This is a genomic window from Verrucomicrobiota bacterium, assembly GCA_016871535.1.
In the GTDB taxonomy this organism is placed as follows: domain Bacteria; phylum Verrucomicrobiota; class Verrucomicrobiia; order Limisphaerales; family SIBE01; genus VHCZ01.
This window is the reverse complement of the sequence record VHCZ01000014.1, coordinates 1-49074: the sequence shown is the minus strand read 5'-3', so window position 1 is coordinate 49074 and position 49074 is coordinate 1. Positions and strand designations below refer to the sequence as shown.

The window sequence follows — 49074 nt, the reverse complement described above, 5'->3', positions numbered from 1 at the left end:
GCGATTTCGCTTTCTGGCTTCGTTGCTCCTCAGTCGAAGATCCAGGGAGGATATTCTCCTTCGTCGCGCCTCGCCATCCGGCCTTTGGCGCGAAAACAGGACCCCGCGGAATTTTCGGACACGCTCTTAACTGGGAAGGGATGCTCGATCTTGTTTTCTCATGGCTTGGGGCTTTCCCCGCCAATCCCGATCAATTCGATCTCGAAGATCAGCGCGGAATGGGGAGGAATCGGGCCTTGACCGCTCTCGCCGTAAGCCAGATCGGACGGGATGAACAACTTCCACTTTGATCCCACGGGCATGAGCTGCAGCGCTTCGGTCCAGCCCGGAATCACGCCTTTAACGGGGAAACTCACCGGCTCGCCGCTTTTGTAGGAACTGTCGAACTCCGTGCCGTCGATCAGAGTGCCGCGATAGTGCGTGGTGACGGTGTCGGCGGCTTTCGGCTTTTGGCCTTTGCCAGACGTGATCACGGAGTACTGCAAGCCGCTGGGCAAGGTTTCGACGCCTTTCTTCTTTTTGTTTTCGGCCAGAAAAGCTTCTCCATCGGATTTGTTTTTCTTGGCTTTCTCCGCCCGCTGGCCGAGCACCTGTTTCTGAAATTCCATGAGCGTAGCCTGGATTTCCTGCTCCGTGAGCAACGGCTTCGTGTTGGAGAGCACGTCGCGAATTCCCGCCGCGACCTTCTCCGGGTTGAGGTCGAGGGATTGTTGTTTCAGGCTGTTGCCGATGTTGATTCCGATGCAGTAACTGGCCTTGTCTTTCTGGTCTTTCAACCCCCCTTTCTCTTCCGCGGCGAAACCCAGGCTGCATACCAAGGCGCACGCGGCCGTCATAACCGCTGATTTCATTGGTTCCTTTGGAATTGATTCGTGAGGACGAAGGCTGTTTTCGCCGCAGAGGAATCGGTTTAATGCGGCGCGCAGACTAGCGGGAATTCCTCCCGCGTCAAGCTCCGCTCGAACTTTGGACTGCGGCGGGAAGCGAAGCTCACCGCTCGATTGGCGGCCACAGCCGCGCGGTGTTCGAGTATTTCATCGGCTACAAGCTTGGTCTCACCGCCACGCCGAAGGACTATCTCAAAAAGGTTGACCCCTCCCGCATCAAAGCCAACGACCCGCGCGCATGGGAGCGCCGCCATCTGCTCGACACCTACAAGACTTTCGGTTGCGCCAGCGAGGCTCCTGGATTTCCGTCGTCCATCTCTCCGTTCAAGGAACACCACAAGAATTCGTCAGGGACGGAGTGGAATCCGTCCCTACCAACGCCATGCACATTCGAACCAACTGCATTGATCCGAGAGGCGAGATTCGTGGCCGCTCTGAATTTGTGGGGATCAAACGGGTGGATGGAAGATGGCGGAACCTCAGACAGGCTCTCAGACCCTTTCTGGTTTGACCCTGGCAAAAAACTTCCAGATGATCCCGCGCATGAAAGCTCCCCAACAACTGTTCCCATTCGTCTTCGCCGGCGTTCTGGCCGCGATTCCTTTTCAATCTCGCGCCGAGATCAACAAGGTCGAAACCGTGGCTCCGGACGTTTATTTCCACGAAGGCGATCTGCTCGCTAAAGGGCACTGCAACAATGGCTGGATCATTTTCGAGGATTATGTCCTGGTGATTGACGGGAATTTTCCTTCGGGCGCGCAGGAGATCATTCCCAAAATCCGCGCGATGACCAGCAAGCCGATCCGTTTCGCGTTCGATACGCATCACCACGGCGATCACGCTTACGGAAACCAGGTCTGGGTCGAGAACGGCGCCACGCCGGTCGCGCACACCGGCGTCGTCGAGGAAATGAAAAAGTATGAGACGGGTTATTACGGCAACAAGCCGGGGCGGTGGGAGGAGGCCGCCAGGGACCGCAAGGACGTGGCCGCGTCGAAACTGAAACCTCCGACGCTGCTCTTTCGCAAGGACATGATCTTCGACGACGGCAAACACCGCGTGGAACTCGTGCACTTCGGCGTCGCGCACACGCACGGCGACGGCTTCGCGTGGCTTCCCAAAGAGAAGATTCTGTTCACCGGCGACGCGTGCGTGAACGGGCCGTTCAACTACATGGGCGACGGGGATTCCGGCCAATGGATCAAGACCCTGGAAGCCGCGAAGAAACTCGGCGCGAACATCGTGTGTCCGGGACACGGCCCGATGGGCGGCGCGAATGTCCTCGACGATCAAATCGCGTTCTTCACCGAGCTGCGCAAGGAGGTCAAGAGATACGCGAAAAAGAAACCCGAAGAAGTGAAAGCGGCGGTGGACAAGATCAAAGCGGCGCTTCAGCAGAACAAGCAGATCGCCCGATACGTCGGGAGCTTTTTCACGGCGCAGGTGGAGAAGGTGTACGTGGAAATGGGCGGGAAGCCGTTTCAACCCGCCGCCGCCCGGCTGGAGCAGCATCGGGAGCACGCGCACGATCACGGCTACGACGTGGCGCGCGACACCACGCCTCCCCCGCTGCGCACTGGCCCCCGCACGAACCGCCCCGACGCAAACTGACAAAGTAGGGCAGGCTTCCAGCCTGCCTCCCTCAAGCGTCAGATTAGCCCAGCGAACGGATGCGCCGGCGATGGAACATCGACCACGAGCCACATGCGGAGGCACGGAGGCGAACGAGATTTCATGTCCATGCTGCACCATCTCTTCTTCGCTGTAGTTGACCTCATACGCTCGGCCGCCTTTTACGACGCAGCCCTTGCGCCTCTGGGTTACTGTGCAGACCGTGGGATTGACGACAGATCGACCGGAGAACCGTAGCGCAGATTTTCAATCTGCCGTATCGCCGACTTGTAGTCGGCGGCGGGACAAACTCGCCCGGCCGCACCGGATTGGCCGCCGTGCCGCAGATTCCAAATCTGCGATACGGCAGAGTGCAACTCTGCGCTACGTGGACGCGATCACTGATACAACTCGCGAAAGGAGCGCGGGCAGCGCATCCACAAGTTTATCAGTGACGTGTAGCGCAACAGATTTTCAATCTGCGGTATCGCCGATTTCCAATCGGCAGGGCGCCGGCAAGTCCCAGCGTGCTCGGACTGGGAGACGCCCGCAGAATACAAATCTGCGATACGGCAGAGTGCAACTCTGCGATACGAGCTTTGTCGTCCATCCCGCGGACCAAGCAGTAATGCTGGAAACGAATAGGCAGGCAGGATGCCTGCCCTACTTTCGATGCCATGCGAGCTGTTGATCTCATTCGCAAGAAGCGCGACGGACTGGCGTTGGACGCGCAGGAAATCGACGCCTTTGTTTCCGGCGCGACGTCCGGCGCGTGGCCCGACTACCAGCTTTCGGCCATGCTCATGGCGATCCGCTGGCGCGGGATGACGCCGGAGGAGACGGCCTGGTTGACCGGCGCCATGGTTCGCTCCGGGGTGCGGCTGGATTGGCCGGAATTGCCCGGGGCGAAAGCGGACAAACACAGCACGGGCGGGGTGGGCGACAAGACTTCGTTGGTCATCGTTCCTCTTGTGGCCGCGTGCGGCGTGCTTGTTCCCATGATTTCCGGACGCGGCCTCGGCCATACCGGGGGCACGCTCGACAAATTGGAGGCGATCCCTGGCTTTCGCGTCGGGTTATCTCTGCCGGAGTTTCGCCAGGCACTGGCCAAAGTTGGCTGCGCCATGATCGGTCAAACGGCCGAAATCGCGCCGGCCGACAAGAAGCTTTATGCCCTGCGTGACGTGACCGCGACCGTGGACAGTATCCCGCTCATCTCCGCTTCCATCATGAGCAAGAAAATCGCGGAAGGGATCAGTGCCCTCGTCCTGGACGTGAAATGCGGCCTCGGAGCGTTCATGAAAAATCGGAGCGAGGCACGCGAGTTGGCCGAGTCCCTGGTCGCCATCGGCCACGCTAACGGCGTGAAGACCGAAGCGCTTCTGACTTCCATGGACGCGCCACTGGGCCGGGCCGTCGGGAATTCGCTGGAAGTGATCGAGGTGTTAGAAACTCTGAAAGGGAGAGGCTCGGCGGATTTGGAAGCGCTCTCGATTTCGCTGGCGGCGCGAATGCTTCGCCAGAGCGGAGCCGCCGCCAGCGACAAGGTGGCAGAGAGGATGATCCGGGACGCTCTGGTGTCAGGACGTGCTTTGGAAAAGTTCCGCCAGATGATCGAACAGCAAGGTGGTGATGGCCGGATTGCTGACGATTCCGCTCGCTTGCCGATTGCCCCGTTTCGAGCGCACCTCAAGGCTGATCGCACCGGGTTCGTGCACGAGCTGGACGCTGAGCGGGTCGGGCGGGCCGCGATGACTCTCGGCGCCGGACGAGAACGCGCGGAAGATGCCATTGATCCGGCTGTGGGGGCCATCGTGCTGCGAAAACCAGGGGACCGCGTAAAGACCGATGAGCCGATTCTGGAATTGCACTATCGCGACGCCTCGCGGCTTGACGCCGCCCTGGCCCTCCTTCGTAATGCCTGCCGGATCGAAGAGGAAGCGCCGCCGCGAAAGGCGCTCATTCTCGAGACGGTCGTTTAAGCTGGGGAGCACACGCGCCCTCGCGTGTTCCGACCGGCGCCCTCGCCGGTCGGAACATCGGAAAGACTGTCTCACCAAACGATTGCTTTTGCGGATCGAAGAGTGTGGTCGGCGGGGGCGCCAATCACGGCACGCGAGGCGCGCGCGCTCCCCCTCGCCAGTCTGGATTGAGGATCGATGAACGACACGTTCGCCAGGTTGCTCGATGCGGCGCGCGCAGCGCGCTTGAAGGCGCACGCGCCGTTTTCTATGTTTCAGGTCGGCGCCGCGCTGGAAACTGCCGATTGCCAGATCATCACCGGCTGCAATGTGGAGAACACAACTTACGGTTTGACGGTGTGCGCGGAGCGCGTGGCCTTGCTCAAAGCCATTTCGGAAGGCCACCGGCATTTCGTCCGCATCGGGATCGTGGCCGACACCGAGCAACCCACGCCGCCGTGCGGAGCGTGCCGGCAATTGCTGTGGGAATTTTGCGGCAACTTGGAAGTCATCCTGGGCAATCTCCAGGCCCAGACCGCGCGGCATTGGCTGAAGGATTTGTTCCCGCATCCCTTCGACGCGGATTCGATCGGAGCCGCCGGACCCGGAGCTGTGTGATGGACCCAAACGTTCATATCAGCCGCCACCCGCTCTTGCTGCACAAGCTGGCGTTGCTGCGGGACCAGGGGACCGATCCCAACTCCTTCCGCGCTTTGGTGCGCGAGATTTCTCGCCTCCTGTTTTACGAGGCGACTCAGGACTTGAAGCTGGCGCCGTTGACCGTGCGAACGCCGCTCGCGGAATGCACGGCTCACCAGATTTCCGGCACGATTGGATTGATTCCTATTCTTCGCGCCGGCCTGGGCATGGCCGAGGCGTTGCTGGATATGGTCCCCAATGCCTGTGTCTGGCACCTCGGACTTTACCGCGACCATGACACCTGCCAGCCCGTGATCTACTACAACAAGCTGCCGTCCCCGGCGCATATCGACCTGGCAATTGTCGTCGATCCCATGCTGGCCACCGGCGGTTCCGCGACGGAGGCGATCTCAATTTTGAAGCGCGTGGGCGTGAGCCGGATCAAGTTCATGGCCCTGATCGCAGCGCCGGAAGGCGTCGCCCGGTTGCAGGGCGTCCATCCCGACGTGCCTATCCACCTGGCCGCACTCGACAGTCACCTGGACGCCAGAAACTACATCGTGCCGGGGCTGGGCGACGCGGGGGATCGGCAGTTCGGGACAATGTGAAGGTGATGAATCAAATTCAAATGAGCGCGGCCAGTATGATGCGAAGATGCTTTCTCATTAACCGGGTCGGGACGGATGCGCTTCCCAAGCCTCGCCATCAGCTTCCCCAGAAGGGAAGTTCGCTTAGCGAAACGCGGACCACTCCGTCCCTGACTTCCATCCTACAGTCGGCAAAGAGATTGGGGACGCAGTGGAACGCGTCCTTACCTGGCTCATGGTTACAACGCGCGATTCGGAAAGCGTGGAGGCTTCCCAAGAATCTGCCGGTAGGACGAGCTTGTCCCCAGCGAGCCGAGTCGGACGTGTGTCAAGCACGTGGAGCGGCCCGCCGGGACGGACTCGCCCTACCGGCGATCGGTTCATGGGCCGAGTGCGTGGGTTTGAAACCAAGGGAGCTTTCCAAGAACCATGGCCGGCTCTTGCTGGTATTGATTGTCCCTGTCGCCGCGTTGGCCTGGGACTATGAAGGGCATCGGTTGGTCAATGAACTGGCGCTGCTGAGCTTGCCCAGAGATTTCCCCCAATTCGTGCATTCGCCCGGCGCCAGGGAACGAATCCTGTTCTTGAGCGGCGAGCCGGACCGCTGGCGCAACAGCCAGGACCTGCCTTTCCGCCACGCCAGTTCCCCGGATCATTACCTCGACATCGAAGAACTGGCGGACTACGGCTTGACGGCTTCAACCCTCAGCCATTTCCGCTACGAATTCACCGAACAACTCGCGGCGGGCCGGGCTGCCAATGCCCGGAAATTTCCCACGATCGATCCGAGCAAAGATCCGGCGCGCACGCGCGCGCTGATCGGTTTTCTCCCGTGGACGATCACGGAGTCCTACAGCAAGCTCAAATCAGCGTTCTCCTACTTGCGGGTTTACGAAGAGTTGGGCACGCCGGAAGAAATCGAGAACGCCCGGCAGAATGTCCTTTATCTTATGGGTGTCATGGGCCATTTCGTCGGCGACGCGGCGCAACCGTTGCACACGACCAAACATTTCAACGGCTGGGTGGGCCGCAACCCGCAGGGTTACACCACGAATCGCACATTCCATTCCTGGATTGACGGCGGTTTTTTTCAGAAGGCCGGGCTGGACCGCGCTTCGGAATTTCAAGGCCGATTGCGTCCGGCACAACTCCTGGGCGCCGACGCCGCCGCCGCGAAGCCCGAAGACATTTTCCCCGACGTGATTCGTTTCATTCAGGGGCAGCATCGCCTGGTGGAGCCGCTGTATCAATTGGAGAAGGAAGGCAAACTGAGCGGCGAAGGAAAGGCCGGCCTGGAAGGCCGCGAGTTCCTGCGCGGTCAGGTGATCAAAGCCGGGCAGATGCTCGGCGACCTGTGGTATTCCGCCTGGAAACAAGCGGGTCCGGACACTTATCTGCGGGAACATTTGCAGCGGCGGAAGCAGGGCAAGAGCAACTGAGCAAATGCGTGGGGAGCACACGCGCCCTCGCGTGTTCCGGCCGGCGCCTCGCCGGTCGGCTCGTCAAGAAACCCGTCTGATCAAACGATGCGCTTTCCAAGGGAAAAGTGCGGTCGGCGAGGGCGCCAACTGCTGCACGCGGGGCGCGTGCGCTCCCCTTACGGTTGGGAACACTGCTACGGGGAGCGAATCCGGTAAAAACGGGTCGAGGACAAGCGGACGTCGGCTTCGGTGTATTGGCCCTCGCTGCCCGCAAAGCTCAGGTTGCCGGCGACTGACGCGTAGGGGCCGGTGACTTGATCGGAACGCCACACGGAGTAAGTCCGGCCGGGTTCAGCCTTCCAACTGAGCTTCAAACCAGACGCGGCGCTCAACAACGCGGTGATGGAAATCGTCGCCGGCGGCGTGGTGGGCGCGGACTCGCTGAAAAGCCGTCCATTCCATTGCGTGCCCGGCGACACGCGATTTGTCGAAACGCTAAGTTGCGAAACAAAATCTCCGTTCAAGTTCGGATAGCGCGTCATCGAGCCATCAGTGGGCAGCGCGGAATAGATGACGCGGCTGAGGAGGTTGCCGTCCGCGTTGCGAATCATGATCGAGTCGCCGCCGGAATTGTTGAGGCCAAAGCCGAAAACGTCCTCACTGGCCGGGACTGAAGGGACGCTCAGGGCAGGCGCGAAGCCGTTCAAGGGCCCGCCGTAAACCACGACGGCGTTGGAAGATTGCAGGAGGAACGTTTCGAAGAACCGGTGCCGCAGCGCCGACGAATCGGAGATGGACCAGCGCAGCAGATTCACGTCGGCGCTTCCCAGGTTCGCCAGTTCCACGTATTCGTCCTGGTAACTGGGATTCGGCGCCGGCTCGGCGCGTTTCAACGGATTGAAATGGGGCGCCGTGTTGGTGGTGGCCGGGTTGGCCAGAAATTCGCTGAGAATGACTTGTTGTTCGGCTACGGTGGGCACGTAGATTTTCCAACTCGTGGTGTTCGTGGCCAGGTCGTTCACGGCTTCCAAGGCAGGCGTGAAAAGTTTTCCGGCTTCGGCGGCCCCAGCCTGGAACGTCAACGTCGCGGTGAGCGGGTTGCCGCTCGACGCGCTGGTTTGCCAGGAGACCGGCAAGCCACTCGCGCTGGGTTTGAGAGAAATCGTTTTGCCGCTGGCGTCCGTGATCTGCGCGGTGATCGTCACTTTTTCGCCGAGCCTCAAAGAAACTTCCTCGAACGTGTTCGTCGGGAGGTCGCCTGGGCGCACCAGGCTTTCCAGCACGTTGGTGAAGCGAACGGTCGGCGCTTTGTTCGGGGTCAGGATATCGGCAAACCGCGTCGGAATGAGCTGGTAAGCTGAAGTGCGCGGATCGCTGGTGTCGAACTGGCCGAGCACGCCCAGGACGGTGACGGGGGTGACGGGTTTCGCCTGGCCGCCGATGTCCGTTTGCGCATTGATGAACAGCGCCAGCGTTTGGCCCTGGGCATCGGCCATCTCGATTGTGCCCGTGCGTGGCAGAGTCGGCTCGGCGACGTTCAACACGACGTTGGACGCGACGACGTAGCTGCCTTCGTGTTTTTCGATCTGGGCCGGGTCGTTTTGCCAGGCGAACTCCAGCGGGAGCGGCGCGGGCAAAGGATTATTCTTGCTCATCAGCGTCACCGAATGGTTCGTCGTTCCGGCTACGGGCAGGAATTCCAGCAGGCCGTTGAAATGTCCCAACGGACCGACGACGCGCACGCGATCCCCGGCCGCGGGCACGAACACGTCTGCGCCGTTGCGCCAAAACACGGCGATCCCCGCGGTCGCGTCCTGCACGTAGAAGAGCGCGCTGGGAACGCCGGTCAAATTGGCGTGGGTGGTCACGATGCCTTCGACGGAATAAAGAGTGGTTGTGTCGGAGGGGAGGTGATTGACCGGGTCCACCAGCGTTCGGAGATGCGCGATGTTGGTGGACACGATCTGGACCGGCGACGGAGGAGGCTGGCTCGATTGGGCGACGATATCGGCGTAGCGCGTCGGCAGCAATTGGTATCCGGTCGTGCGCGGATCGGAGCTGTCGAATTGGATGAGCACGCCGGTGACCGTGACCGGTCCGCTGGGCTTGGGCTTCCCCCCGATGTCGGTGCGGGCATCAATGCGCAGGACAAAAGTTTCGCCCGTGGCGTTTGTCATGGTGACATTGCTTCCGGATGTGAACGATCCGCCGGCCGCGTCCACGACCACGTTGGACACGACCATGAGCTTACCCTCGTGGGGCTCAATGAGCGCCGGATCGGTTTGCCAGCGAAATTCCAAGGGAGTCGGCGAGGGCAACGGATTGGCGCTGGAAATCAGCGTGACGCTATGGGTCGTGGTGGCCGTGGTTGGCGCCATTTCCAGCAGGCCATTGAAATGAGTCAGGGAAGCGGTGACTCGAACTTGATCGCCGGCTTTGGGCACAAACTTCGTCGTGCCGCCGCGCCAGAAAACAGCAATGCCCGCCGTGCTGTCCTGAATGTGGAACAGCACGTTCGTGCCCGAGGTCAGATTCACATGGGTCGTGACGACACCTTCCGCGGTGAACAAAGTCGTCGTGTCGGAGGGAACGTAGTTGACCTTGTCCACGGGAGCGCGGACTTGGGCAATGGGCACGACGGGTTGCGCCAGCGCGGACGGCATCGCCGCTCCGGCGAGAACGAAGAGAATCCGAATCATGAATGAAATAGTTTTCATGCAAGGTCTGGCAATCTAACCCGTTTCACAGCAATTCTCAGTTTGAGTTCGGTAGGGCGAGCCTGTCCCCAGCGAGCCGACTCCAACGTGTTTTCAGCACGTCGGACACGGCTCGCCGGGCGTCGGACTCGTCCTACCGCAGCCGACGCTTACGGCACATCGCGCCGCGGATTCCAGATGACATCCGGGTTGAATTTTTCTTCCCGCGATGACGGCGCGCCGTTCGTGATGTAACGGCGTTTGAAAAACGCGGCGTGGCCGTCCACGAAAACAAGATTCGCGCCCGATCCGTTGTGGCGTTGCGCAAACCGCTCGCTTCGGGCAGCCGGGAAAATGCCGTTCCGATCCGGACTGCTCGTGTACGTTTCCAGCGTCGGGCTGAATGCGGTGTCCACCAGGAGCACCACGGCGGACGGACTTTGCACGGTGCTCAGCTTGGGCATGCCGGGATATTCGTAGCTGTTTCCCTGGACGTTGTTGCGGATCGTGGACAGGAGCTTCAAATCCAGGTTCATCACGTAACTGAAGAAGCCGAACGAACCGCCGCTCTTGAAACGGTCGTCACCCGCCGCTCTGGCCGCTGCGCAGTGCCATCCTTTCCCGTTCCCGCCGGGGAAGGGCAGGCGCGTCTTGAAGTCGCTGGTGACGCCGTTCCAGTAATTGGAGAGCGGCTGGTCGCTGAGGTTCGGCGGCAGCGTGTTGAACCACGCGAAAGGATCGTTGGGGCTGCCCGGTCCCGTTGTGCTCCCTGTGTCCACGCCGTACTGCCCGCCGTTATCCGTGCCGTCGCGGGGCATCTGATCTTCGTTGTCGGTGGCAAACACCTGAAGCCCCAGACCCCACTGGCGCAGCGTGGAGAGGCACTGGATCGTTTTGGCTTTGTCTTTGGCGCGGGACAGCGCGGGGAGAAGCATCCCGGCCAGGATCGCGATGATGGCGATCACGACAAGCAATTCGATCAAAGTGAACGCGGCTCCGCGTCGGCCGAACAAGTGGGGACATGAACCGGGTGAACGCATCGCTTCAATGCCGGCCATGTTAGGCAGGTCCGATCCGTTTCGTCACCGTCAATCTCGTAACAAAGCGCTGGTAAGTTGAGAAGGCACCGGGCCAAAAATGAACACGGATGAACCCAGCGTGGTTTCGCCGCAACCAAAGTAATCAGTACCCAGTAATCGGCTAAGAGGCCGTGAGATACTGCTTGGTCCGCGGGATGGAGGACAAAGCTCGCAGCGCAGAGTTGCACTCTGCCGTATCGCAGAATTGTATTCTGCGGGGCGTCTCCCAGTCCGAGCCCGCTGGGACTTGCCGGCGCCCTGCCGATTGGAAATCGGCGATACAGCAGATTGAAAATCTGCGCTACGGTTCTGCTGTCGATCTGTCGTCAATCCCACGGTCTGATCAGTAACGGTGTAACGATTTGGTTGCGGCGTCAGCCGCGCTTCCCTGGGATTTCCTCGTGCAGCAATTCTCGCAACTGCGGCTCCTCACACGCGGCGAGTTCGGAGCGCGTGCCAATCCTTCGCCAGCCTTTCCCGGCAATCAACGCGAACTGTTGCCCGGACCCAAGCCACGGGCGGAAATCATCCGTGGCCACGACGATCGCTGTGCGGCGCCGGCTCAAGACGGCGTGCCCCGCGCACAGACTGGACAGGAAATCGATCCACCAACGCCGCTGCGCCGGGTCGGAGTCCCGGACGGGATTGTCCAGCAGCAGCAATTCCGGCTGCAAGGCCAGCGCGCGCGCCAGGGCGACCCGGGAGCGAAGACTCCGATTCACGCTGGCGGGTGTTCGGTTGGCCAGCGCGGATAGCCCCGTGTGTTCGAGAATTTCATCGACCCGTTCGCGGACCTCTGGCGCGTCGCAGTTCCCGTGATAGCAGAGCGGCAGCGCGAGATTCTCGCCGACGGTCATCTGGTTGAACAACCGGCCCTCGTTTCCGAACACGAGTCCGGCCCGGCGCCGTTGGCGAAGGAAGCTCTCTTCATCCAGCCGCATCAGTTCTTGTCCGAAGAGCCGGTGCACCCCGCGAACGGGCCGCAGCAGCCCCGCTGCCGTCGCCAGCAAATCGCTTTTGCCCGAACCCGAAGAGCCGCCCACGATCCAAAAATCGCCGATGCCAACCGTCCAATCGATGCCTTCGATCACCGCGGATTCGGGCGCGTGCGAAGCGGCGACGCACACATCCAGCATTTCCAGAGCAGCGGCGGTGGGGACCGGTTCGGAGTTCAAAGTTTAAGGTTCAAAGTTCAGATGGGTGGAACGGGCTACCAGCCCGTTTGCGGCGGCAACCTGCCGCCGAACCAGTGGCCTGTTCCAGCCTAGAGACATTTTCAAAATGCGCTCTCACATCAGCAAATATATGATGATGAACAACGCGTCGAGCAACGTGCACGCGACCAGGCTCTCGACCACCGCGCGCGTAGTTGCTTCGGCCACTTCCTGGATGCGCAACGGCCGCGCCAGCCCGTGAAAGCATGTCACGACCGCGATGATGGTTCCGAACGCGCAAGTCTTAAGCGCAAGCAAGACGAAATCTTCCCAGCGCAACGCCGTCGCAAGCTGGCTGAAGTAATCGCCCGGCATCAGCGGAACGTCCTGCAAAAACGCGAACAGGTAACCGCCTCCCAGCGCCATCAAAATCAAATAGACCGTGAGCGAGAAAATCCCCAGCGCCAGCCCCACCACGCGCGGCATGACGAGGTAATGAATCGGATCGATGCCGAGCGCTTCGAGCGCTTCCACTTCCCCCAGCGCCCGCGCCGTCCCCAACTCGATCACGATGGCTGTGCCGATGCGCGCGAGCACAAGAAGCGCCGTGATCAGCGGCCCCAATTCGCGGACGACCACCGTCACCATGATCGCGCCCGCGTAGGTCGTCGCGCCGACGCGGCTCAATAGCGCGACCGTCTGGCCGATGACAACGAGCCCCAACGCCAGGGCCACGAAGGAAACGATGGGCAACAGTCTCACTCCGGCGCGATGAATCTGAGCGCGGATCAGAGGGTGGATGACGTGCGACGCCGTTTTGAATTTCGTCACGATGACCCCCAGGGTGATCAACCCGAACGCGCCTAGTCCCTGGACAGTGTGAAGCAGCCGCAGGATTCTCCAGCCAATCCAATTGAGGTAACGCCGCGCCCAACGGACCTGGAGCGTGTCACCGCTTGAATCCAGGCCAGCGGTCGGAGTCGGAGCGTCGTGCACGGCGGCAAATTAAGTCGCGGTTGCCGGAGGGTCAAACGGAACAACAAGTGGCAGGATTTGCAGTGCGGCGCAGCCCCAATCGGAGTCGTTCAAGCGTTACAACGTTAAATCGTTAAAACGGTTTAATGGGTTACATGTTTAGAAACCTGCCAGTGCGAAGTGTGACTCCCAAGCCTCTCGCCGCGGATGGAACAGAGGGACAATTTCTTGGTTAGCGAGTCTTGCGGTCAAGTCCCCTTCACGGCACGCGGATCAAATCAATGCGTTTCAGATCACTCACGCCCAGTTCGAGCAGCGAGGCGTTGGTGTAGATTTGGAAGTTCGACGTGACGGGAGGGATCTTGCTCAGTTCCCGCTGCCGGTTCAATTCGTCGATCGACAACACGTCCAGGGCGACCGGGTCCGTGCTGAACCGCAATTGCCGCAGCATGGTGGAATAGTGCAGGTGCATCTTCTCTTCTCCCTGATACTGGCACATCAACGCATCGACGATGTTCAGGACCACGCGATCTCCCAGTTGCGGCAGCGCGAAGATCTCCGGGATCGCTTCCCCCAGATGCTGCAGGCCGGACTCGAACCGAATCGTGTTATCGACGCTTCCGAACGCCAACCCGAACAGATTTCCGGAAACGCCGGTCAAGTTGTGGTTCAGCAGCGGAGTCACATTGATGATTTTGGTGATCCGTTGGGTGAGCAGCTTCGAGACAAAAGATTTGCGCCCGATCCCTTCGCCCTTTTTGCCGAATTCGAAGTCGCCCCAGACCAGCCTGCCGATCAAGGACGCGTCGTAGAAAGCGTTCTCGTCGTAGCCGGCCTCGGCGCTGCCGGCGGCCTGCACGCCGTACCGGTTGGCCAGGTCACAAAAACCGGCCGACCGCAGATCAATCAGGTGTTTGTCCCAAATGACGATTTGTTTGGGAGCGAATCCGGCTTCGAGCAAGCCTTCGATGACGGCGCCGACCACGGCTGGGCGCGTGCCGCTGGTCTTTCCCAACCCCGAATGCACTTTGATGCCGACGACTTCCTGAGTGGACATCAGGCTTTGCCACGCGGCGGCCACATTCCTCCGTCCGGTTATTGCGGTCAGTCCGCGGCGGACCATGTCCTCGATCCGCTCCGGTTGCGGGTCAAAGGCGATCATTGCTTGCGGGTCTTCCACGACCACCACGCGCGCGCGTTTCGCCTGGCCAGGGCCGGGAAAAGCCGGAGGTTCGGCGGCGGCCAGCGTCCAGGCCAGCATCGTTCCGATGTAGAACCTTAGAGCCTGTCTGAAAATTCTGAGGGGCGCTGTTTTCGCGCAAAGGGCCGTATCAGGCGCAACGAAGGAGAATATCCCTGGTGGATCTTCGACTGAGGAGCAACGAAGCCAGAAGGCCCTTTGCGCGAAAACCCTCCGGGCGGCAGGTCTTTTGGCCGTGGCCTTCGTTGGCTCGGTCCTCACAGCCCGTGGCGGGGATGCTCGGACCTCGCCGCCTTGGCCACGGCCAAAATCCCTTGCCGCAGCGCCCCTCATAATTTTCAGACAGGTTCTTAAGGTAGGGACGGATTCCACTCCGTCCCTGACTTTACTGAGCCATCGAAAAGACAATTTCAGGGACGCGGTGGAACGCGTCCTTACCACCAGTGCACGCCCGGGAGTTTGTTCAAGCAGCCTGAATGCCGCGGTCCGTCTCATGATGTTGCTTGCTGCCATGGAACAGCGCGTTTCTTGACGCGCCGAGCGGCGAATGCTACCACCGTGGATGATGCTCGCCACAAAAAATTGGGGCTCGGTCGCAGTGCTGTGCTGCGTGGCGATGGGCGCGATCAGTCTCGTCATCGGGTGCAGCCCGCCCGGCACCCGTGCGTTCCTGGAAGGCGACCGCTTGTTGCGCCAGGGCAAATTCGCTCCCGCGATTGAACAGCTCAAGATCGCGACCGAACTCCTCGCGGAGTCCGCGCAACCGCGCGCCTGGAATCATCTCGGTTTGGCTTATCATCAAGCCGGCCAGCCCAATGAGGCCGTCCAGGCTTATCAGCAAGCGCTGCGGCTCAATCCGAACCTGGCCGTCACGCGCTTCAATCTGGGCTGCCTTCACTTCGATCTGAACAATTTTCCCGCCGCCATCGCGGAACTGAGCGCGTACACCGTGCTCGAACCCAAAACCGCCCCTGCCTGGTTGAAACTGGCTTCAGCGTATCTCCGCACGCGGCAGTTCGATGCGGCGGAGAAATCTTATCAGACCGCGCTGCAGTTGAACCCGGCCTTGCCGGAAGCGCTGAACGGACTGGGACTGATTCAAATTCAACGGAAACGCCTGCGCGAAGCGCTCACCTTCTTCAACACGGCCCTCGAAAAACAACCCAACTACGCGCCGGCGCTCTTGAACCTCGCCGTCACTTATCACCCGCAGAATCGCTTGCTCGCCTTGCGCAAGTATCGCGAATACGTGGAACTCAAACCTCGCCCGCCCGATTCTTTGGCCGTCGAAGAGATCATCCGGCAGATCGAAGCCGAACTGAATCCTCCACCGCGGCTGGTTCACACGAACCCTCCTCCCGCGCTGACGAATCTCGCCCAGGCGAAAGTTGCTTTGAGCAATGCTCCGGCGCCGCCGCGTGCCACCACAAGTCCGCCGCCGACTCTGGTGGCTTCAGCGCTGCCGCAATCGAAAACTTCTCCTCCAAAATCAAACGCATCGCTGGAACGGCCGGCCACAGACGCAAAGCCGGGCACTCCGCCGATCGCGTCCTCCACGCCCATCGCTCCGCCCTCCGGCGAGCTCAGGGAAGAACCGCTTCCGAGAATCGAAGTCGTCACGCTGAGCAACGATTTTGCCCCGAAGTTGCCCCAAGATGTCACCCCGGAACCGCCGCCGACGCCGCCCGCAACCAATACGCTGTTGGCCGCAACGCCGCAAACTGTGCCAGAAGAATCGCCTTCCGCGCCTTTAATCCGGTCCGTCGCGCTCCGGGAAAAACCCAAGAGCGCCGCTCGCCGAGTGCTCGACAAACTGGACCCGCGCGGCTGGTTCGGAAGAAAAAGCGCTGCGGCGACAGCCGCCGAGCGCGAGCCGGCAGCGCAGGAGCGCGCAACTCGCGAGACCGAGAATCGGCCCGTCCGTTACGCGCCCCCGCCCGCGCCGGCCGTGAACCCGCGCCCGCAACCGCCGCCGGTGCCGCGCTACCCGTATCGGTCCCCGGCGAGACCTGCAGCGGGAGATCGCGCACAGGCGGAACCATTTTTCGCGCAAGGTTTGAGAGCGCACCGGGAGCGGAGGTTGACGTCAGCCATCGAGGCCTACCGGGCAGCGATCAAATTCGACCCAAGTTACTTCGATGCTCACTTCAATCTGGGGCTGGCGGCCTTCGATGTGAAGGATTTGGGACAATCGCTTCTGGCTTGCGAGTATGCCCTGGCGCTCGATGCCGGCTCCGCGGACGCGCGTTACAACTTCGCGTTGGCCTTGGAGCGCGCCGGATTCTATCTTGATGCCGCAAATGAGCTCGAAAAGGTGCTCACGGACCACTCAGACAATGACCGGGCTCACTTCGCGCTGGCGAAAGTCCAGGCCGAACGGCTGGCTCAGATCGATTCCGCGCGCGAACATTATCGGCGTGTGCTGCGGCTCAATCCGGCGCATCCCGAAGCGGCCGCGATCCGCTACTGGCTCGCCGCTCATCCTTGATGCTGCCACGGCACGTCGCCTGCTCTAAGGCAGTCGCGTGGACTGCGCAAACTTTTCGTCCAGGCAATTCGCTTGGCGCAATCGAAGATTTAACGCTCTAACGACAATGATTGCGACTCTGCCGGATCGTGGCACTCTATCTTGCGGTCGAAATTGCTTGTAAGCGGCGATCAAATTTTTCGGCCCATTAAGCGATTTAGCGATTTAACTTTCTAACGTTTTGACGAATTCGGTTGCGGTTCTGCCAGGCCCGGCCGGCCCTCGCGTGAACGATGAATCTGCCAAACGTGCCATTCAACTGGGTTGATCTGGTCGTAGTTGCCGCCCTGCTGGTCGGGGCGTTGATCGGCCGGAAGAAGGGGATGTCAGAGGAACTCCTGCCGGTTTTCCAGTGGCTGGCGATCGTGGCGGTGGGCGCGCTGTATTACGAGCCGTTTGGCAAATTCCTCGCCGAGTACACGAACCTGAGCCTGTTGCCGGCCTACCTCATTGTCTATCTGGGCATCCTGCTGGGCCACGTCCTTTTCTTCAGTTGGCTCAAACGAATCGTCGGCGAGAAACTGGTGGCCAGCGACATCTTTGGCCGTCTCGAATTCTACCTGGGCATGGCGGCGGGCGCCGCCCGGTTTGGCTGCATCGTGATGGTGGCTTTCGCGATGCTCCACGCGCGATACATCAGCCCGGACCAATTGGCTGCCGAAGCCAAAATGCAGCGCGAGAATTTCGGCAGCATCACCTTTCCGACCCTCGGCTTGCTCCAGCAATCGGTCTTCGAGAAATCCGCCGTTGGCCGCGCCGTCAAAAAGTATTTGAACGAGCAATTGATCGCCGCCACGCCGCCTAATCGATACCTGGTGAAACGCGAAAGCGTCACCCGCCGCCGCGAACGGGCGGTGGATGAGGTGATGGGAAAATGATTCGGCCATGACAAACGGTTCGAGGTGACTACACTCGACGCCGTGAAACCATACTGGCAAGGCGTCTTCCCCGCCGTCACGACGCAAATGAAGAAGGACGGCTCCCTCGATCTCCACGGCACCGCCCGCCACGTCGAAGTGCTCCTGAAATCCGGCGTCACCGGCGTGATTATGCTGGGATCTCTCGGCGAAAATCAGTCGCTGGATCCCGATGAAAAGCGGCGCGTAGTCGAAGCCACCGTAAAAACCGTCGATGGCCGCGTGCCGGTCCTGAGCGGCGTGGCCGAAACGAGCGCAACCGGCGCGTGCCGTCACGTTCGCGATTGCGAGAAGCTCGGCGCCGACGGTTTCATGCTCATGCCGCCGATGGTCTATAAATCCCCCGACCCGCGCGAGACGCTCGTTTATTTCCGCACCGTGGCCAGAGCGACCGGGCTGCCGATCATGATTTACAACAATCCCATCAGTTACGGGAACGACATTACGCCGGAGATGTTCGCCACCCTCGCGGACCAGAAAAATTTCGTCGCGCTCAAGGAAAGCTCGGCCAACACGCGCCGGATCACCGACCTGCACAACACGGTGGGAGAGCGCTACGCCCTCTTCACCGGAGTCGATGATCTTGCGCTCGAATGCGCCATCATCGGGATCGACGGGTGGGTCGCCGGCGTGGGACTCGCCTTCCCTCGCGAGAATCAGTATTTTTGGGAACTGACCCGCCGCGGCGAATGGGACAAGGCGCGAGAGATCTATCGCTGGTTCACGCCGCTGCTGCATTTGGACACGCATCCGAAGTTCGTTCAATACATCAAGCTCGCGGTGCAGGAGTGCGGCCTGGGAAGCGAGTGGGTGCGCCCGCCGCGCTTGCCGCTGGCGGGAGAGGAACGCAAACAGATTTTGAAGATCATCCGCGACGGCATCGCGCTGCGTCCGAAAATCCCATCGCGCAAATGAAGGCGTTGTTCTGGGGTTGCCATTCGGTCAAGGACCAGGGTGAGACCGCCGAGAAACTTTGGATGCAATCAACTCTGCGGGCCGTCCTGCTCTTCACCGTCGTTTGTCAATTGGCGGGTCTTGCGCGGGCCCAGGCTGCGGCATACCGGCCTCCCAATATCATTCTGATTCTGGTGGACGATCTAGGGTGGGCCGACCTTGGCTGCTATGGAAGCACGTTTCACGAGACGCCGAACATTGATCGCCTCGCGCGCGAAGGCGTCCGGTTCACGCAGGCATATTCCGCTTGCACCGTTTGCTCACCGACGCGCGCGAGTCTTCTCACCGGCAAATCTCCCGCGCGCCTCCACATTACGGACTGGATTCCGGGACACAAACGGCCGGAGGCAAAACTGCGCGTTCCCGACTGGACGCAGCACCTGGCGACGAACGAATGGAATCTTGCCAAAGCGCTCAAGTCGGCTGGCTACGCCACCATCTCCATCGGCAAATGGCATCTTGGCGGACCCAAATTCTATCCGGAGCAGCAAGGTTTCGATGCGAACATCGGCGGCACGGACCGCGGGCAACCGCCCAGCTACGTTTCGCCGTATAAAATTCAGACGCTGCCCGACGGACCGCCGGGCGAATTCCTGACGGATCGCGAAGCTGCCGAAGCTTGCCGGTTCATCGAAGCCAACCGCGCCCGTCCGTTTTTCATTTACCTGCCGCATTACGCGGTTCACCAGCCCATTGCCGGCAAACCCGGCGTCGTCGCGAAATACCGCGCCAAAGCCAAACCCGACGCGCCGCAACGCAACGCCACTTATGCCGCGCTTCTTGAAAGCGTCGATGACGCGCTGGGCCGCATCCGCTCGAAACTGGACGAACTCAAACTGAGCGACCGCACGGTTCTCATTTTTACTTCCGACAATGGCGGGTTGATCTTGGACGGAAAGAACGCGCCGACGAGCAACGCGCCCCTCCGATCCGGCAAAGGCTCGCCCTACGAAGGCGGCGTCCGCGTGCCGTTGCTCATCCACTGGCCGAACCGCGCAAAGGCCGGCGCGATTTGCGAAGCGCCGGTCATGAGCATCGATCTCTTTCCCACGCTCCTCGAAATCGCAGGCGCGAAGAGGCCGCTCGATCACCCATCCGATGGCCGCAGCCTCGTTCCGTTGGTGTCGGGCGCGGCGGCGCTGGAGCGCGAGGCCCTTTACTGGCATTACCCGCATTATCATCCCGGCGGCGCAACGCCCTATGGAGCGATCCGGCAAGGCGATTTCAAGTTGATCGAGTTTTTCGAGGATGGCCGTCTGGAACTTTTCAATCTGAAGCGCGATCCAGGCGAGCAGCAAGAACTGGCTGCCGATCACCCCGAAGTCGCGCAGCGCCTGCAAAATCAACTCGCCGCCTGGCGCAAAGAAATCGGCGCGCAAATGCCGGTGGCAAATCCACACTACAAACCTTGAAGGACTCTCGGCCATGAGCGAACACTGGACTCAAAGTAGGGCAAGCTTCCAGCCTGCCTCCGTCGAGGAGCGAGGCCGTGTCTTTCCAGGTCCGAACAGGAGCACACAGAGGAAACCGAGATCAACCGGGCACAAGTTTTGGCCTCTGTTCCCTTCGTTTGCTCCTGTTCCAAGTCAATTGTCGGCCGGAGGCAGGCAGGATGCCTGCCCTACGTTGGAGACGCGCGTGACGGTTTTTCGTTCTCTTCTGATACTCCTGCTGCTCTCAGTTCTGCGAGCCGAGGTTTCGCTGGCCGCCGTTTCTGATCCTGCCTGGGGCAAGATTGTTTTCGCAACCAACTCGACCGGCCAGATTCAGGCCGAAGCCCGCGGGTGGCCTGCGGACGGGAAACTCTCGCTTCCCACAGCTTTCCCAAACATCACTGCGGCGCGTTTGCTTGACGGTCGCCAGCGCGTGCCCTTGAAGTGGGTTTTCAACGCGGACGCCTCGCAGCTTCATGTGGAGCTTCCCGCGAAACCACCTGCGACTTTGCCAGCGACCATTCTTCTGGAAACGGCGGAGGGCAGCCAACAATTCGCGGACGGCCGAATCGTCTTCTCGGCGCTCGACGCGAAAGTGCACGGAACGCGCGCCCGGCTGGAGTCCCACCCTGGGAATCACCGCATCGGCTTCTGGACGGACACCGGCGAATCGGTGAGTTGGAATTACAAGCCGACGCGCTGGGGAATGTACTCGCTTGAGGTTGCGTTCTCCGCTGACGGCGGCGCCGACACCGAATTGCTGTTTGAAATCGCGGGCCAGAATTTCACCGTGATTCGTCCGGCCACGGGCAGTTGGTATCGCTATCAAACGCTTGGTCTTGGTTCGATTTACCTCGCGAAGCCCGAACCATTCATCGTGCGCGTGAGTTGCAGGAAGATGACCGGCGCTGCGGTCATGAACCTTAAGGCCGTGACGCTTCATCCCGCGCCTGAAGGAAAACCGATCTTCCAGGACGCGTCCGGCGAGATCTCGCTGCACGCGCGAGACGCCATCACGCACAGCGTCATGATGCGCTACGAACCAGCGACGAACAAAAACTGCCTCGGCTATTGGACGAACCCGAAGGACTGGGCGGAGTGGGAATTCGCGGTGACGAAGCCGGGCATGTTCGACGTCGAAGTCTGGCAAGGTTGCGGGAAAGGGCATGGCGGGAGCGACGTGGCAGTCGAAGTCGCGGGCAAATCCTTTGCTTTCGTGGTGGAAGATACCGGCCATTTCCAGAACTTCGTGCCTCGGCGTCTCGGGCGGGTTGAACTGGCAAAAGCAGGAACTTACGACCTGGCTGTAAAGCCGCGGCGGAAACAAGCCGGCGCGGTGATGGATATTCGGCAGGTGCGTCTGGTCCCGGTCAAGGCAGCCGCGGAAGTATCTCCAGCGCTTAAGCGATTTCTGGAAGCGCGCCGAGTGGTTTTTCTAGGCGACAGCATTACTTACGGAGGCGAGTACGTCGAGTGGGTGGAGACTTTCGTGCGGACGCACTATCCGGAGGCGAAGGTTGAGTTCATCAATCTCGGGTTACCGAGCGAAACCGTCTCGGGCCTTTCGGAACCGGGCCACGCGAACGGCGCATTCCCGCGCCCTTACTTGCACGAAAGGTTTGGCCGCGTTCTGGAAAAGGCGCGCCCGGATTTGATCGTCGCGTGTTACGGAATGAACGATGGCATTTACCATCCGTCTAGTGAGGAACGCTTTAAAAAATTCCAGGATGGGATGCGCATGCTCAGGGAACGTGGCGGTGCCGGCGACGCCTATATTGTTCACGTCACACCCTCCACTTTCGATTCCTTGCCGCTGAAGAGCCGAGTGCTGCCTGCGGGTCTGGCCGAATACCGCTCTCCGTACGAAGGCTACAACGAAGTGCTAGATCGCTATTCGGAATGGCTCCTTGCGCAGCGGGCGCACGGTTGGGAAGTCGTGGATGCTCATGGACCGATGAACCGCTTCATCGCGGCCGAGCGCCAGACTCGGCCAGATTTCAAGCTGGCGGGCGATGGCGTCCATATCAACAGCCAGGGACACTGGTTGATCGCTCGCGAAATCCTCCGGCACTTCGGCGCTCCAGCAGAGATCGTGGCGGAGGACCTGCCAGGCGCATTGCTCGGTTCGCATCCGCGCGGAGCTGAGATTCTGAAGCTGGTTCAGCAACGGCAACGCTTGCTCAAGGACGCCTGGCTCACGCACGTCGGCCATCTCCGGCCTGGGATGAAGTCAGGCAAGCCGTTGTCTGAGGCACAATCTGAGGTGGAGGAAATCGAGGAGAAGATCCGTGCGCTTACCGACAATCGCTGACCGCGGCGAGGAAAGTGTGTACACTGGTGTTTGGCTGAACAGGAGGAACGAAGCAAGAGCGAGACGGCAAGCTTTCCAGGAACGAACTGACCCACCCCTTCGCCCCTCCTTGGAGGGGAACTGAGCCTGCGGCACCGGACGGAGTCCCCTCCTGGGAGGGGAAGGCGCATGGGCCGTGTGCGTGGCACCGTCGCAGCTTCCCATGAAACTCCCCTCAAATTCAGGGCGGACCACAAATTGAGAAAGAAGCATTCATGGTCCGCCCGAATTTGTGGGGAAGATAACCGCGCGGCTAGAACTCGTCGAAGAGCGGGCCGCCGGGGTGTTCGGGATTGGGGACCACGCGGCGTTTCCGCAGATCGACGACAAGGTCCAACGCTTCGAGCGGGATTTGGCCGATGAGGTTGGGCAGTTCATCCGGGATTTCAACGACTTGAAAGATGCCGGTGCGCCCCGCCAGTTTCAGTTCCACGGGCGAACAGACACGGCGTTCCTCGATGCGATTCGACATGGTGCGAGAGCGCACTTTATCGATGGGGCGCAAGCCGAGCTTTTTCACCAGATTCCTTTTGAGGTAGAAAAAGCCCGCGCCCGTGTCAATTAATGCCTCCGTCGCCAGCGAGCGCGGCGCGGTTTTTCGAGCGCCGGCAGCGGCAAGCTCAACGTCTCCCCAATTCTGAATTTCAATCTTCTCGATGACTTTGCCCACGCCCCTAAAATATGGTGGGTTGCTCCCAGCGTCGAGAAAATCATGGTTTGCGTGGGAGTCATCGGTTAGAAATCTGGCCCTGCAATCAAGATGAACCGCATCCAAATCATCGATTCCCACACCGGCGGCGAGCCCACGCGCGTCGTGATCCGCGGCGGGCCGGACCTCGGCGGCGGGACCGTGGCCGAACGGCTGAAAGTTTTTCGCCAGACACACGACGGCTTTCGCTCGGCGGTCGTCAATGAACCGCGCGGCTCCGACGTGCTCGTCGGCGCGTTGCTCGTCGAGCCCGGCGACTCGTCGTGCGCCGCCGGCGTCATTTTTTTCAACAACGTCGGTTACCTGGGCATGTGCGGCCACGGCGCCATCGGCTTGATCGTGACGCTCGCGCACATGGGAAAAATCAAGCCGGGCGAGCATCGCATCGATACGCCGGTGGGCGTCGTGACGGCGACGTTGAACGCGGACGGCAGCGTTTCCGTGAACAACGTGCCGAGCTATCGAAAGGCCAAGGGAATCGTCGTCGAGGTGTCGCATGCGGACGGCGCGCCGGGGAAGCGCCCTGCCGTATCGGTTACCGGAGATGTGGCGTGGGGAGGCAATTGGTTCTTTTTGGTCGAACGCCACGAGCAAGCGCTGGAACTGGGCAATGTTGAGAAGCTCACCGACTTCACCTGGCGCATCCGGCAGGCCGTGAACGCGCAAGGGTTCCCCGAAGTGGATCACGTCGAGATCTTCGGGCCGCCGGTCAACTCGTGGGCGAAGTCGCGGAATTTTGTGTTGTGTCCAGGCAAAGCGTATGACCGCTCGCCCTGCGGCACCGGCACGAGCGCCAAGCTGGCTTGCCTCGCCGCAGACGGAAAACTCGAAGAAGGCCAGCCGTGGGTGCAAGAAAGTATTCTGGGCAGTCTTTTCACCGGCCGTTACCGCTGGCTTGACCGCGCAAAGGGCACGGTGGCTCCAACCATCACCGGCACGGCGTTTGTCAACTCGGAAGCGACCTTGCTGCTTCAAGACCAAGATCCGTTCTGCTGGGGAATTCGAGCGTAAGCGGAGTGGAGTATCCTTCAAGGAAGGTGGGGAGCGTCCTCGCGAGCCAATCGCCATCGACGACAGCTCGGCTGGGGAGCGCACGCGCCCCGCGTGTTGGAGTCGGCGCCCTCGCCGACTCCATTCAATCGGACTGAAGCCGTCCCACTCTGTACCGTGTTTGAAACCACGTTCCGGCTGGCGAGGCGCCAGTCGGAACACGTGAGGCGCGTGTGCTCCCCAGTTCCAAATGAATCGTTCCGGCCAGGTGGATCGCGGAATCCGCTTGCCAGGCAGGCTGGAAGCCTGCCCTACTTTGAGAGACAAGCACGCTCGCATCGTTATGAATTCGTCTGGTTATCTCTCCCTCATTTCATGGCTGGTTGCCCTGGGGCTTCCTGTGGCCTCGGCCGCGGCGCCAACCGCCCGGAAACCCAGCATCATCTTCATCCTTGCCGACGATCTCGGCTACGGCGACCTGGGTTGCTTCGGCCAAAAGAAAATCCGCACGCCCAATATCGACCGCCTCGCGGCCGAAGGCATGCGCTTCACGCAGCATTACTCCGGCAACGCCGTGTGCGCGCCGTCGCGTTGCGTGCTCATGACCGGCAAACATCCCGGGCACGCGTTCATCCGCGACAATCGCGGCGTCAAACCGGAAGGGCAATACCCCATTCCCGCCGACACCGTCACTCTGGGAAAGCTCCTCCAAGAACAGGGCTATGTGACCGGCGCGTTTGGCAAATGGGGCCTCGGCGGCCCGGGCAGCACCGGTGAGCCTTTGAAACAGGGCATCGACCGTTTCTTCGGCTACAATTGCCAGAGCATCGCGCACAATTATTACCCGACTTCGCTCTGGGACAATGCCCGGCGGGTAATGCTCAATAACCCGGCGTTTTCCGCGCACCAAAAGTTCCCGGCCGACGCAGACCCCCGCGATCCCGCCAGCTACACGAGATACACTGGCAAGGATTACGCGCCGGATCTGATCGGGGACCAAGCGCTGCGCTTCATTCGCGAGAACAAGGACCGGCCTTTCTTTCTCTATTATCCAACCACCGTCCCGCATCTGGCGCTGCAAGTGCCGGAGGATTCGCTTGCGGAATACGCCGGCCAGTTCCCCGAGGAACCCTACCTGGGCGACAGAAATTATCTGCCGCATCGCACGCCGCGCGCTGCGTACGCCGCGATGATCACGCGCATGGATCGTGAGGTCGGACGCGTCATGGCCCTGGTGAATGAGCTCGGCCTGGACGAGAAAACGATTTTCGTTTTCAGCTCGGACAATGGCCCGCTCTACAATCGGCTCGGCGGCACCGAAACGGATTTCTTCAATTCGGCGCACGCTTTCCGAGGGCGCAAGGGTTCGCTCTACGAAGCCGGCGTGCGCGTCCCGTGCCTTGTGCGTTGGAAAGGCCGCATCGCGGCAGGCAAGGCCTCGAATCGATTGACGGGCTTCGAGGATTGGGTGCCGACGTTGCTCGAACTGATCGGGAGCCAGAAAGCCACGGCGAAGAACATCGATGGGATTAGCTTCGCCCCGACGTTGCTCGGCAAAAGGCAGAGGCCGCGTCCATTCCTGTACCGCGAGTTTCCCGCGTATGGCGGACAGCAATCGGTGCGCGTCGGCGATTGGAAGGCTGTGCGCCAAAATCTGAATCCGCCCCGGAAACAACCGACCCCCGCCATCCGCACGGAACTCTACGACCTCGCGCGCGATCCGAGTGAAACGAGGGATGTCGCGGCCGAACATCCTGAGATGGTGGCCAAGTTGGAGAGAATCCTGGGCGAACAACACAACGCCTCGCAGGAATTTCCCATCCGCGCGCTCGACGGCGAATGAGTGGACGCTGGTGACTCCCCACGAATTCAGGGCGGATCACGAATGAGAAATCTGGATTGGCAATGGGTGCTCAAAAGCAAAGGGTCCCCACAAATTCAGAGCGACCACGAATGAGAAATCTCATAATCTCGAATTTGTGGTCCGCCTTGAATTCGTGGGGATTTCTCAAGGTCCTCTCACATTGAAGGATTAGCGATGTCCATGGCGAAAGGGGTCTTAATTATCGGCGGCGGCGTCATCGGCCTGAGCACGGCGTATTATCTCGCGCGGCGGGGGCATCGGGTGACCATTTTGGATCGGGTGGCATCCGAACATTGGAACTGTTCCTACGGCAACGCCGGGATGATCACGCCGAGCCACTTCGTGCCCCTGGCGGCCCCCGGCATGGTTGCGCTGGGTCTCAAATGGATGTGGAATCCGGAAAGCCCGTTCTACATCAAGCCGCGCTTGAGTTGGGACCTCGTGAGCTGGGGCTGGAAATTCTACTGCGCCGCCAACGCTCAACGCGTTGCTCAGGCCGCGCCGGTCTTGCGCGACCTCAGCCTGGCCAGCCGCGCTTGTTTCGAGGAACTCGCGGCGCTTCCCGACAATGACTTCGGCCTGGTGAAAAAGGGTCTCCTCGCGCTCTGCAAAACCGAAAATGCGTTCGAAGAGGAAGCGAAAACCGCCGAGCAAGCCCGATCCCTTGGAATCCCAGCGGAGGTGCTTGATGCCAGACAAACGGCGAAACTCGATCCCAACGTGCGCATGGACATTTGCGGCTCGGTTTATTTCCCGCTGGATTGCCACCTCACGCCGCAGCGGTTCATGGCCGCCTTGCAGCAACAGCTTGCCAAACTTGGCGCCCAGTTTTCGTGGAACACCGAAGTCAAGGGCTTTACGCATCACGCATCACGCATTACGAGCGTGCAGACGTCCCAAGGGGAAGTCTCCGCCGATGAATTCGTGATCTGCGGCGGCTCCTGGTCGCCGGTCCTGGCGCGCGAATTGGAGCTTCGGCTCCCGATGCAAGCCGGCAAAGGCTACAGCCTGACCCTGCCGAAGCCGCGGCAGCTTCCCTCCATTTGCGCTATCTTCACCGAAGCCCGCGTGGCTGCCACGCCCATGGGATCGTCGCTGCGCTTCGGCGGCACCATGGAAATCGCGGACCTCAACGAAGAGATCAATCCCATCCGTGTCCAAGGAATTCTCAAGGCCGTGCCGAAGTACTATCCGGATTTTTCGCCGAAAGACTTCGAGGGAGTTCAGCCGTGGTGCGGGTTGCGCCCTGTTTCGCCCGATGGATTGCCGTATGTGGGTCGCGTTCGGCGCTACGCGAACCTTTCCATTGCCACCGGCCACGCGATGCTGGGCCTGAGCCTGGGGCCCATCACGGGCAAGCTCATTTCGGAAGTCCTTTCCGATGAAAAGCCATCGATCGACATAGCGCTTCTGAATCCGGACCGATACGGATAGAAACGTCAGGGGCAGTCTTTGAGTTGCGGGGAAGAGCGGAGCCTCACGCTTTCGTCTCGATGGGTCTCGCGATCCACGATGCACTTCGGATCATCCACGAGCGAGCCTTCCTCCACGTCGAAGCCGGCATTGCCCAGGATGGTCCGCTGCGACAACGGGCCGGAGGTCAACAGGAACTTCCGCATTACCGAACCAAGGGTAACTCCAGACACACGCCCAGTTCGATGAACGCGGCAAGAGAAAAATCGATTCTGATCGCAACAAGCAGCAACAAGCATTTCAACCGGCTTGAACTCACCCGGGAGAACGGATACGTTCCGCGCATGATTGCGACGAGTAACGGTTACATAGTCCGTAAAGTGGGAGTGCGTTCGGGCCACCCTGTCGTGGAGGGCACGCGCATCGGCGTGCATGACGTCCTCGCGATGACGAAAACCGGAGCCTCGGTCGATGAAGTGGTGGCAAGCTTTCCCCGGCTGACCCGCGCGCAGGTTTATGAATGCCTGGCCTATTACGAAGACCACCGCAGCGAGTTAGACCCACTCGTCGCCGCGCAAACCGCTCAGCTCGACGAGTGAGATCCAACTTTCCCTGATAAGCCTCAGCACCTCTCTACGATGGAGGAGTTTCACTGGCGAAAAGCGCGGCTTGCGTTTTCGACACAACAAGAAACCGCGGCGGTCATCGCCGATCTTCAATGGCGGCGCGGAATTGACGTTCAACTCCACCACCACTTTGTCTTTTTTATCTTCCCCAAATCGGCGCACTGGACTGGCTGCCGCGTCTATTCTCGGACGTCTGGATTCCCAACTCCGTTGTTGAGGAGCTCGCCGCTGGCAAACACCAGAGCTGCAACGTGCCCGCCCCGAGCGCCTGTGTGTGGATTCGCTTCATTCGCGGCCTCAATGACCTCAATGACTCGAAGATTGCTGTTCGGGAAAGAGTCTGCTATAGAACTGACCATGAGCACGATCACCACGGAGAGCGCGTCGGCAACGATCTGGGAACGGATCATCCGGCCCGATCTGGATGACCTGTCGCCCGAGGAAGCGCGGGCCGTCCTGCGCTGGAAGTTCTCTGACGCGGACCGACAGCGCGCCGATCACCTCTCCGCCAAGGCTCGCGCCGGAGCGCTCACCGCCGCCGAAGAACGCGAGTTGGACGAATACCTGTCTATCGAATCTGCGCTGATCTGCCTCAAGAGCAAAGCCCGCCTCTCCCTCCGGCGGTATCGGCCGCGCGCCGTGATCGCCCGCCCCGGCTGACATGGATGCCCGGCGCAAAGCAACCGTGCGACGCCGCGCCGGATTTCGTTGCGAGTACTGTCACCTTCCCGAACGCGTTGCGGAACTGCCTCTGCAATTCGATCACATCGTTGCCGAGCAGCATGGCGGCCCGGCGACATTGGAGAACCTCGCTTTGGCTTGTGCCCGGTGCAACCGATTCAAAGGCCCGAACCTGTCCGGCGTGGACCCGGAGACCGGTGTCCTCACTCGATTGTTCAACCCGCGCGCTGACTCGTGGAAGGAGCATTTCGCATGGGACGGCGCGCGCGTGCGCGGTCGAACGACCATCGGCCGCGCCACCGTCCACGTCCTGCAGATGAACCATCCTGCCGCAGTCAACCAGCGCCGGCACTTGCTCAACGAAGGCATCGATTTCTGACCCGTTACGCGGCGGGCCACCATGGACTGGGGAGCCGCACGCTCCTCGCCATTTTCGTCCAAGGAGCGGAAAAGTTTCGAACTTGGTGACCTTCTGAGTTCGTCCATAGACAACGCCGAATTACTGACGTTCAATCGCGAACACTTCGGGCAGGTGCCGGGCTTGCGCCTGGCCCGGGGTTGATTCGGTCTCTCGGATTGCTGTCGGTGTCCGCCCGGGCGTAACTCGCCAGGATGGCGGAATTATCAATGGCGCACAGCGCGGCTTGTGTTTTTGACAAAACGAAGCCGCGACGGTCATCGCTGGCGGCGCGGAATTGACGTTCAATTCCACCACCACTTTGTCTTTTGCTTTCGCCATACCTCCTTTCACACCCCACATCAGGGTTAAATCCAGACACGCACAGTTCAACGAACGCGGCAAGAGAAAAACATGCTTACATCGAGGTTCAGCGAACGAATGGAGATGGGACATGGACTCGGAAGGTTCGGCACAACAAACCTCCGTCTTCCGGATAACTCACGATGAACATAGATTGATCCGCTCCCGATCGCTGAACAAATGAACAAATCACCAAAGAAGAAAAGGAGCACCGGCAACGCCTGCTTCCTGTTGCGCTTCGCGCGGAGCGCATTGGGTCCGGGCCGCGCCTCGTTGCTCCTGATCGTGATGGAGATGAAGCAAACGCAATCGAACGATTTCCGAGGCGCCCCCGTTTCGAAATTTCCGAGTTTTCTCCCGGACACTAGCTAGTGTCTGAGAAGAAACTCGGGGAAGCGGCGTAAAGATTGGGGGGCCAGAGGCCAAAAGGCGCGCGAATGTTTTGGTCGGAGATTCGGGGAAGCCTGCAAAATCATGGTGAGAGCGTACGCAGGAGTGAGAAAAAATCTTTCCAGCGGTTGTGGTTTGCTCTGTGATCAGACGCGCTCTCGGCAGTCTCGGGCCAGTAGGCGAAGAATGGGGCCGACTGCGAACGCTTCACCACAGTCAGGATCCTTGAAATCACCAGCTCCGACACAACGCCGCGTCGCACTCGTTCACTGACCAGCCAGCATCGCAGTCCAGCAGCCAGATGCGGAACGCAATGTAAGCGTTCCTTCCCGCGTCGTGAAAATCGTCTTTGTCCGTTGAGAAGAATCGCCGCGCATTGTTCTTGGTCAACTTCCAGTTGCCCTGCTCGTCGGTCTCGGCTTGCACCTTGAGCGTCCGCAATCCGAAACGGGTCAGCAGCTTCGAGGCCCGCACGCCGGAAGTGGATTGGTGGATGAATGGATTGGTGGATTGGTGGGCGGTCCCATGATTTGCTCCACTGATTACTGACCACTTTGGTCGCGGGGTCCTTCAACGCGTCGGCCCCGCGCGCACAATTCGAATCCGCCTAGGGATCATGCGGGCTTGTTACGTGGAGCGCACTGCGGCAATTTGCGGCCATGAAAACGTTCACGGTCGAGGAAGCCAAGTCAGGTTTGGCTCGTTGGGTGGATCGAGAGCTGGGCGGCCAACAAATCCGGATTCGCAGAGGCGACGCGGTGGTCGGGGTGCGCCCGGCGCAATCCCCCGCCTCTGTTGACACAGAATCGTTGTCACCGCGCGAAGCGCTGCGCCGTTTGCAGGAGGAAGCGCGTTTGAAGCCAGAGCAGGCGGAGCAATACCTGCGCGAGGTGCGTGAGGAACGTCTGGCGGCGGAGGGACCGCGCCGGACAAGATCCATCTCGAATTCAACAAGACCGGACGGCGGCGCGGTTCACGGTTTGATTGCCTCATCGCGGCGACGGCGATCCGGGCGCAGGCGCAAGTCGCAACCGTCAATCAGTCGGATTTCAAATTGTTCGTGCCACACGGGCTAACGCTGGCCGTCCCGAGTTTCTCTCCTCCTCCGGCATCCCTTCCACAGACCGCAGCCGGGAGCAATTAACGCAATCGCTGCGTCGCTTTTCCCGCCACCATCGTCATCATCCGGTCGATCGAAGATTTTTGGACCGCTGACTGCTGACCACTTTGCTTGCGGCGTCCAAAGCGGCGACTCCGTTGACTCCGTTGCCGCACTCCAAAATCTTGCGATGCTTCCTCGGCGGCGATTGTCAAACCGGCCATTCCTCACTAGCTTCGCAGCGAGCCATGACCTGGACTCAACAGCAACGAAACATCGCTTCCGCAGGCTGCGACGTGGCGTTCGATAATCTCACGCGGCAGCTCTATGCGACCGATGCTTCGATCTATCAGATCGAGCCCGTGGGTGTGGCTTTTCCGCGCAACGCCGGCCAGGCCAGCGCAGTCATTCGAGCCGCGGCGGACACAGGCCTCTCCATCACCCCCCGCGGCGCAGGCACGGGACTGGTGGGCGGCGCGATTGGCGAGGGCTTGATCGTCGAGTTTGCCCGGTTCAACCGCCAGATCACCGAGTTGAATCTGGAGAAACGCACGGTGCGCGTGGGCGCCGGCGTCGTGCTGGATCAACTCAACGCGTTTCTCCAGCCGCACGGATTCCGTTTCGGACCGGACGTGGCGACGAGTTCGCGCGCCACGCTCGGCGGCATGATTGCGAACAATTCTTCCGGCTCACACACTGCGTTCTATGGCACGACGGCGGACCACGTTCACGCGCTGGAAATCGTGCTCGCGGATGGCCGGGTCGAAATCATCGGCCCCGAACACGACACCCTGCGCGCCCAGCGCGCCCTGACGAACAAACTGATCCGAAATCATGCCACCGTGATTTCCGAACGCATGCCGGCCGGCCTGTTGAAGCGCTGGCCCGGCTACGGACTGGATCGATGGCTGCGCCAGCCGGGTAATTTAGCTGATCTTCTCTCGGGCAGCGAAGGAACGCTGGCTGCCATCATGTCCGCGGAATTGAAGATTGTTTCGCTGCCCAAACAAAAAGGGCTGGGACTGATTTTTTTCGCGTCAGTTGCGGAGGCGATGCAGGCCACGGTTGAATTGCTCGATCTGAAACCCGCGGCCATCGAGCACATCGACCGGGTCTTGTTCGACCAGACCAAAGGCCAATTGAACTTCAAAGGTGCGCGCGATCTTCTCGAACTCGACGCCAGGCCGTGCGAATCGATCCTCATCGTTGAGTTTTTCGACGACGTGGAAGATCGGCTGGCGGCGTTTGCCCGGCGGAAGCTTGGCCTGCGCAAAACGATTCTGCAAACGGCGGCGGAGATGAATCTGGTCTGGTCGTTGCGCAAGGCCGGCCTCTCGCTCCTGACGGGATGCAAAGGCGACGCCAAACCGGTCACGGGCGTCGAGGACACGGCCGTTCGCCCCGAACGCTTGCCCGATTACGTCGCAGGTCTGGAATCGATCATGAAGTTGCTCGGCTTGAGCGCCTGCTATTACGGGCACGCCGCCTCGGGGCTTCTTCATGTGCGTCCCGTGCTGGATCTGCACCACGCGAGCGATCTGAAGAAATTCCGGCAGGTGAGCGATGAGGTGTCGGCTCTTGTGCGCCAGTTCAAAGGATCGCTGGCGGCGGAGCACGGCGTGGGGATCGCCCGCACCGAGTACATGCCGGAGCAGCTCGGCGAGGAATTGATCGGCGTGCTGCGCGAAATCAAGGCGTCGTTCGATCCGCAGAATCGGTTCAACCCCGGCAAGATCATTCCGGACGGGCGATTCAAAATCGACACGCGGCTTCGCCTGAGCGGAGATTATGAGCTGAAATTGCCGTTCGAACCCATGCTGGCTTTCGCGGCCAAGGACGGATCGTTCGTCCGGAATCTCGAACAGTGCAACGGCTGCGGCGGTTGCCGCAAAGACGCGCCCACGATGTGTCCGACGTTCCTCGTGACCGGCGAAGAAATCATGTCCACGCGCGGGCGCGCCAACGCGATCCGGGCTGTTCTGGAGCGGCGTGGAATCGATGGCCGGGATGCGCTGCGATCTGCCGAACTGGAGGCAGCCTTGAGCAATTGTCTCGCGTGCAAGGCGTGCACCACCGAGTGCCCGTCGAACGTGAACATGGCTTTGCTCAAGGCGGAGTTCCTGCACGCGCGGCATCAGCGGGACGGATTGCCGCTGCGCGAACGACTGCTCAGCGACGTGGATGCGCTCGGCCGAATCGGGTGTTTGATGCCGGGAGTTGCGAACGCCAGTTTGCAGTGGCGATGGTTGCGGCGTCTGCTCGCATTGACGCTCGGCCTCTCCGCCAGGCGCCCGTTTCCTCCATTCGCCGGGGAACGATTCGATTATTGGTTTGAGCGTCGCGCGGCTTCCAACGTCAACGGACCACGACCGCTCGCTTTCCCCTCACCCTGGCCCTCTCCCCAAGGGGAGGGAAATACTTTTGCCGCGCTCGTTCAAAGAGGCGCCGCGATTCTTGGCCGGGCGCTGAAATCGCTTCTCCCTTCCCATGAACCAGATGGTAGGGCGAGCCTGTCCCCAGCGAGCCGAGTCGGACGTGTTCCACCCACGTCGAGCGGCTCGCCGGGACGGACTCGTCCTACCGGGTTCATGGGCCGAGTGCCTGGTTCCGAGACCAAGGGAACTTTCCACGAACGTCCCCCTCTCCCGTCCTGCGGACACCCTCTCCCCTTCCGAGGGGGAGAGGGAACGGGAGAGGGGGAACGCGGCGGACAAATCGCTAAGGCTTTAGTGACTGGCAGCGATGAATTGCCGAACCGACCCACGCGCGGGCCGGTGATTCTCTGGGACGACACCTTCGTGCGCTATTATGAACCGCACATTGGCCGGGCCGCATTGGCCGTGTTGGAAGCGGCGGGTTTTGAAGTTTTGCTTCCGCGCTCCAGACGCTGTTGCGGCCGCCCTGCCTTTAGCCAGGGCAACCTCGACGAAGCCGCGCGTTTGGGCCGACACAATCTCCAACTCCTCAATCAGACCGAATCCGCAATCCGCAATCGGCAATCCGCAAATGTGGGGTGGGCTTCCAGCCTGCGGGTTCGCGGGGCGTCCGCGCCCCGCGTTTCGGGTGATGTTTCCATCATCTTCCTGGAACCATCCTGCTATTCGATGTTCGCGGAGGACTATCGCGAACTGGGTCTGCCTGGCGCTGACGAAGCCGCGAAGCGTTGCTTTCTCTTCGAGCAATTTGTGGAAGGCTTGCTGAGTCGCGAGCCGGACGCGCTCCGCTTCAGCCACCAGTCCGGCCATGTCGCGATTCACGCGCATTGTCACGCCAAGTCTTTGACCAACCCGTCATACATGGTTCGGTTGGCTCAGCGTTTGCCCGGACGGAAAGTGACTTTGCTCGACACCGGCTGTTGCGGGATGGCCGGAGCGTTCGGCGCGCTCGATTCCAAATACGAATTGTCGTTGAAAGTCGCCCAGCCGCTTGTCGAAAAACTGCGCCATCAACCGCCGGGAACGGTTCTGGCCGCCTCCGGCACAAGCTGTCGCCATCAAATCGAACACCTGACGCCGTTCCGTCCCCGCCACATGGCGGAAGTCTTGGCGGAGGCGCTGGAGGCGACAGACACTTGAATACTGGGCCTGGCGCATACGAAAGATGCCGAGAGAGGCCGTGTAAATGATTGAATGCGGCGTTCAGTTGGTTAGTTGCCCATCATGAAGACTCTCGACCGGCCAGTGAACGGCCACTCTCCCCCTGGGCAACGCTAACGATGCCGGCGGAATTGGGGAGCACACGCGTCGCGTGTTCCGACCGGCGCCTCGCCGGTCGGAACGTCGAAGAAACCATCTCAGTAGCGATTGCTTTTCGGCTGGAAGAGTGTGGTCGGCGAGGGCGCCAACCACGGCACGCGAGGGCGCGTGCGCTCCCCATCGAAACAAAAAAGACCGGAGTTGCCTCCGGTCTTTTGCATGCAGATCAGGAACTTTGCGGTTTACTGCCGCACTCGATAGAACTTCGCGCCGCTACCTAAAGCGGCGTTGAACGGGCTTGAGGCATTGGCAACATCAGTCCAGGGCCCGGTGACGGCGGGTGCTTCCTGGAGTCTGCCGCCGGTCCAGGTGAGGGTGAGGTTGTTGCCTTGCCGCGTCGGTTTGCTAAGCGTCGGTTTGGTGTCTCCTGCCGCAGGACGCGTGATGACGACGCCATACATGTTTTGACCGGAGTTGTCCGCTTGCTTCAGTTGGAAGGCACCGGCAGGAAACGCTTTCGTATAAACCGAATACCACTGGTTGATGGAGCCGTCCGCCCCTTCGTCAATCCCGACCTCATCCGGGGCGGCCGTGCTGCCGGCGCGATTCTTCCCCGAGAGCACCGGCGCCCAACCTTGATCCAGCAGCCACTGCATTTTGGTAGGGCCGAACGAGGGCGGATCGCTATTCGCGCTGTTCGGGTCGCCGAGGCGATTGTCGATGAGCATGTACGCCTGCACGGCTTGGGATACGGTCACATCGAGGACATAACTTGCGTTGTCGCGATTGTCATTGCCGGACATGATGTACTCCCCGCCGACCAGGTAAGCCGGAATCGACACGGTGTCTGAGGCGTTCGTGTAGCGATGATTGCGGTCCACGAAGGCTGGAGCGTGATTCCCGAAAAGGCCCACGGTGTATTTGTCACCGATTGCCGCCCCTGGGATGGGTTCGCTGGCGACGGAGACGGTGAACGTTTGCCCGGTCCATTTCGCGGTGATGGTGTCGGTCGGTTCATTGTCACCGCCGGTTTCCACGACGTTGGAGATCAGCCCAGGGGCGCTGGGTGGTGGAAGCGGACCCTGAGTCAGCGCGAGAAGCTCGAGCCCAAAGACGATATCCGAACTCCCCGCGTCAGTCTGATGGACCTCGGCCGCCAGAACATTATCGCCTTTCACGAGGGCGGCGGCTGGAATGTCAAAAGGTCCCTCCCAGATATTCCGACCTTCGTGGCTGGCTGCGGCTGTAGTCACGGTGACCGGTCCGGCTGCGATGCCGAAGCGATAAACTTCGGCGCCGTTCAGATAAAGGACAAACCCGTCATCGATCAGGTGGCGCAAGCTCAATTTCGTCGTGGCTGGATCACCCGTGAAATTGAAGTGCGTGCGGAAGTAATCGGTCATGATGCCGACGCCGGCGGCATCCTGCCGTTTGAGCGTGGTTCGAATCGGTTCCGATGTGGCGCCGGATTCAAGCGCCAAAAGTGCCGCGCCTTCGGGCCAGGCACTGTCGTTGAAGTTCTTTTCTTTCCAGGCGGTTCCCAGATCTTTGCCGGTGTTTTCGTAGCGCCACTTCTGCTGGTCATCAATGCGGATCACAACGTTCGTGACGAGGGTTACTCCGGCGGGTGGTGGTGGCGGTGCGGGAGGCGTGGTCGAGACCAGCAATTCGGCTCCGAAAACAAGATCCGAACTGCCCGCGCCGGACTGGTGGACTTCAGCCGCCAGCACATTTTCTCCCGCGACCAGAGCCTTGCCTGGAATGACAAATGGGCCTTCGTAGCGGTTTTCGTGGCCGTCGAAAGATGTATCCCAGGCCACGGGCGTCCCTGCGGCGAGTCCGAAGCGATGGATCTCGGTGCCATTAAGGTAAAAGACCACCCCGTCATCGACCACATGACGCAGCAACAGATCGCCGCCTAACGGCCCGTTGTAGGTGAACTTGAAGCGGAAATAGACGGTCCAGAGGTAGTCGCCGTTGTCGCTGAAGCGGCTGATCTGTGTGCGGATTGGCTCGGCGGTCCCGCCGCCCTCATCCGCAATGAGCGCCGGACCTTGCTCCCACGCGCTGTCATTGAAGTTCTTCTCACGCCAGGCTGTCCCCAAGTCCACTGCGGTGCGGTCAAATCGCCAGACAGTCTTCTCGTCAATGGCCGCAACGGTGACGGTGGTCGCACGAGTCGTGAAGCTGAAGTCGTTTGTGTTTACGTGCGGAGGCGTTGCCGTATCGCCGTAAACCAGGCGCACGGAGATTTTGCTGTTCTGGGGAAGGTCCGTTGGCGGATCGTAAAGAATGGTGGTCTCATTGCTGTCCGCCGGCTTGGTCAGTTTTGGTGTAACACTCTGGCCGTTCACCGACAGTTGCACGGAGTTGGGATTGAGCTTCGGAGTGGTTCCGTCCACCACGATAATCTCGACGTTGCTGTCAACCGAGACACCCGTAGCGCCGCTCAGCGGGCGGACCGACCTGACAAAAGGCTCGTCCACGGTGGACCAGACTACCGTCAGCAAAGGCCGATCATCCAGATTGGAATGTTCCGAGGAGCTGAAGTCGGTGCCATCAGTTCCTCCGGGCAGAAACACCCAGCCGTGATTCGGCTTGGTGCCATCCGACCACGCTTGCAGCGTACTGACCGGCAGCGGAATCACGGTGATTGAGCCGTTACCGGGGAACGTGACATCCGGATCAATCGCCGCTTCAACGCCATCCGCCAGGATGCCATCCACCAGAGATTCCCAGGTGCTTGATTCCTGCCAGGGCACGAGCATCTGGTGCATTTTCGGATCGTTGCCTGTGTTCGTAATCCTGACGGTCAAGGAACCATACAGGATCTTGGATTTGGATGGGATCTGGTTGGCGCCTGTACCAAAGAGATTCTCGAATCGGATCAAAAGGAACTCCCCTGCGTCGCCTTCTTGATCGATTTCGATGGCGGTCGCGGCGCTATTGTCCGTAGCCGGGGCGCCCGAACTGATGAAAGTGTCGTGCGTCCCGGCGTAGCCATTGACGCCTTCGCGGAACGTCACGATGTTCGCGGCGTGAATCGGCAATAAACTCGCCAGAAAGGCCAGTCCGATCATGACAGGAGGGAACATGTGTGGTCTGCTTCGATTCTCCCTGAGGGTTGAGCCTCGGGAATCGTGGGATTCTAGTTCTGAGGGTGACCTTCGCATTCTCGGTTGCATGGTGGATTACGGGGTTAGTTGTTTTGTTTCGGCCCAACAGCAGGCAGGCATTGCGGCAAACGAGGTCGCTCCATGAAACTCTGTCGCGCTTTCTAAAATGCAGGTCCGCTGTCCCCTCCAGCGGACTCGAATGGACAAATGTTTCACGCTGTCCTCTGCTGGTTTCGTTCGCTTGCGCCAGACGTGAAGCTTTTCTGAAGAAATCCGGGCGCGCCCCGTTCAAGCGCGACGGCTAGCCTGGGCGGCAGTAACTGATTGGCTGATGATCGGAGGATAGAAAAACCCTGAATCCACTGCAAGCCAAAACCCGGTAATTCTAAGATTCTATTTCATAATCCCAATAATCCTGCGCCTGCTTGCCGAACGCTCCAGGGTAGGGCGAGCCTGCCCCCAGCGAGCCGGTCCCGACGTGTTCCAAACGCGTGGAGCGGCTCGCCGGGACGGGCTCGCCCTACCGAGCAGGCCAAAATGAGAGTTCCTCCGCAGCGGAATTGGGAGTTGCGCGAGCGGGGTGAAGCTTGTATGGAATTGGCTCATGTCCGCCCGCCCGCCACGTTGGGGACGCGGGCGAAGCAGCGTTGAGTCGTTATTTCGTGCGCACCTGCCCGCCTGGATTGCAGGTCTGTGCGGTGTCGTGTTGACGGCCCTCCTCTTCGCCAAGCAGCGTCAACAACAAGAACAACGCATCCGGACCGAATTCGACCGGCGCGTGGAAAACCACATGCGCGCGCTGCAAAACCGGATCAACAGCCACGGCGAACTCCTGCTTGCGCTGCGCAATCTGTTCCGATCCTCGACCAACGTGTCGCGCGAACAGTTCCGCGAAGTCGCGCGGGACTTGATCAGCCGAAACCCCGGGATTCAGGCGTTGAAATGGGTGCCGCGCGTGCCTGCTTCCGAGCTTCCGAGCGCTCCGTGCTTGAAGCCGCGGGCCGCGCCGATGGCCTGACCAATTACCAGTTCACGGAATTCGGGCTGAACCGCCAGTTGGTCGCCGCGCAGCCCCGAACGGACCACTTTCCCCTTCATTACATCGAGCCGATTGAGGAGAACCGAAAGCTCCTCGGCTGGGACGTCGCCTCCGATCCCATGCGGCTGGGGTGGTTGATGGACTCGTGCACCAACAATGAACCCGCTGTCAGCGAACGGATCACGCTGTCCAAAGAGCCCGATCCCCAGGCCAGTGTGACCGTGATCGCGGCCGTGTTGCGCAACGGAGGAAAACTAGAAACTGTCGCGGACCGGCTCGAACACTTGCACGGCTTTGTTCTGGGAATGTTTCGCGTGGGCGACGGTGTGGAAGCTTCGCTCCTGGGGAACCCGTTCGGAGGATTGGACCTGCTCGTCGTGGATGCTTCCGCGGCGGACGCCACAAACCGGTTCCTTTACTATCACCCCGGCGAGACAAACATACCCAAGTCCTCGGCTGCCGCACGAGTTCAGGCCGCGCCTACGCCGCCTCTGGGGAAGACGAATTTGACCGCGAACCTCGAGTCGATTGAGCAGGAGTTCCGTTCGGGACGGCATCGGATCGAACGGGTCGCCATGTCGCGCCATCGGGAGTGGCTGTGCTTGTTCCGCCCCACCCAGGAATTCCTGGCGAGCATGAAGTCGCCGCAGCCCATGTTCGCTCTGGTGGCAGGACTCTCGTTCAGCGCGCTGTTGACGGCGTACTTGCTCGCGACCGGGAGGCGTTCGCAGCAAGTTGAAACCTTGGTGAACGAACGAACCGCGGCGCTCGAAGAAGCCAACCTCCGGCTCGAACGGGAGACGCGCGAGCGCGGCCAAATGGCGCTCGCCCTGCGCGAAAGCGAACAGCACTTGCGCACCCTGATCGAAGTCTGCCCGGACGCGATTTGGGTCAGCCGCAAGAGCCGCATCGAGTTCGTCAATGAAGCCGCGGTGCATTTGTTCGGGGCCACTTCCCGAGACCAGTTGCTCCGAAAATCCCCCTACGATTTGATTCACCCGGATTACCACGACGCCGTGACGGAGCGGCGCTGGCAAATCCTGGAGCTCGGCGTGCCGGCTCCGTTGATGGAGCAGAAGATCATTCGGCTCGACGGTCGCGCCGTGGAAGTGGAAGTCGCCGCCGCGCCTTTCAAAGATCGCGAAGGTTCCGCCGTCGTCGCCATGTTCCGCGATATCACGGAACGCAAGCTGGCCGAACAGGAGCGGCAGCGGTTGAACCGGAAACTGCAGGAAGCGGCGAAGCTGGAAAGCCTCGGCGTCATGGCGGGCGGCATCGCCCACGATTTCAACAATCTGCTCACGGGCATCCTCTGCCACGCGTCGCTCGCCAAATTGGATCTGGCCGCGGACTCCCCCCTGCAGGAAGGTTTGACCGAGATCGAGACGGCTTCCTTGCGGGCCGCGGACCTGTGCAAGCAAATGCTCGCGTATTCGGGCAAAGGACAACTTCTGGTGCAAGCCCTGGACGTGAGCGCCGTCGTGCAGGATTCGCTCAATTTGCTCCGGCTATCCATCAGCAAAAAGGTCTCTCTCGATCTCAACCTCGCCGCGGGACTTCCGCCGGTGGAAGCCGACGCGACGCAAATCCGCCAGGTCATCATGAACCTGGTCATCAACGCCTCCGAAGCAATCGGTGAGAACACGGGCGCCATCCGGGTTTCGACGGGCGTGATGCGAGCCAGCCGCGAATATCTGGCGGGCACCATTCTTGCGCCGGAAATTCCCGAAGGGGACTATGTCTTCCTGGAGATCGCGGATACGGGCTGCGGCATGAGCGCGGAAACGATCAGCAAGATTTTCGATCCGTTCTTCACAACCAAATTCACAGGGCGCGGTCTGGGATTGGCGGCCGTGCTCGGCATCGTGCGTGGACACAATGGCGCGCTCAAAGTCACCAGCCAGCTCGGACGCGGATCGGCGTTTCGCTTGTTGTTGCCGGTGGCGACGGCGACCTTGAAACCAGCCCATTCAGACACGAAAACAGATCTCCGAGAGTGGCGCGGGTCGGGCACAGTTCTGGTCGTGGATGACGAGGAACCTGTGCGGCGCGTCGCGGCACAATCGCTCCGCCGCCTGGGATTCGACCCCGTCCTGGCCAAAGACGGGAGAGAAGCGCTCCAGATTTTCCAGCGCGACCCGGATCATTTCGTCGCCGTGCTCTTGGATCTGACCATGCCGCAGCTTGATGGAAGCCAAACCTTCCAGGCGCTCAAAGTCATTCGCCCGGGCGTGCGCGTGATGCTGATGAGCGGCTTCGATCAGCAAGAGGCCATCGCGCGGTTCGCTGGCAAAGGGCTGGCGGGGTTCCTTCAGAAGCCATTCCAAGTTCACACGCTCCTGGACCGCATGCGGGAGGCGTTGTCCGGTGATCGGTGATCAGTTGTCAGTGATCAGTTGTCAGTGATCAGTTGTCAGTGATCAGTTGTCAGTTGTCAGTTGTCAGTAATCAGTGTTCGGCGACCAGTATTCGATAAAAAGTGAGCGCTATGCTGATGACTGACAACTGGCAACTGATTACTGAATTCCCGCCTTCAAAAGCGTCTCTGCCTTCGTCTCCCGCCCCTGGAGCCGCCAGAGCGCGTCGCGTCCGCGCAACGCCAGCCAGCCTAGCATCGCCGGGATCGCCCCAACCGTCTGGCGCATGGTCGCCTGGATTTCGCGGGCGTACTCCGGTTTAACCCGGCGCATCATATCGACCTTGACCCAGGATCGAGCCGCGAAAAGGCATTCGAGTTTTCGGGCGCGCAGCCAATGGTTCACTGCGCTTTCTTCAATCCAGGGCAGGACCATTTGCATGACGCGCCATTCGTCGAGCAGCCACGACTGAAGATTGTGAATGTTCGCGCTCGTGGCGTTGAACGGATGGAGCCGATACTGGCAGAGGTATTCGGGCACTTCGACGATTTGCCGGCATCGCGCCGCCCATTCTGCCAGGAACAAACAATCCGCAACCTGGGGGAACTCACGAAACTCGCACACGGGAGGTTGATAGTCCGTTTTGAAAATGACCCCCGGCAAGAGCATGGTGGTCAACTCCGCTTGCCGCCCCAGAAAGTCAGTTTTGGGCACCGTGCGAGCGGGACCGGCGGGGCGGCGAATGGCTGGACCAATCACGGCGCCGGCCACATCGATATCTTCGTGAAAACTGTAGGCCATGGAATGCCCTGGTACCGGCTCCAGCGTGGCCATCGATTTCTCGTAAAACGCCGGTTTCACGAGATCGTCGGCCATGAGCAAGTGCAGGACTTGCGTTTCGGCGGCAAACTTCAACCCGAAATTCAAATTGGCCAGCAAGCCGATGTTTCGTTCGTGCTGCCGCCATTCACATTTCAAGCCGGAGAAATTCTGGACGATGCTCCGGGTCTGATCGGTCGAACAATTGTCGAGAATGATGACGCGGTCGGGGCGGCGGGTTTGCGCGGCCAGGCATTGGAGCGTCGCCGGCAGATAGCGCTCGCCGTTATAGACTGGCACGACAGTCGTCAGCATGTGCATCAAACCGTTAGTCCGATTACCATCTCTCGCCCCATGAACCCGGTAGGGCGAGTCCGTCCCGGCGAGCCGCTCGACGAGTTTGGAACACGTCCGATTCGGCTCGCTGGGGACAGACTCGACCTACCGTCAGGTTCATGGAAAGGGTTATGCGTGCGGGAAATCTACCGCACTCTCTTGAGGAACGCTTCCGGCCAGTAGGTCAAATTCCGCTTCAACGAACTTTCATTGAACAGCCAGCGGGGTTGCTCGATCACAAATTCGGGGTGACGCTCCACAAACGTTCGCGCCGCCGTCACCGGATTATCCCGCAACCATTCGGGCCGGCCGCGCGGGAGGTCGTGCAAATCTCTCATGATGCCGTCCGTCGCGACGAGGTAGCTTCCGGCCGGCACGAGCGAATGATACGCTTCGAGTTCGTTCAGCACGTGGTCCGCCGAATGACAGGAGTCGAGCAGCACGAGAACTTTTTCTCCGGGCGCAATCCTGGATCGAACCTTCGCGAGGACGCTCCCATCGGTCGAGCTTCCTTCCATCAGCGTGATGAACGCCGCCAGCGCGTGTTGCTCGATCGCTTTCCGGTTGTCGGGACGAATCTCGATGTCGATCCCGATGACCCGGCCTTTGCCGAGCGCTTTGCAGAGCGACGCGTAAAAAATGAGCGAGCCGCCATGAGCCACACCGGTTTCTACGATCACCTCCGGCTGCAACGTAAAAATAACCTCCTGGATCCGGAGCACGTCTTCGGGAAGTTGGATCAGCGGCCGCCCCAGCCAGGTGAAGGTGTAGGAATACTTCTGGTCCCAGCCCACTTTCAGCCAGAGTTCAGAGAGCCACTCGAAACCCTGGGGCGAATAAAGCGCCGCCGTCTCCCGGCCCGCGTCCGTCTGCCGTTCAATGGTGCGCTGCTCCGTGTCGATGATCATTTTCATGGCGTCAAAGGGCGTGTTTGAAAAATGGGTGGAACGGGCTACCAGCCCGTTGCGGGTGGCAACCTGCCACCCCAAAGCGCGTCAGGCTGGTAGCCTGCCGTAACAGGCCAGTGGCCTGTTCCACCTAGAAGGCATTCTTTCAAGCACGGTCAAAGGGTCAGGAGAGTATGGCGGAAACCAAGGGCTGCCAAGTGACGTTTGATTTCTTCCAGATAATTCGGGTTGACGATCAGGATCACCGGAACGGCGGGCACCCGCGCGTCGTCCGGAGACACCACCGGGATCGACGTGCCCGGGATCACGCAGCCTTGCTTGGCGGGATTGGAATCCACGACGAGGTCCGGCGGGCGAATCGTGATTTGGTTCACCAGCGCGACGCCCTTGGCGCCTGCGCCCCAAACAGCCCAACCGTTTGCAGCGCCGGCACCGAGCAACCGTTCTTCCAGCTTTCGCCGCGTGTTCGTGAATTCGCGAGAAAACACGTCGAGACTGTAGCGCTCGCGAATTCCCGGTGGATTCGCGCCCGGCTGGCCAGTTCCCGCGAGTCGCAATTCGAGAAGCTGGTACTGTTCTCCGAAAACGACCGAGTGGCGCAGAACCTGGAACCCAGCCGTCTCGGCCAGAAAAGCCAGCGTGGGCACACCGAAGTAATTGCAGTGTTCGCCAAAAACATCCCAGAAACACCCGTGACGGACGATCCACTCGAAGCTCGGCGTTTCCAGGACCGCGACGGGGTCACCCGCCGCGCGCGCCAGGGAGTGCAGTTCGCGTAGAAAAGCGCCGATGTTCGGCACGTGCTCGATCACGTGCCGGCAGATCAACGCGCCGAACGATCCCTTCACGTCGGTCGGCGTCGCATATTGCCGGTGGAACTCGACGTTTGCCTCGCGGAGCGGGCCTTCATAGGTCGTGTCGAACCCGGTTCCTAGCGCCGAAGCCGCCGCGCAGATCAGCCGGAGAAAATCGCCTTTGCCGCATCCGATCTCCAGGATTCGCCCGCCGCGCAAGCCATGGCGCGCGATCAGACTCTGCGCAAGTCCGTCGAGGTGCTGTTGGAAGGCTGGCGAGAAGCATTGCCGGTTTTCGTAGCGTTCGTCGTAGGGAACGGCGTTGGGATCGAACTCCGCGTTGAACACCAGTCCGCAATTCGCGCATTGGACCAACGCGATGTCACGCCGCGGGACCCGGCTCGCGTCATCGGCGGAGTGGAAGCGGTAGTTCAGCACAACCGGCTGGTCCGGCAGGCGAAACGCCGCCGACACGTTCGTCCCTCCGCAGCCAGAACATGGAATCGTGGTGCTCAATTCGTGCAATTCGGGTCTCATCCCAAACAAGCTATCAGATTCTTCAACCCCGCCTCCACATCGACTCCCGGGCGCCAGCCGAGCGAGCGCAACTTTGTGCTGTCGGACAGGACACAATCGAGCGGATCGGAAACCGGCTGCGCGGGAAACTGAATCAAGTCCGGCTTGCCCAGCAAACGGCCGAGCACTTCGGCGATCTGCCGCACGGCGACCGCTTCACCGACGCCCAGATTCACGCTGCCCGCGAACTTGCGTTCGATCAGCAACACCAGGGCCCGCGCCAGGTCGTCGATGTAAATGTAATCCTTCCGGCTGTCCGGCGTCTTGAGAGTGACCGACTGATTGCGGCGGAGGTTTTGAATGATGGAACTGCACAAGCGCGCGGGGTGCTCGCCCGGACCGTACGGATAAAAGACCCGCGCCCAGCACAGCGCCGCGGCGTGACGGGCCAGCTCCGTCTCAAGCTTCAAGTGAAGTTCATGTTTGCAGCGCGCGTAAAGCGTCGCCGGCTCAAGGGGAGTCCGGTCCTCTGCGCGGGCGGCGCCGGTCGTTCGATATTCGATGCACGTGCCCAGGACCACGAGGTGTCGGGTTCCCAACTCGGCCAGGCGTTTCAGAAAAGCCAGACTCCAATCGACAAAGCGATGGTTCTCTGGCGAATCCAGATAGATGCCCGGCGCGGAAATCCAGGCTGTGTGTACGCAAACTTCGGGACCGAACGCTTCGATCTCCCGCCAGGGCGGCTCCGCGAGGGTGCCCGCAATTCTGGTAAGGACGGATTCCACTCCGTCCCTGATCTCTTTGGCTCGACTGGACAGTATATCCGGGACGCGGTCGAACGCGTCCCTATGAGAGTCCGATTGATTGGAAACCTCCAGCCTGGCAGGGTTTGCATTCCCAGGCTCAACCGCGCAGGCTCGGACCGGTCGCACCAGCCCTGCAACGGAATGACCGCCAGCCAGCGCCTGGCGTAAAAACGCCGAACCGATGAACCCGGTCGGACCTGTCAGCAGAATCTTCACGCGCAAGACCGAGTGATCGGGGTCCGTTCTCGGCGGTTCCTGGTTGTACGGAATTGTCTTGCGCCCTCTTCTCCCTCACCCTGTCCCTCTCCCCAAGGAGAGGGGATTCCGACTGCCGCGCGAGAGAAACTGGATGCGCGCATCTCTGGCCGACGCGGAGACCGATTCTCCCTCTCCCTGAGGGAGAGGGCCGGGGTGAGGGGGAAGGGCGCGTTGGATTGGCCAGGCGGACTCATTTTCGACCCCCGCTTGAATAAACTTTGAACTGAAGGAACGGCAAATTCCGGTCGCGTTCGGAAAGCGACGGATTGGAGATGGGCCACGACACGTTCACGGTGGGGTCGTCCCAGCGCACACCGCGCGCCAGATCCGGAACGTAATACTCGGACATCTGGTAAAAGACCTCGGAGTTGTCCTGCAGGCATTGAAGGCCGTGGGCAAATCCGCCGGGCACATACAACTGCCGCCGGTTGTCCGCGGTGAGCTCGAACCCGGCCCACTTCCCGAATGTTGGCGAATCGGGCCGCACATCCACGACGACATCGAAAATCGCCCCGCGGGAGCAGCGGATCAGCTTAAGCTCCGGGCTGGGTTCGGCCTGATAATGGAGACCGCGGATCATCCCGCGCCGCAACGTCCGGGTGAGATTGCACTGCGGCCAGCGCGTGTTCAGGCCGCGCTCCGCGAATTCCTTTTCGCAAAACGTGCGGGCAAGAAAACCGCGTTCGTCCTCTTTCAAATCCAACTCGATGAGCCACACTTCCCTGAAGACGGTCGGCTCAAATTTCATAGCTTGATAGCACCCCGGAAGGAGCGCGGGCAGCTTGCCCGCGCGTTTATCCACGACCTCGCCCGGGCGCCGCGCGGAAAAGCTGTCCGCGCTCCGATTTCGCGTTCATTCACGTTCATGCGCGGTTTGCAGAGTTCATTTCAAACCACCGTGACCGCTGGAATCGGCACGATGAATTTGCCGCCTTGGGCGCGATACGCCGTTTGTTGTCGAAGAATCTCGCCGGCGAAATTCCAGGTCAGGAGCAGCGTGTAATCGGGTTTGCGCTGGACCAGCTCTTCCACCGGTCGGATCGGCAAATGCGCGCCCGGCGTCAATCGGCCTTGCTTGTAGGTGCTGCGGTCCACCACATAATCGATCGTCTCGCGCCCCAGCCCAAAATGATTCAGCAAGGTGCTGCCCTTGGCGGAAGCGCCGTAGGCGGCGATGGATTTGCCCTGTCCTTTGAGTTTCTCGAGCAGACGGCACAGATCGCGGCGAATCTCCTGCACGCGGTCGGCGAATCCCGCGTAGTAATCCAGTGACCGAACACCGGTGCGTTCTTCTTCCGCCAGCAGATTTGCGACCGTGGAGTCTGAATTGTGGGCTGCCGCGTGCCCGGCAAACAGCCGCAGCGATCCGCCGTGAATCGGCAGCCGTTCCACGTGGTAAACCGTCAATCCATGCCGCGCGAACAAAGGGGCGAGCGCCGTCACGGAGAAGTAGAACACGTGTTCGTGGTAGATGGTGTCGAATTCCGCCTGCTCGATGAAATCGACGGCGTAAGGGAACTCAAGAATGCACCGCCCGCCCGGTTTGAGCAGCCCCGCGACACTCGCGACGAAATCGTTTATGTCCGGCACGTGCGCGAAGACGTTGTTGCCGAGAACCAGGTCCGCCTGGCCGCGCGTGCTGGCAAGCTGCCGCGCGGTTTCCGTGTTGAAGAATATGACGAGCGTCTCGATGCCCTTCTGTTGCGCAATCGGCGCGATGTTCTCCGCCGGTTCGATGCCCAGGCAAGGCACGCCCGCCCGCGTGAAGTTTTGCAGCAGATAACCGTCGTTGCTCGCAACCTCGACCACGAAACTGCCGCGCCCCAGGCCAAACTCCCGGATGTAACGCTCCGCCGCTTCGCGGGCATGACTGAGAGTCGCCTCCGAGAACGACGAAAAATACGGGTAATCCGAGAAAAGCCGCGTCGGCGGAATGATGTCCAGGATTTGGAGAAGCCAGCAGGACTCGCACACGGCCAGGCGCAATGGGAACTTCGGTTCGGGTTTGGAGAGGTCTTCCGGGGACAACAAGTTGTTGGCGAGCGGCTGAACTCCGAGATCCAGGACCAGCGCGCCGCGGGTTCCTCGGCAAGCCCGGCACTGGAATGGAGCGATCATGCCGAAGCCCACGCGATTTTCCTTTCGTGAGCGGAGCAGCAGTACGCTTCGATCTGGCTGAGTGTGAGCTTGCGAAAATCCTTCGGCTCGCAAAGCGAGTCCGCGGCTCGGTACCAGCCCACCGTGTGCCGAACGGCGTCGGCGAAACCCCAGACCGCTTTCCAGCCGAGCAGCGCGCCCGCCTTGTCGGTGCGAAGCTCAAGCCAGTTGGATTCGTGGACGGCGTTGGGATCACTGCGGTCCTCCCAGGTCCCGGGCCAGGACTTCAGAACTTCTTGCACGAGTTCCGCCACGGTGCGGTTTGAATCGAGCGGACCGAAGTTGAAAGCGGAAGTGAAATGGCCGGTCGGGTGGCTCGCCCGCGCCACGTTGTCCAACACGGCGGCCAGCCAGAGATAACCGCTCAGCGGTTCCAGCACGTGCTGCCAGGGCCGCGTCGAAATCCTGTTCCGCACCGGCACAGCCTGGCCGGCCCGCAGCGCCCGGATGCAGTCCGGGACGATGCGATCCTCCGCCCAATCCCCGCCGCCGATCACATTTCCGGCCCGCGCGCTGGCGATCCGGACGGGGTGATTCGCGAAGAAGGAGTTTCGCCAGGCCGCGATAGCAATCTCCGCCGCGGCTTTGCTGGAACTGTAAGGATCAAAGCCGCCCAGGCGATCGTCTTCGCAGTAGCCGATGGTTCGTTCCTGGTTCTCATAAACCTTGTCGGTGGTGGCGAACACAGCGGCACAGGAGGCGTTCAGTGACCGCAACGCCTCCAGCAAGTGGATCGTCCCCATCAAATTCGTTTGGTAAGTCGCCACGGGTTCCCGATAGGAGCGTCGGACCAGAGGTTGCGCCGCGAGATGAAAGACAAATTCGGGCTGCGTCTGCTCGACCAGGGCTTTGACTCGTTCCGGATCGCGCACGTCGCTCAGGACATGCTCGATCCGGCCAGTCAGGCCGAGTTGATCGAACAACGCGGGGCTGGTTTCGGGAACCAGGCCCAAGCCCGTGACACGCGCGCCCAACGCCAGAAGCCACTCGCAAAGCCACGATCCTTTGAACCCCGTGTGACCGGTCACCAGGACGCGCCGGCCACCGAATGCGCGGCCGAGCAAGCTGCTCGCAAAGGGTTCAAACGTCTTCGGGTCCGTCATTGCGTCGCAGAAGATGTCACGGGGATTGCGCCGGGTCAAAGCTGGACTGGTGGCCACAAGCGACGGTCAGAGAATGCCAATCCGCGCGAAGACCGGTTGGCGGATTGAAGAGCAAGCTAAGTGGTCCGTTTCGTAAATACGCTCACGTTCGTTGCGCCCAATTTGGCCTGGGGCAAGGCGCGACGAGCGAGCATCCCCCGCCAGTGGGGCTGTGACCGAGGAGCAACGCAGCCCCAGGCAAAATTC

38 protein-coding genes and 3 pseudogenes are annotated in these 49074 nt (G+C 60.7%); 23 read left to right on the top strand and 18 right to left on the bottom strand.

The genetic code is table 11. From position 1 onward, the window contains the following. Both FJ398_03710 and FJ398_03705 read right to left on the bottom strand, forming a co-directional pair. A partial coding sequence (locus FJ398_03710; GenBank protein ID MBM3837061.1) for a hypothetical protein occupies positions 1 to 184 on the bottom strand: 184 nt, incomplete at its 3' end. Next, positions 159 to 851, bottom strand: coding sequence for an FKBP-type peptidyl-prolyl cis-trans isomerase (locus tag FJ398_03705; GenBank protein MBM3837060.1), 693 nt, complete (start codon positions 849 to 851; stop codon positions 159 to 161). The genes FJ398_03705 and FJ398_03710, both read right to left, overlap by 26 nt. Before the next feature lie 134 nt (positions 852 to 985). On the opposite strand from FJ398_03705, the pseudogene FJ398_03700 reads away from it, so the two are divergent. The 7 genes and pseudogenes from FJ398_03700 (at position 986) to FJ398_03670 (ending at position 7124) form a co-directional block, all read left to right on the top strand. Beyond that, positions 986 to 1177, top strand: a pseudogene (locus FJ398_03700) (hypothetical protein). Between the two features lie 178 nt (positions 1178 to 1355). Then, the gene (locus tag FJ398_03695; GenBank protein ID MBM3837059.1) at positions 1356 to 2498 is read left to right on the top strand and encodes an MBL fold metallo-hydrolase; all 1143 of its coding nucleotides are present in this window, start codon (positions 1356 to 1358) and stop codon (positions 2496 to 2498) included. Between the two features lie 129 nt (positions 2499 to 2627). Next, positions 2628 to 2711: pseudogene (locus tag FJ398_03690) on the top strand (VOC family protein). A gap of 464 nt (positions 2712 to 3175) precedes the next feature. Continuing rightward, positions 3176 to 4480: a thymidine phosphorylase gene (locus tag FJ398_03685; GenBank protein ID MBM3837058.1), complete on the top strand. Its 1305-nt coding sequence runs from the start codon at positions 3176 to 3178 to the stop codon at positions 4478 to 4480. Between the two features lie 177 nt (positions 4481 to 4657). Then, a complete protein-coding gene (locus tag FJ398_03680) occupies positions 4658 to 5077 on the top strand; it encodes a cytidine deaminase (GenBank protein MBM3837057.1) in 420 nt (139 codons plus the stop codon). After that, positions 5077 to 5706 carry a uracil phosphoribosyltransferase gene (locus tag FJ398_03675; GenBank protein MBM3837056.1) on the top strand — a complete coding sequence of 210 codons (630 nt, stop codon included), beginning with the start codon at positions 5077 to 5079 and terminating at the stop codon, positions 5704 to 5706. The genes FJ398_03680 and FJ398_03675 overlap by 1 nt, the downstream gene beginning before the upstream one ends. A 380-nt stretch (positions 5707 to 6086) precedes the next feature. Next, positions 6087 to 7124 carry a hypothetical protein gene (locus FJ398_03670; protein MBM3837055.1) on the top strand — a complete coding sequence of 346 codons (1038 nt, stop codon included), beginning with the start codon at positions 6087 to 6089 and terminating at the stop codon, positions 7122 to 7124. 176 nt (positions 7125 to 7300) lie between these two features. Here FJ398_03670 and FJ398_03665 read toward each other — a convergent pair whose 3' ends face one another. The 5 genes and pseudogenes from FJ398_03665 to FJ398_03645 all read right to left on the bottom strand — a co-directional run bounded on the left by FJ398_03665 (position 7301) and on the right by FJ398_03645 (position 14271). Next, positions 7301 to 9823 (bottom strand): hypothetical protein, encoded by a 2523-nt coding sequence (locus FJ398_03665; protein MBM3837054.1) that lies wholly within the window; start codon positions 9821 to 9823, stop codon positions 7301 to 7303. 818 nt (positions 9824 to 10641) lie between these two features. After that, positions 10642 to 10842, bottom strand: a pseudogene (locus tag FJ398_03660) (type II secretion system protein). Between the two features lie 413 nt (positions 10843 to 11255). After that, positions 11256 to 12056: an ATP-binding cassette domain-containing protein gene (locus FJ398_03655; protein MBM3837053.1), complete on the bottom strand. Its 801-nt coding sequence runs from the start codon at positions 12054 to 12056 to the stop codon at positions 11256 to 11258. 114 nt (positions 12057 to 12170) lie between these two features. Further along, positions 12171 to 13031, bottom strand: a complete 861-nt coding sequence (locus FJ398_03650) for an ABC transporter permease (protein MBM3837052.1) — start codon at positions 13029 to 13031, stop codon at positions 12171 to 12173. A gap of 238 nt (positions 13032 to 13269) precedes the next feature. Then, on the bottom strand, positions 13270 to 14271 hold the full coding sequence (locus tag FJ398_03645) for a DUF362 domain-containing protein (GenBank protein ID MBM3837051.1): 1002 nt from the start codon (positions 14269 to 14271) through the stop codon (positions 13270 to 13272). A 487-nt stretch (positions 14272 to 14758) separates the two neighbouring features. Between FJ398_03645 and FJ398_03640 the strand changes: the two genes are divergently transcribed. The 5 genes from FJ398_03640 (at position 14759) to FJ398_03620 (ending at position 22353) form a co-directional block, all read left to right on the top strand. Further along, positions 14759 to 16699: a tetratricopeptide repeat protein gene (locus FJ398_03640; protein MBM3837050.1), complete on the top strand. Its 1941-nt coding sequence runs from the start codon at positions 14759 to 14761 to the stop codon at positions 16697 to 16699. 272 nt (positions 16700 to 16971) lie between these two features. Beyond that, positions 16972 to 17616, top strand: coding sequence for a CvpA family protein (locus tag FJ398_03635; GenBank protein ID MBM3837049.1), 645 nt, complete (start codon positions 16972 to 16974; stop codon positions 17614 to 17616). Between the two features lie 42 nt (positions 17617 to 17658). Then, positions 17659 to 18570: a dihydrodipicolinate synthase family protein gene (locus tag FJ398_03630; GenBank protein ID MBM3837048.1), complete on the top strand. Its 912-nt coding sequence runs from the start codon at positions 17659 to 17661 to the stop codon at positions 18568 to 18570. A gap of 74 nt (positions 18571 to 18644) precedes the next feature. Further along, the gene (locus FJ398_03625) at positions 18645 to 20021 is read left to right on the top strand and encodes a sulfatase (GenBank protein MBM3837047.1); all 1377 of its coding nucleotides are present in this window, start codon (positions 18645 to 18647) and stop codon (positions 20019 to 20021) included. A 1360-nt stretch (positions 20022 to 21381) separates the two neighbouring features. Continuing rightward, on the top strand, positions 21382 to 22353 hold the full coding sequence (locus tag FJ398_03620; GenBank protein MBM3837046.1) for an SGNH/GDSL hydrolase family protein: 972 nt from the start codon (positions 21382 to 21384) through the stop codon (positions 22351 to 22353). 292 nt (positions 22354 to 22645) lie between these two features. Here the strand turns inward: FJ398_03620 and FJ398_03615 are convergent, their stop codons facing one another. Continuing rightward, positions 22646 to 23062 carry a hypothetical protein gene (locus FJ398_03615; protein ID MBM3837045.1) on the bottom strand — a complete coding sequence of 139 codons (417 nt, stop codon included), beginning with the start codon at positions 23060 to 23062 and terminating at the stop codon, positions 22646 to 22648. Positions 23063 to 23152: 90 nt separating this feature from the next. Between FJ398_03615 and FJ398_03610 the strand changes: the two genes are divergently transcribed. The 3 genes from FJ398_03610 to FJ398_03600 all read left to right on the top strand — a co-directional run bounded on the left by FJ398_03610 (position 23153) and on the right by FJ398_03600 (position 27389). Then, entirely contained in the window at positions 23153 to 24112 is a 960-nt protein-coding gene (locus FJ398_03610) for a hydroxyproline-2-epimerase (GenBank protein ID MBM3837044.1), read from the top strand. Between the two features lie 322 nt (positions 24113 to 24434). After that, positions 24435 to 25934, top strand: coding sequence for an arylsulfatase (locus FJ398_03605; protein MBM3837043.1), 1500 nt, complete (start codon positions 24435 to 24437; stop codon positions 25932 to 25934). A gap of 201 nt (positions 25935 to 26135) precedes the next feature. After that, positions 26136 to 27389 carry an FAD-dependent oxidoreductase gene (locus FJ398_03600; GenBank protein MBM3837042.1) on the top strand — a complete coding sequence of 418 codons (1254 nt, stop codon included), beginning with the start codon at positions 26136 to 26138 and terminating at the stop codon, positions 27387 to 27389. Between the two features lie 5 nt (positions 27390 to 27394). Here FJ398_03600 and FJ398_03595 read toward each other — a convergent pair whose 3' ends face one another. Beyond that, positions 27395 to 27574: a hypothetical protein gene (locus tag FJ398_03595; GenBank protein MBM3837041.1), complete on the bottom strand. Its 180-nt coding sequence runs from the start codon at positions 27572 to 27574 to the stop codon at positions 27395 to 27397. Positions 27575 to 27712: 138 nt separating this feature from the next. Here FJ398_03595 and FJ398_03590 point away from each other — a divergent pair, with 138 nt between their 5' ends. From FJ398_03590 to FJ398_03575, 4 genes are all read left to right on the top strand, one after another. Further along, on the top strand, positions 27713 to 27967 hold the full coding sequence (locus FJ398_03590; GenBank protein MBM3837040.1) for a DUF433 domain-containing protein: 255 nt from the start codon (positions 27713 to 27715) through the stop codon (positions 27965 to 27967). A gap of 384 nt (positions 27968 to 28351) precedes the next feature. Beyond that, a complete protein-coding gene (locus tag FJ398_03585) occupies positions 28352 to 28654 on the top strand; it encodes a hypothetical protein (GenBank protein ID MBM3837039.1) in 303 nt (100 codons plus the stop codon). Position 28655: 1 nt separating this feature from the next. After that, complete coding sequence (locus FJ398_03580) at positions 28656 to 29054, top strand: HNH endonuclease (protein MBM3837038.1); 399 nt, start codon at positions 28656 to 28658, stop codon at positions 29052 to 29054. Positions 29055 to 29615: 561 nt separating this feature from the next. Next, positions 29616 to 29807, top strand: a complete 192-nt coding sequence (locus FJ398_03575; protein MBM3837037.1) for a hypothetical protein — start codon at positions 29616 to 29618, stop codon at positions 29805 to 29807. Positions 29808 to 30056: 249 nt separating this feature from the next. On the opposite strand, the gene FJ398_03570 is transcribed toward FJ398_03575, so the two are convergent. Continuing rightward, positions 30057 to 30299, bottom strand: a complete 243-nt coding sequence (locus FJ398_03570) for a hypothetical protein (protein ID MBM3837036.1) — start codon at positions 30297 to 30299, stop codon at positions 30057 to 30059. Positions 30300 to 30484: 185 nt separating this feature from the next. Between FJ398_03570 and FJ398_03565 the strand changes: the two genes are divergently transcribed. Together FJ398_03565 and FJ398_03560 are read left to right on the top strand one after the other, a co-directional pair. Continuing rightward, a complete protein-coding gene (locus FJ398_03565; protein ID MBM3837035.1) occupies positions 30485 to 30901 on the top strand; it encodes a hypothetical protein in 417 nt (138 codons plus the stop codon). 271 nt (positions 30902 to 31172) lie between these two features. Continuing rightward, positions 31173 to 34499: an FAD-binding protein gene (locus tag FJ398_03560; protein ID MBM3837034.1), complete on the top strand. Its 3327-nt coding sequence runs from the start codon at positions 31173 to 31175 to the stop codon at positions 34497 to 34499. A gap of 362 nt (positions 34500 to 34861) precedes the next feature. Here FJ398_03560 and FJ398_03555 read toward each other — a convergent pair whose 3' ends face one another. After that, positions 34862 to 37714: a hypothetical protein gene (locus tag FJ398_03555; GenBank protein MBM3837033.1), complete on the bottom strand. Its 2853-nt coding sequence runs from the start codon at positions 37712 to 37714 to the stop codon at positions 34862 to 34864. A 625-nt stretch (positions 37715 to 38339) separates the two neighbouring features. Between FJ398_03555 and FJ398_03550 the strand changes: the two genes are divergently transcribed. Together FJ398_03550 and FJ398_03545 are read left to right on the top strand one after the other, a co-directional pair. Continuing rightward, positions 38340 to 38753 carry a hypothetical protein gene (locus FJ398_03550; GenBank protein ID MBM3837032.1) on the top strand — a complete coding sequence of 138 codons (414 nt, stop codon included), beginning with the start codon at positions 38340 to 38342 and terminating at the stop codon, positions 38751 to 38753. Next, on the top strand, positions 38678 to 41152 hold the full coding sequence (locus FJ398_03545; protein ID MBM3837031.1) for a PAS domain S-box protein: 2475 nt from the start codon (positions 38678 to 38680) through the stop codon (positions 41150 to 41152). Before FJ398_03550 ends, FJ398_03545 begins: the two co-directional genes overlap by 76 nt. 138 nt (positions 41153 to 41290) lie before the next feature. Here the strand turns inward: FJ398_03545 and FJ398_03540 are convergent, their stop codons facing one another. From FJ398_03540 to rfbG, 7 genes are all read right to left on the bottom strand, one after another. Beyond that, positions 41291 to 42271, bottom strand: coding sequence for a glycosyltransferase family 2 protein (locus tag FJ398_03540; protein ID MBM3837030.1), 981 nt, complete (start codon positions 42269 to 42271; stop codon positions 41291 to 41293). Positions 42272 to 42432: 161 nt separating this feature from the next. Further along, positions 42433 to 43200: a hydroxylase gene (locus tag FJ398_03535; GenBank protein MBM3837029.1), complete on the bottom strand. Its 768-nt coding sequence runs from the start codon at positions 43198 to 43200 to the stop codon at positions 42433 to 42435. A gap of 149 nt (positions 43201 to 43349) precedes the next feature. Further along, positions 43350 to 44525, bottom strand: a complete 1176-nt coding sequence (locus tag FJ398_03530; GenBank protein MBM3837028.1) for a methyltransferase domain-containing protein — start codon at positions 44523 to 44525, stop codon at positions 43350 to 43352. After that, positions 44522 to 45580 carry an NAD(P)-dependent oxidoreductase gene (locus FJ398_03525; protein ID MBM3837027.1) on the bottom strand — a complete coding sequence of 353 codons (1059 nt, stop codon included), beginning with the start codon at positions 45578 to 45580 and terminating at the stop codon, positions 44522 to 44524. The genes FJ398_03530 and FJ398_03525 overlap by 4 nt, the downstream gene beginning before the upstream one ends. A gap of 178 nt (positions 45581 to 45758) precedes the next feature. Continuing rightward, positions 45759 to 46316 carry a dTDP-4-dehydrorhamnose 3,5-epimerase gene (gene rfbC, locus FJ398_03520; GenBank protein MBM3837026.1) on the bottom strand — a complete coding sequence of 186 codons (558 nt, stop codon included), beginning with the start codon at positions 46314 to 46316 and terminating at the stop codon, positions 45759 to 45761. A gap of 140 nt (positions 46317 to 46456) precedes the next feature. Then, a complete protein-coding gene (locus FJ398_03515) occupies positions 46457 to 47686 on the bottom strand; it encodes a class I SAM-dependent methyltransferase (GenBank protein ID MBM3837025.1) in 1230 nt (409 codons plus the stop codon). Further along, positions 47683 to 48828 carry a CDP-glucose 4,6-dehydratase gene (gene rfbG, locus FJ398_03510; protein MBM3837024.1) on the bottom strand — a complete coding sequence of 382 codons (1146 nt, stop codon included), beginning with the start codon at positions 48826 to 48828 and terminating at the stop codon, positions 47683 to 47685. Before rfbG ends, FJ398_03515 begins: the two co-directional genes overlap by 4 nt. Between the last annotated feature and the right edge of the window lie 246 nt (positions 48829 to 49074).

Excerpts from the sequence above, each read along its gene's own strand:
- FJ398_03705 (MBM3837060.1), bottom strand. The coding sequence starts at position 851 with ATGAAATCAGCGGTTATGACGGCCGCGTGCGCCTTGGTATGCAGCCTG.
- FJ398_03695 (MBM3837059.1), top strand. The coding sequence starts at position 1,356 with ATGGCGGAACCTCAGACAGGCTCTCAGACCCTTTCTGGTTTGACCCTG.
- FJ398_03685 (MBM3837058.1), top strand. The coding sequence starts at position 3,176 with ATGCGAGCTGTTGATCTCATTCGCAAGAAGCGCGACGGACTGGCGTTG.
- FJ398_03680 (MBM3837057.1), top strand. The coding sequence starts at position 4,658 with ATGAACGACACGTTCGCCAGGTTGCTCGATGCGGCGCGCGCAGCGCGC.
- FJ398_03675 (MBM3837056.1), top strand. The coding sequence starts at position 5,077 with ATGGACCCAAACGTTCATATCAGCCGCCACCCGCTCTTGCTGCACAAG.
- FJ398_03665 (MBM3837054.1), bottom strand. The coding sequence starts at position 9,823 with ATGAAAACTATTTCATTCATGATTCGGATTCTCTTCGTTCTCGCCGGA.
- FJ398_03645 (MBM3837051.1), bottom strand. The coding sequence starts at position 14,271 with ATGCTGGCCTGGACGCTGGCCGCCGCCGAACCTCCGGCTTTTCCCGGC.
- FJ398_03640 (MBM3837050.1), top strand. The coding sequence starts at position 14,759 with ATGCTACCACCGTGGATGATGCTCGCCACAAAAAATTGGGGCTCGGTC.
- FJ398_03635 (MBM3837049.1), top strand. The coding sequence starts at position 16,972 with ATGAATCTGCCAAACGTGCCATTCAACTGGGTTGATCTGGTCGTAGTT.
- FJ398_03620 (MBM3837046.1), top strand. The coding sequence starts at position 21,382 with ATGGATATTCGGCAGGTGCGTCTGGTCCCGGTCAAGGCAGCCGCGGAA.
- FJ398_03610 (MBM3837044.1), top strand. The coding sequence starts at position 23,153 with ATGAACCGCATCCAAATCATCGATTCCCACACCGGCGGCGAGCCCACG.
- FJ398_03605 (MBM3837043.1), top strand. The coding sequence starts at position 24,435 with ATGAATTCGTCTGGTTATCTCTCCCTCATTTCATGGCTGGTTGCCCTG.
- FJ398_03600 (MBM3837042.1), top strand. The coding sequence starts at position 26,136 with ATGGCGAAAGGGGTCTTAATTATCGGCGGCGGCGTCATCGGCCTGAGC.
- FJ398_03595 (MBM3837041.1), bottom strand. The coding sequence starts at position 27,574 with ATGCGGAAGTTCCTGTTGACCTCCGGCCCGTTGTCGCAGCGGACCATC.
- FJ398_03590 (MBM3837040.1), top strand. The coding sequence starts at position 27,713 with ATGATTGCGACGAGTAACGGTTACATAGTCCGTAAAGTGGGAGTGCGT.
- FJ398_03585 (MBM3837039.1), top strand. The coding sequence starts at position 28,352 with ATGAGCACGATCACCACGGAGAGCGCGTCGGCAACGATCTGGGAACGG.
- FJ398_03580 (MBM3837038.1), top strand. The coding sequence starts at position 28,656 with ATGGATGCCCGGCGCAAAGCAACCGTGCGACGCCGCGCCGGATTTCGT.
- FJ398_03575 (MBM3837037.1), top strand. The coding sequence starts at position 29,616 with ATGAACAAATCACCAAAGAAGAAAAGGAGCACCGGCAACGCCTGCTTC.
- FJ398_03565 (MBM3837035.1), top strand. The coding sequence starts at position 30,485 with ATGAAAACGTTCACGGTCGAGGAAGCCAAGTCAGGTTTGGCTCGTTGG.
- FJ398_03560 (MBM3837034.1), top strand. The coding sequence starts at position 31,173 with ATGACCTGGACTCAACAGCAACGAAACATCGCTTCCGCAGGCTGCGAC.
- FJ398_03555 (MBM3837033.1), bottom strand. The coding sequence starts at position 37,714 with ATGTTCCCTCCTGTCATGATCGGACTGGCCTTTCTGGCGAGTTTATTG.
- FJ398_03550 (MBM3837032.1), top strand. The coding sequence starts at position 38,340 with ATGTCCGCCCGCCCGCCACGTTGGGGACGCGGGCGAAGCAGCGTTGAG.
- FJ398_03545 (MBM3837031.1), top strand. The coding sequence starts at position 38,678 with ATGGGTGCCGCGCGTGCCTGCTTCCGAGCTTCCGAGCGCTCCGTGCTT.
- FJ398_03540 (MBM3837030.1), bottom strand. The coding sequence starts at position 42,271 with ATGCACATGCTGACGACTGTCGTGCCAGTCTATAACGGCGAGCGCTAT.
- FJ398_03535 (MBM3837029.1), bottom strand. The coding sequence starts at position 43,200 with ATGAAAATGATCATCGACACGGAGCAGCGCACCATTGAACGGCAGACG.
- FJ398_03530 (MBM3837028.1), bottom strand. The coding sequence starts at position 44,525 with ATGAGACCCGAATTGCACGAATTGAGCACCACGATTCCATGTTCTGGC.
- rfbC (MBM3837026.1), bottom strand. The coding sequence starts at position 46,316 with ATGAAATTTGAGCCGACCGTCTTCAGGGAAGTGTGGCTCATCGAGTTG.
- FJ398_03515 (MBM3837025.1), bottom strand. The coding sequence starts at position 47,686 with ATGATCGCTCCATTCCAGTGCCGGGCTTGCCGAGGAACCCGCGGCGCG.
- rfbG (MBM3837024.1), bottom strand. The coding sequence starts at position 48,828 with ATGACGGACCCGAAGACGTTTGAACCCTTTGCGAGCAGCTTGCTCGGC.